Consider the following 56,130-nt stretch of genomic DNA (forward strand, 5'->3'; position numbering starts at 1 on the left):
GGCCACGGCGGCCGCCGCGCTGGCCACGCCCGCCGTTGCCGCCCCGGCCAAGTCTGCCTCCCCCACCGCCGCCCTGCCCGTGCATCCTGGCGAACCGGGGGGTTACTATCCGCCGCTGCGCACTGGCCTGCGCGGATCGCACGTTGGCTCGTTCGAAGTGGCCCATGCCCTGCGGGATGGCCAGGCGGTGGGCCAGGCGCTGGCCGGCCCGGCGCACGAAAGCTATGACCTGGTCGTCGTCGGCGGCGGGATCAGCGGCCTGTCTGCGGCGCTGTTCTACCGTGATCGCAACCCGGCCGCGCGCATCCTCATCCTCGAAAACCACGATGATTTCGGCGGCCATGCCAAACGCAACGAATTTCGCGTGCGCGGCCATACCCTGCTGATGAACGGCGGCACCGCCGGCATCGAAAGCCCCACGCCCTACAGCAAGGTGGCCGATGGCCTGCTGCGCCGCCTCGGGATCGATGTGCCGGCGCTGGCCAAGGCCTATGGCGGCGATACCGAGGTGGAGGAAGGCACTTTTGCCGGGCTCAAGCTGGGCCGCGCCGCCTTCTTCGACAAGGAAAGCTTTGGCAGCGATGCGCTGGTACGCCTGCCCGATGATGTGCCGCTGGCCGATGCCCTGGCCAAGTCGCCGCTTTCGGCCACTGCGCGCGCCCAGATCGCCGCGCTGGAGGCTGGCGCCACCGATCCGCTCGGCACCATGGCGATGGACCAGCGCAAGGATTACCTCGCCACCATCAGCTATCGCGATTACCTGATGAAGCATGGCGGCCTGGGCGAAGAAGCCATGCTGTTCTACCAGAACCGCCCGCTCGGCTGGTGGTGCGTGGGCGCGGATGGGATCAGCGCGCTCGACGCCTGGGGCACCAGTTTCTTCCCCGGTTTCAAGGGCCTCAAGCTCGATCCCGGCGGCACGATGCGCATGGGCTATACCCCGCGCGGCTTTGCCAGCACCGGTGGCAGCTATGATTTCCATTTCCCCGACGGCAACGCCACGATCGCCCGCCGCCTGGTCGCCCAGTTGATCCCCGGCTTCATGGCGCCGGGCCTCACCGTCGAACAGTCGATCCTTGCCCCCACCGACTATGCCGCACTCGACCGGCCAGACAATGCAGTGCGCCTGCGCCTCTCCAGCATCGTCGTCCACGCCGTCAACCGCTCCCAGGCTGGGGCCGACGTGGTCTATTCCCACGCCGGCAAAGTGCACAAGGTGGCCGCGCGCCACGTGGTCATGGCCTGCTACAACATGATCATCCCCTACCTCGTGCCCAGCCTGCCCGCCGCGCAGAAAGAAGCCCTGCACGAACTGGTCAAGGAACCGCTGGTCTATGTCAGCGTCGCGCTCGACAACTGGCGCGCCTTTGCCAAGGCCGGGCTTTCCGGCATCCAGTTTCCCCAGGCCTGGTTCCAGAACGCCGGGCTGGACAAGGCCGTGCCGATCGGCGGCTATGCCGGCCCCAAATCACCCGACGATCCCATCGTCCTGCACATGACCGGCATTCCCCACCAGCCCGGCCTGCCCGAACACGACCAGAGCCGCGCCGGCCGCATGGAACTGCTCGGCACCGACCTCGCCACCTACGAAACCCGCGTCCGCGACCTGCTCACCCGGGCGCTCGGCCCCTATGGCTTTGACGCAGACAAGGATATCGCCGCGATCACGGTCAATCGCTGGCCCCACGGCTATGCCCCGGAATACAACGCCTTGTGGGACAAGCACCAGGACGACGACCCGCAAGCCCCCAACAAGATCGCCCGCCAACGCTTCGGCGCGATCACCATCGCCAACTCCGACAGCGGCCGCGCCGCCTACACCGACAGCGCCATCGATCAGGCCTGGCGCGCAGTGGGGGAATTGCTGGCGTGAGGTGAGCCAGCGCCAAAAGCCCCCTCCTCTTCAGAGGAGGGGGTTGGGGGTGGTGCGAAGCCTGGCGAAAGACTTCAAGAAAAAGGGAAACCGCAGGGGCCATCGCCCCTGCCCCCCCTTCTGTTGGTGGAGTGCTTGCGGAAGGAGCGGGTCTGAGCCAGCATTATTCATAACAATCAGTACCTTGACCGAGATTGGGACAAAGCCCGACGTAGCGAGTCGCGCCGGGAATGGCAGGTCCCCATCGAGCACCTGCCATTCCTGAAGCACTGGTGATAGTTCCGCGAATGCGCAGGGCTGAGCCTGCAACTGACTGTAAGGTTGGAGGTAAGAAAAGGACAAACCTCACGTTCAGTGGCACGGATTTGCGCCCTCAGATGGCATTTGCCGAATGTCATTTTCCTCCACGGCTAATCGGCGCACAAAGGCCTGTCCGGCAGCAGCGATCCCTCTATGAACGTCTGGTCAATAGCTTGATCGGTGAGGTGCAACGGACAGGATCAAGCCGCTTTGTAGGTCTGTAAGACAACGTGATTTTCCAGCGAGTCGCCAAAAGCTCGCATTAGGGAAATAGTACCATTCGCAACCTCATCGAGATCTCGTAAGTCAATTAGAGTTTCCTCGCCATGTGCAATGGCGTTTCGGCGTTTGAGCAGCATGACATCAATGAAATTTGATTTGTCAGAAAATGGCTTGTCAGCGACACCACATACGACACAAATATCTGAAAAAACTTCAAAATTCAGGTTTGCCCTGGTGTTAATTAGATCTTCGTTGACACGGCTAAACCGTCTGTCTGAAGAACTTAGTATCTCTTCCACCAGCGCACATCGTTCTGAAATGCTGAGCTTCCCGCTGTTGATTGAAGACAGCCTCGGCAGAAAATAATTCTTAAAAAATTGAGGACCAAGCTGGCTGTATTGAAACTTCCGCAACGCAACATGTTCAAGATACTTCTTCGCCGCGAAGCGCACATACCCCTCCCAATGAGCATAGCAAATTGTAATGAGCGCCCTTAAGAGCACTCGCCGGGCCCCTTCATCGCCTTGGCGTATTGCCGACTTGAGGTCGGAAATCTCTTTCATCCGCCAATTGCGATCTTCGGTGACTTGGGCCGAAAAATCGGCTTCCGAGTATGGCTTGCTCACGGCGTGAACCACGCTTCCCCGAACGGTACCGTCCGTTGAATGCGGACGGTGCCACGCAACCCTGGTGACGTGAATGTAGCCACCTCAGGTTGCTCCCAGAAAGTCTCAATCTTGTCCTTGATAAAGTCTTTGGCGGGCTGATATCCAAGCGCCTCAATAGCCGGAAGATTTTTGGCAACACCTACAGCAATCGCTTCGAGGCCAACTAAGCCAACCCTGCCGGAGTGTTGGCCATTCTCGAAACGCCGAAGCGCATCGCCTCCCGCCACCTCATGCAATAGTCCAAAGGTCTGATTAATAAGGCCTACTGCTCTGGCTGCATCACCTGCCTGGGCAAGGGAAACTGAACTTTCGTCGATGTATTCTTCGACGTCTAGTCGCCCATCGTAAGGCACCAATGAATGAGCAAGGAAGCGCATAGCCAGTTCCATGTGCCGCTGTTTTTCTATCTGGTCGTCACTCACCGAGACGACTGTTTGAAACATGGGCTGCTCTGCCGCCGTCCTTACATCACGGTAATAGTTACTGTTTATCATCAGCACCACGCAGTTGCGGAGCTCTTGTGCATTTGCTTGAGTTCCGCCAGCATTAAGACGTTGAAATAAGTCATACTTTGTCTGGTCATCGCTAGGTCGCTTTAAAATTTCTACTGCAATCCTGCTGCGCCGAATTGCGAGTTGAAGGCTCTTGTCGATTGCTGACTGCTCTTCCAGCGACACACCAATGATCCGATCTGATAACTCCCAAACACCGTTATGGAGGTAAGTGCCGACGGAACCCGGCCTTGTCAGGTTTTGGACGGTGGGGGAATTCGCGGGGCATAGGAGGCCTTGCGAGTGGGTATCGAGCAGTCAAACGAGCCTCGTATGAGCAGTCGGCACGATGGTGCGGTGCTCGTTCGAGTGGAGCGCCGGCGGCGCTGGAGCGATGATGAGAAGCTGGCGATCGTGAAGGAGACGACCGAGCCTGGCGCGATCATGGCGATGGTAGCGCGTCGGCACGGGATTGGAACCGGCCAGCTTTACACCTGGCGGCGGCAGCTCTTGCGCGGGGCGATGGCTGGGTTCGTGCCGGTGGAACTGGTCCCGGATGCGCCGGCGGTGGCATCAGATGCGCAAGGCCGGATCGATATCCGTGCGCCTGGCGGTTTTACGGTGTCGATCGACAGCCAGGTTGATCGCGGTGCGCTGAAGATGGTGCTCGAACTTGTCGGGGGGCTCGGGCTATGAGCCTAACGCTGCCACCATCGGCGAAAATCTACCTGTCGCTAGCGCCGTGTGACATGCGCAAGGGCTTTGACGGGTTGTCGGCGCAGGTGCGCAATATACTTCGGCTCGATCCGTTCTCGGGCGCGGTGTTCCTGTTCCGGGGCAAGCGCGGGAATCGCTTGAAGGCGCTGGTGTGGGATGGATCAGGCTTGTGCATGTATGCCAAACGCCTGGAACGCGGAAAGTTCGTCTGGCCCAGGTCGAGCGAAGGCGCGGTGCGGTTGTCGACGGCACAGATGGCAATGCTGCTCGAGGGGCTGAACTGGAAGCAGGCAATCGTTCACGACGAGGTGGAGACACCCAGCTTGGCCTAGTAAAAGTTCGCAGAAATCCGCGATTTTGCTGGGTTTTTGCCACCGCATCAGCTATGAGATGGCTATGCGGTTCGAGCTTGATCGCCTTCCTTCTGACCCGGTTCTCCTACAGCGGATGCTGCAGGAAATGGCCGAGGTACTGGAGCAGGAGCGTACCGCGTTGAAGGCCGTCAAAGCGGTCGTCACCACCCAGGGTCTCACGATCGAGAAGCTCGAGCATCGCCTGGCGCGCCTGTTGCGCGTTCAGTTCGGCCGCACATCCGAGAAGATGGACATCGCCCAGTTGCGGCTGATGTTCGATGAAATCGACACGCCTGTGGCTGCCAACGATGACGCGGGATCACCGGGCGGGGTGCAGACGCCGGCTCCGCGCAAGGCAGGGGCTAGGGTGCCGATCCCTGCGCATGTGTCGCGCAAGGTGGTCGAGCACCGGCCGGAGGCATGCACGCCGGGTTGTGCTGGCCAACAGACGCAGATCGGCGAGGATGTCACCGAAGTGCTCGACTATGTGCCGGCGAGCTTCCGCGTGATCCGACACGTACGCCCGCGCGTTGCCTGCCGGGTGTGCGAACGAATCCGCCAAGCTCCCGCAATCGACTTGCCACTGCCCAAGATCATGGTCAGCAGTGCCCTGCTGGCGCATCTGATCGTCAGCCGCTTCGTTGATCACCTGCCCTGGAACCGGCAGTCGATGATCCTGCGCCGGCAGGGCATCGTCATCGATCGCGACGTGATGAGCCGATGGGCCCGCAAGCTCGCCTGGCTGATGGCACCACTGGGCGAGCGGCTACTCGAGTACATCGTGGAAGCGCCCAAGATTCACGGCGACGACACGCCGGTTACCTTGCTGGGCACCGGGAACGGCAGCGCCACCGCGCGCTTCTGGGTCTATCTGCGTCATGGATGGTCTAGCGGCGACATGGGGCCGCCGGCCGTGGCCTACCGCTTCAGCACAGATCGCGGCGGTCATCATCCGGCCGCGCATCTCGCCAATTACTGCGGCTATCTGCAGGCGGACGGCTTTGCCGGCTACAACGCGCTCTACGAGGATCCGAAGACCAAGGTGCCGCGCGATGTTGTCGAGGTCGGCTGCTGGGCTCATGCGCGGCGCAAGTTCACCGACGTGCTCGACAAGACCCCGTCGCCGATCGCGGCCGAAGCCGTGGTCAGGATCGCTGAGCTGTTTGCGATCGAGCGTGAGATCAAGGGCGCGCCGCCAGACCAGAGACGACAGGTCAGGCAGGAGCGCGCCTTGCCCAGACTTGCTGCGTTGCGAAGCTGGCTAGAGACCATGGAGCGGGGGCTGTCATCCGACAGCACCTTGGCCAGGGCATGCCGTTATCCGTTGAACCGGTGGGCGGCGATGATCCGTTACTGCGATGATGGCCTGCTCGAGATCAGCAACAACCTGGTCGAGAATGCGCTGCGCGGTGTCGCCTTGGGGCGGCGCAACTGGTTGTTCGTCGGCTCGATCAAGGGCGGGCATGCCTCGGCGCTGTTCTATTCGCTGGTCGAATCCTGCAAGCTCAATGGTGTCGAGCCCGAGGCCTGGTTTACCGACGTGATCGAGCGGATCGGCAACCACCCGATCAACCAGATCGACGAACTCCTGCCATGGCGCTGGCAGGCGGCTCGCGATAGTGCCCTGGCGGCATGAGCACCGCGACATCATCACCACTTGCCCCTCTGGCCTTCCAAGGGCCGCTGGTCCGCGATCCCGGCCTCCTGCCGGTGTTGGAAATGGACGGCTACCTCACCGGCGTCCTGGTCACGCCGCACCTGGAAACCTCGCAATGGGTCATGGGCCTGTGGCGAGAACGGCCTGCCGTTGATCCTGCTCGGATCGAACAGGGCCTCATTACGGCGCTGACCCATCGCAAGGCCATCGAGACCAGCTTCGCCAAGGGGTGGCCCGGCTTCACCCCTGCCTTCTGTGAGCCAGGTCATAAGACCGAGCACGCCAAAGTCAGGACTTGGGTCAAGGGCTTCTGGAGCGCCATGAAGCTGGCGCCGGATTACTGGTCGGCCATCGCTGAGGACGAGAGAACCGCCACGTTCGTTGCCCTCTTCACTGGCTTCATGGACATCGGTGAGCCGTTCGAAGAGCGTGAGGACGCCGACGAAATCCGCGACGAGCACGCCGCGCTCCTGCCCCGGGCACTTGTCGGAATGCGCAAGCTGGCGCTCATGCGCGAGGAACAAAAGCCAGCACTCCGAGCCATGCACTCCGGCAAAGTGGGCCGAAACGAGCCGTGCCCATGCGGCTCGGGCAAAAAGTACAAGCGCTGCTGCGCGGCAGCCTGACGCCGCGTCAACGCCGCCTTCCGTCGGCGCTTACTTATGGAGTGATGGAAGGTACTTTGTAGCTTCCAGCACCGAAGGCGGGCGAAGCCCATCGCCTTCGCGCAAACGTCCCATAAATTCCAAGATCGTCGAAATTCGCTGGAGGCCATCGATCAGTTCCCATGTGCCATCGTCCTTCTCAAAAACGAAGATGGAAGGGATCGGAATGCCCAATAGTAGGGATTCGATCAGCTTTGATTTCTGGCCAATCTCCCAGCGAAAAAGTCGTTGAAATTCCGGATCTATTGTTATCTCATTGTCCTCGTACATAGTAATTATTTCGCCGACGGACATTTGATAGGCATCAGTGCGCACCAGGCGCTGTGCCTTATTAATTTCATTCAGAAGCATTACATAGTCCCCAGAGATAATCTTGCGATGCCAACGTCCGATAGCGCACTTCATCACATACTATCAGGCAACATTTGATCGGCAAGGACCAGTAGCACATTGAATGCCAAGGCATCGTTCTGGCGAGCTCGTGCTCATCCAAGAAGGTAGCTGGCGCCGCGGTTCCCACTCATAGCGACGCGCGAAAATCAGGCGAGGATGTCATCGCCTATGTCAGCGAGAACCAAGGGCTCCTTTTGGGAACCCGGTAGGACGGCTGCACGACGAGTATTGGCCGAATGCAGCCTCCCTCACCGCCCCTTCTTCGTCACACTCGCGGTAAAGTCCGGGTCCTTATTCGCCACCCAGTCCACGAACTTGCGGATCGGCGGGTGGGCGAGCAGCACGTCGACGTCGAGGCCGGCGCGCTGCAGTTCGGAGTTGGTGAAGTTGGCGATCAGGGTCTGCTGGCAAATGCCGTGCATCGGCACCACGTCGCGGCCGCCGCGGCTTTTGGGCACGGGGTGGTGCCACACGATGGTGGTGCCGGTGGGCCGGCCGCACAGCCAGCAGGGAACGGGCGGCGGGGCTTCGTCTTCGCTAGCTTCTGGTTCGTCGTCCGTCCAGCCGCCGCGCTTGGCGTGTTTTCTTGCCATTTAGGGTTCAAACTCGATTGACATAGGGTCGTGACGGAGCGCCTTTTGGCGCCAGGCGAGGAGCAAGGAGGGAGCGATGGCATTCCATCGTGACCGACGCGCGACGCTGCCTAGCGCCAAAAGGCGCCCGCCGCGAAGCGGTCCCCCATGGAAGCCCGCCGAGCAGCTTCGCTTGCTTGCGCGTAGCAGTGCTACGCGTCTGCGCTGCACTTCTTGTCGGCGGGCTTTCATGGGCGATCACGATTCCTATGCCAATCGAGTTTGAACCCTAAAGGTTCAGCCGTTCCCAATCCTGCATCAGATCGGCGCAATCGCCGATATCGCCGGCGATGGCATCGTGCAGCCCCTGCGCATCGCCCTTGGCGATCGCCTTGGCCGCGGCCTGGTGGTGATCGACCATCGCCGCCGTGCCATAGCGGCCATAGACCACGCGCATGAACGGGCCGAACTGCATCCACAGGCTTTCGATCATGCGGTTGGCCAGCGGCATCGGCGCGGCGCCATAGATCAGCGAGTGGAAGCGGAAGTTCGATTCCATGTAGGCGTTCACGTCACCCTCGCCCAGCGCGGCGTCGGTCGCCTCGTCGGCGGCGCGAATGTCGCGCAGGCGCTCGGCGCTGATGTGCGGCAGCGCGGCCACGGCGGCCACCGGTTCGAGCAGGGTGCGCAGGCGCATGATCTCGTCAAAGCGCTCCAGCGTCATCTTGGGCACCATCACCGCGCGCTTGGAGCGGATATCCACCGCCCCTTCGGCGGCGATGCGGCTGAGCGCATCGCGCACCGGCATCTGGCTCACGCCCAGTTGCTGCGCCAGGCCGCGCGTGGAAATGCCCACGCCCGGCGCGATCTTGCCGGTGATCAGGCGATAGCGCAGGTCTTCATAGACCTGTTCGCGCAACGACGACGTCGCTTCGCCTTCGTCAGCCTGGGCCACCGCCACCTTGGCCGCGCGGGCCGCCCGCGCGATGGGCGCCTTGGCCGCTGCCACCTTGGCAGCGCCGGTTTTTGCGGCGGATTTGGCCGCGCTCTTGGCCGCTACCTTGGCCGGGCTCTTGGCCGTGCCGGCGCCGTTTTTCATGCCTGTCTGTTCCAAATGAACCTGTCTGCCGTGATCTTGGGCCGTGCCCGTTCAATTGCCCACCGTGATGAACCTTTTGCACGCCAAGGCCAAGGCTTTTCGTTTGACGGCCCGATCGGGCAACCGTATCTGTGATCTTAGAATCCATCAGGACCGTTTCATGACCACCGTTCGCAATCACGACATCGCCACCCTGCGCCAGCTCGACATGGCGCACCATCTGCCCGCGCAATCCAGCTATGCCCTGCAACAGCAACTGGGCGGCAGCCGTGTGATCACGCACGCGCGCGGGTGCACGATCACCGATGGCGAAGGGCACAGCCTGCTCGATGGCATGGCGGGGCTGTGGTGCGTCAACGTGGGCTATGGCCGCGAGGAACTGGCCGAGGTGGCACGCACGCAGATGCTGGAGCTGCCGTTCTACAACACCTTTTTCCGCACCGCCACGCCGCCGCCGATCGAACTGGCTGCGCGCCTGGCCGGCCTGCTCGGCGGCAACCTGCAGCATGTGTTCTTCAACAACAGCGGATCGGAATCCAACGATACGGTGTTTCGCCTGGTGCGCACCTATTGGGCGCTCAAGGGGCAACCCCAGCGCACCGTGTTCATCAGCCGGCGCAATGCCTATCACGGTTCCACCGTCGCCTCCGCCAGCCTGGGCGGCATGGATTTCATGCACGTGCAGGGCGGCATGCCGATCCCCGGCGTGGAACACGTGATGCAGCCCTATCATTTCGGTGAAGGCTTTGGCGAAGACCCCGAAAGCTTTGCCGCGCGCGCTGCCGCCGCGATCGAGGAACGCATCCTGGCGGTCGGCCCGGAAAACGTTGCCGCGTTCATCGGCGAACCGGTGCAGGGCGCGGGCGGCGTGATCATTCCCCCGCCCACCTACTGGCAACGGGTTGAGGCAATCTGCCGCAAGTATGGCATCCTGCTGGTGTCTGACGAGGTGATCTGCGGCTTTGGCCGGCTGGGCGCCTGGTTCGGCTTCCAGCATTTCGGCTTCACCCCCGATATTGTCTCGATGGCCAAGGGGCTGTCATCGGGCTACCTGCCGATTTCGGCCACCGGCGTCAGTCGCGAGATCGTCGAGACGCTACGCGCTTCGGGCGAAGAGTTCACCCATGGCTACACCTATTCCGGCCATCCGGTCTGCGCCGCTGTCGCGCTGCGTAATCTCGATATCATCGAGCGCGAAGACCTGGTCGGCCGCACCGCGCGCGACACGGGCCCCTACCTTGCCGCCGCGCTGGCAGAGCGGCTGGCCCCGCACCCGCTGGTGGGTGAGGCGCGCTCGCTCGGCCTGATCGGCGCGGTAGAGATCGTGGCGGAAAAGGGCACCAACCGGCGCCATGGCAAGGGCGGGCAAGCCGCGCCGATCGTGCGCGACCATTGCATCGCGCGCGGGCTGATGGTGCGCGCGGTGCGCGATGCCATCGTGATGAGCCCGCCGCTGGTGATCAGCCATGCCGAGATCGACCAGCTAGTGGACACTATCAAGGCCGCGCTCGACGCCGCGCAAGCCGAACTGGCCACGCTCTGAACCGCACAACGCCGGCTGCGCTTGCGCTCAGCCGGCCATGCCCAGCACGATATCGCGCAGCGCGGCGGGTGCATCAGCCATGACGAAATGGCCGCCGCCCACCTCGTGGTATTCCCAGGCGGGATCGGCGCGCGCTGCCTCGGCAAAGCGGGCAAACGGCGTGGGCTGCCACCCGGTGGCGAAGATATAGCTGCGCCGCGGCACCTTGGCCTCTTCCCCAGTCAGTTGCACCGCTTCAACCAGCGTCAGCAGCGGATGCGGTGTCAGGCGCGGATCGGCAAAACCGGGCAGCGGGGCGATGGCGCCGGGGCTGTGTTTTTGCCCATCAATATAATGGGCATGCTCCCATTCCCCGGTCAGATCCCACAGCGACTGGCCATCGGCCGGCACGAAGGCATCGACATAGACCAGCGCATCGATCCGCGCGCCCAGCCGCGCCGCCACGCCGGTGATGACCATGCCGCCATAGCTATGCCCGACCAGCACGAAGCGATCGAGCCCGGCCCGCGCCACTTCGTTTTCGACATGGGCAATATGGTCACGCAGCGAAATGCCGGGATGGAACCGGGCGGCATCAGCCCCCAGCCCCGGCAGATCGACCGCCACCACGCGGTGGCCGGCGGCGCGCAGTTCGCCCGCCAGCCGATCATAACACCAGGCGCCGCACCAGGCGCCATGCACCAGTACGTAATCGGTCATGATCAGTGCCTTTCAGGCGGGATGGCGGCGGCGATAGTCCTCGATCCATTCCACGGTCTTGGCGAGGCCACCGAACGGATAGAAATGCAGCCGCACGCGGCCATGCTGCGGCCCCAGGCCACTGGCAAAGGCATCGACCAGCTTGTCCGGCCCGGCGCTGCCGAGCAGATTGCCCAGCGAAATGCCGTACTTCTTCATCACGCTGGCCGAGGCGCCCACGCCACAGCGGGCGGCAAAGCCCAGCAGGCGCTTGATCCCGGCCGGGCCCGGCACGCCGATCCGCACCGGCGCATCGATGCCGCGCGCGCGCAGCTTTTCCAGCCAGACCAGGAAGGAATCGGCATCAAACCCGAACTGGGTGACGATCAGCGGCGCCATGCCGCGCGCGGTGATTTCGGCCACCTTCTTGTCCAGCACGGCCCAGCATTCCGCCTCGGTCATGTTGGGGTGGCCATCGGGGTGGCCGCCGATGCCGATCGCGGTGATCCCGGCACGTTCGAACGCGCCGGTGGCGATCAGCGCAGAGCTGTCGAAAAACGGCCCCTGCGGCTCTGCCGGGTCACCGGCCACGATGAAGCAGCGGCGCACGCCAGCCTGTTCCACCACGGCCTTCAGATAGGCTTCGAATTCGGGCACATTGATGATCCGCCGCGCCGAAAAATGCGGCATCGGTTCAAAGCCCAGCTCGCGCACGGCCACGGTGGCGGCAATGCGGGCCTGGGCTTCCTCGCCCGGCAGATAGGTGACGGCAACGGGCGTTTCAGGGGGGATCAGAGGCGCCGCCTCGCGCAGGGACGCAATGTCCTTGGCGGTCATTTCCAGCGAATACCCATCGGTAATCCCGGCGGGTTCCTTGTCCCAATTGGGATGAATCTGTGCGTATGCCATCCTCTGATCCCTCGCCCATTCGTGTTGTTATGCTTGGGGTAGTGCCCCTCCCCGCCAAGCGGCAGGGAGAGAGCGGTGACGAGGTCCGGTCGCCATTGTGGCCAGACCGAGCCGAGAATGGTGCTGTTTCGCGAGCCGGAGCGCAGCGTACTTTAGGTACGTGAGCACCGGAAGCGCGAAACAGTGCCGTTCGCAGGCCGGTATGGGCGCAATGGCGGCTGGGCCTCAGCGACCGGTGCGCCAGCCTTCGGCGTAGGCTTCGCGGGCCACGCGGCTGTACGGCACGGGCGATACGATCGCGCGCACTTCCAGCTGCTTGTGCGGTTCAACGGTGGTCTTCTTGGTGCCGCCGTTTTCTTCGCCCCACACCACGCGCACTTCGGTGCCGACCGGGATTTCCGGATCGATCGTGGCGAGGCTCAGCGCCTGCTTTTCGTTGTAGGAATAGCCGGTGAACATCGACAGGCCCACGGTCTTGCCGCCGGCATCGACCACGCGGTCATAGTTCGACGAGGCATAGTTGGCGAGCGGCACGTCGAAGAACTTGTACTGGTCACCATCGGGGTTGAACAGCGAAGCCATGATCTTGGCCATGTCTTCGGGATGCCAGGCCAGCGTGACCTTCTTGCGCTGTTCGGCCGGGTTCAGCGCCTGCAGCGCTTCACGCCCATGGAACTCATGGTCGAACTTCACGAACGAGCCATAGCCCAGTTCCCACGGGTTGAGGTAATAGTCCTCGATGTTGTCCGACACGAACGAACCGCCGATCGAGCCGGTGGCTTCATAGCTGTCGGCACCCAGCCATTCGCGGAAACCCTTGAGCTTTTCGCCGGTGTAGATGGCGGGCAGCGGCGAGGGGATCCAGCCCGATTCCAGCGTGTTCGACGGATAGGCGCGGCTGCCGCACGCGATCAGGCCGAATTCCTTGCCGGCTTCGAGAATGGCGGCGCGGATTTCGTCCTGCTCTTCATAGGGGCCCCAGATTTCCAGGCCCGGCGCGCCCGACATGCCGTGGCGCAGCGTGCGCACGGTCTTGCCGGCGATGTTCATCGTGCTCATGTTGAAGAACTTGAGCTGTTCCAGCGGGCCGCCGTGCAGCTTTTCGATCACGGCCCAGGCATTGGGGCCCTGGATCTGGAAGCGCCATTCCTTGCGCTTGGCCGGCTTGCCCATCAGGCGCATGGGCGAGCGGTCGTCCAGCTCGATTTCCACGTCATAGCCACCGGTGGCGGCGTGATAGCGCAGCCAGTTCGAAGCCGGCGCGCGGCCGACATAGGTGAAGCTTTCTTCTTCTTCCCAGAAGATGATGCCGTCACCAATCACGTGGCCATAGGGGGTGGTGGGCACATACTGCTTGGCCTTGTTCACCGCCCAGCCCTTGGGGCTGTTGATCATGGTGTCGGACAGCAGCTTGAGCGCGTCTTTACCACGGATGTAGAGGTTCACCATGTGGTGCGACTGGTCGAACAGCACGGCCGAGTGCTGCCAGGCCCACTGTTCCGAACGCCAGTTGGAAAATTCCGGTGCTACCACCGGATAGACATAGGCACCCAGCTGCGAGTTGCGCAGCATGCCGACGATGTCGCCATTTTGCTGCAGCAGCTGGTCAAGGTTGGTCGCGGCCATGCAATCTTCTCCCGACTAAAAATGCTTGGTTGAAATTTGTATGCAACACATACAATATCAAATCAGATTCGCAATGGCAAAATCGACAGGCCGGCGCGAGACAACGACGGGAGAGACACTGACCATGGCCGCACCGCTGATTCTCACCATTTCCTGCACCGACGTGCCGGGAATCGTTGCCCGCGTATCGGGCACGCTGTTCGAACAGGGCGCCAACGTGCTGGAGGCGCAGCAGTTCGACGACCTTGAATCCGGGCGCTTTTTCATGCGTGTGGTGTTCGATCCGGGCGAAAAGAGCGCGCAAATGCTGCGCGATGCCCTCACCCCGGTGGCGCAGCAATATGGCATGGACTGGAACCTGCGCGACACCGCGCAAAAGCGCCGCGTGGTGATGATGGTTTCCAAGTTCGACCACTGCCTGGGCGATCTGCTCTATCGCGCGCGAATCGGCGAGCTGCCGATGGAAGTGGTCGCCATCCTGGGCAACCATCCCAAGGAAGCGCTGTCGATCTCGCTGATCGGCGACATCCCCTATTACCACCTGCCGATCACCAAGGACACCAAGCCGCAGCAGGAAGCGGAAGTGAAGCGCATCGTCACCGAAACCGGCGCCGAGCTGGTCGTGCTGGCCCGCTACATGCAAATCCTGTCGGATGACCTGGCCAGGTTCCTGTCGGGCCGCTGCATCAACATCCACCACTCGTTCCTGCCCAGCTTCAAGGGCGCCAAGCCCTATCACCAGGCCCACGCGCGCGGCGTGAAGATGATCGGCGCGACCGGGCATTATGTGACGGCAGACCTCGACGAAGGCCCGATCATCCATCAGGATGTCGAAACCGTGACTCATGCCGATCGGCCAGATGATCTGGTGCGCAAGGGCCGCGATATCGAACGCCGCGTGCTGGCCGAAGCCGTGCGGCTGCACCTGGAAGACCGCGCGCTGCTCAACGGCAACAAGACGGTCGTGTTCAAAAGCTGACGGGAAAGGAAGCACGATGCAGGTCAACGCCCTCGATCATGTGAACATCATCACCGACCGCCTGGGCGAAACCTGCGCTTTCTACGTCGCGCTGCTCGGGCTTGAGCAGCGCGACGCGCCCCCGCCCTTGACCCCGAAAAACGCGCAGTGGCTCTATGACAAGGGCGGGCGGGCCGTGCTGCACATCAACAGCACCGATTGCCCGCGCACCTATGACCGCGCGGTGGAGCCGGGCCGGGTAACCGGCGCGATCCACCATGTCGCGCTCAACTGTTCCGGGCATGACACCGTCAGCACGCGGATCGCGGCCATGGGGCTGGAGGCCAAGACCAACTTCGTCGCGGCGATCGGCCTGCGCCAGATTTTCGTGGCCGATCCCAACAACGTGCTGCTGGAATTGAACTTCTTCGCCGATTGATCCTCCCCGACACGGAGAGGGGGACCAGCCGCAGGCTGGTGGAGGGGCGTTTCTACCTTGAACGCCGCTTCAGTGGCCAATCCCCACCACCACGCTTCGCGCGGTCCCCCTCCCCGATACGGGGAGGATCAGATCGCCGCTTCGAGCGCGTCGGCCAGGGCCTCTGGCATCGACAGGTAGGGGCTGTGGTCCGCCTCCAGCGTGATCACCTGCGCACCGGGCGACATGGCGATCATGCGGCGCTGGCTGTCGATCGGGATCGTGCGATCCTGCGTGCACGCGATATAGGTGCGCGGCTTGCTGCCCCAACGCTCGGGCGTGACGACGATCTTCTGCCGGCGCGGCTCGCTCGGCTCGGCCATCAGGCGGGGCAGCACGGCAGCCACCGCGTCAGGGGGAGACAGCTGCGCAAAAACATCGCCTGCCCCGTCGAGTGGATCGATCACCGTGGCAATGCTGCCATGCAGCGGCTTGATGATCGCCTCGAACGGCGCATTGGGGCCAACGATCTCCTTGAATTCCGCGCGCGACAGGCCAGCGGGCAGCATCATCGCGCAGATATAGGCCAGGCTGTCCATCGCCTCGGGATGGCGTTCGGCCGCCGTGCTCACCACCAGCCCGCCACGGCTGTGCCCGCCCAGAACCACCGGCGCGCCACCCAGCCGGGCCTTGAGATCGGCGCAATGCTGCGCGGCAAAATCGCCCCAGTCCTCCAGTGTCACCGCCGCCATTTCCTCGGCCGTGCCCCCCATGCCGGGCAGCGTCGGCGCCACCACGGTATGCCCGCGCGCGGCCAGGATCGCGGCCACGGTGTCAAAGCACCAGCCACCATGCCACGAACCATGGATCAGAACGAAACCGGCCATTTTCCTGCAATCCTCTTTTAACGCGCGTGCCCGGTCCAGGTGCGCAGGCCGGGCGCGGTGCGATCCTCGCCCGCCAGCGCAGCGGCCACGGCGGGCCGTGCGGTCATGCGATCGCGCCAGGCCACCAGGCGCGGCGCGCGCACGGCGATATCCAGTTCGGGGAACATCCGCTCCACCATCATCCCGCAATGGGCATAAAAGTTGATGTCGGCAAGCGTATAGCTGTCCCCGGCAAGCCAGGCGGTTTCGCCCAGCTGGCGTTCCACCTTGTCCACCGCATAGGTGATCTTGTCCAGGGCATGGGCCAGGTCGCTTTCGGAAAAGCCCGATCGCGCCGTCGCCCATTTCTTGCGCTGGTCGGGCAGCGGGATGTTTTCCAGCAGCTTTTCGAATTCGCCGTTCTCGATGTTGCGTGCAATGATCCCAACCATGCGGTGCCAGCCATGCATCGACACGTGGTTCATCACATGCTCGTCAACAAACTTGTTCCAATAGCGCATCCGCGCCGCGTCCACGGGGTCGCGCGGTCGCAACGGGCCATCGGCCGGCTGGGCATCGGGGAAGGCATCCTCCAGGTATTCGTTGATCACGGTGGTGTGCGTGATGATCGTGCCATCGTGATCGAGCACGGGCACCTGTCCTTCGGGATTGATCGCGGTGAACCACGGCTGGTGCTGCTCGAACTTGTGCAGATCGACATAGCGACTGGCATAGCCCAGACCCTTTTCCTTGAGCGGAATCATCGATTTGAGCGAGTTCGCCACGGGTTCGGCGTGGTAATAGGTCAAGGCCATGGTCGCACTCCGTTACAGCGACAGGGTTCCCAAAAGGCCGCCATCCACGGCCCAGCTTTGCGCGGTGACATGGGCTGCGGCATCCGACAGCAGAAAGGCGGCGACCTGCGCCAGTTCATCGGCACTGCCGGTGCGCCCCTGCGGCACGCGGGCGGCCATCGCCGTTGCGGCATCGGGTGGCAGGGCATCGAGCATCGGGGTTTCGATGAAACCGGGCACCACGCAATTGCAGCGCACGCCGAACGGCGCCAGTTCCAGCGCGACCGCGCGCGACAGGCCGAGCACCGCGTGCTTTGACGCGACATAGCCCGCGTTCATCGCCATGCCGCGCTCGCTCGCCAGGCTGCCGGTCACCAGGATCGCGCCGCGCCGCCGCTGCTTCATCGCCGGAACGACATGGGCAATAGCGTGGAATACCGCCGTGACATTGACCGCCATGACCGCCGCAAACGCCGCGTCGCCATAGTCTTCCACCGCCGCAAATGTGCCGCCAATACCGGCGTTGCAGAACAGGCCGTCGATGGCGCCGCGCGCAGCCACAGCCGCGTCCAGCGCCGCCAGCAATTGCGGCTTGTCAGCCACGTCTGCCACTGCCCATCCGGCCGCGCCGCCCAATTCTGCCACCGCCTCTTCCAGCAAGGCGGCGCGCCTGGCAATCAGGGTTACCGTGCCGCCGCCGGCCACCACGCGCTGCGACGTCGCGCGGCCGATCCCGCTGGAAGCCCCGGTGATCACCACATGGCGGCCGGCGAAATCCGTCATGCCCGCCCGCCTGCGATGAACGCGGCCCAGACCTGGGCCTCGGGCCGGTCAGACCCTTCTGGCGTCCATTGCCGGGCCATCAGCGCGCGCGCCTGCCCCTCGCCCATGCCGGCCACCGCGCGGTGCCAGCGATAGAAGAACGCCGCCACCCGCCAATTCATGATGCAATGCACGTGCACCGGGCGCGGCGCTGCATCCAGTGCTGCGCAGAACGCGGCGAAATGCCCGTCATCGGGCGCATCGAACGGCACGGGGATATGGGTATAGCCGATGCCCGCCGTCGCCAGCCGCGCGCCCTCTTCGGGCAGGGCCTCTGGGTGGGTTTCCAGCGCCAGGTTGATCACATGGGCCACGCCCAGCCCGGCTAGCCGCGCCACGTCGCGCGGCTCCAGCCGGCACGACGTGGTGACATCGGCCCCCAGCCGCTGCCACGCGCGGATGTCGGCCGGATCGGAGGTCATTCCAGGCCCAGCAACCGCACGGCGTTGTCCTTCATGATGCCCGGCAGCACATCGTCGCGGAAGCCGACCTGGCGCGCGGCATCGAGCCACTTGTCGGGCCGGATCAGCGGGAAATCGCTGCCGAACAGCATCTTCTTGCGCAGCTGGGTATTGGCATACTGGATGATCTGCGGCTGGAAATACTTGGGGCTCCAGCCCGACAGGTCGATGAACACGTTGTCCTTGTGCAGCGCCATCGACAGGCTTTCATCCACCCACGGCCACGAGGGGTGCGCCAGGATGATCTTCATGTCGGGGAAATCCACCGCCACATCATCGACCAGCATCGGCTGCCCGTATTTCAGGCGGATGCCCCCGCCCCCGCGCATGCCGGTGCCCATGCCGGAATGCCCGGTGTGGAAGATCGCCGGCAGCTTGTAGTGGTTGATCACCTCGTAGATGGCATAGCCAACCTGCTCGGCCGGATGGATGTTCTGGCAGATATGGTGAAACTTGAAGCCCTTGACGCCATAGTTTTCGATCAGGTCACGCGCCTCGCGCGCGCCATACTTGCCCTTGTGCGGATCGATCGAGGCAAAGGGAATGCACACGTCGTCGTTCTGCGCGGCAAATTCGGCGATTTCATAGTTCGACACGCGCTTGGCGCCGATCCCGCTCTCGCAGTCCACCGTGAACAGGCAGAACGCGATGTTCTGGTCGCGATAGATCTGCGCGATCTCGGGCATCTTGGGCCGCTCGCGCGGCGCCTTGAAATAGCTCGATGCCGCATCGAAAAACTTGCCCATCACCGGATCTTCGGGATCGTGGCACGAAACTTCGGCATGCACGTGCACGTCGATGGCGGTGATCTTGGACAGGTCTATGGGCATCAATGCAGTCCTTGCGATGTGCGCCTCATCTTTCGTCACCCCGGACTTGATCCGGGGTCCCGCTTGGCACCTAAACCGGCACTGCGGAACGAAGAAGCGGGACCCCGGGTCGAGCCCGGGGTGACGAAGAGAAAAAGGCGCGCTTTAAATCAGCGCCTTACAGCTGAATGATCACGGTCTTGGTTTCGAGATAGGCCTCCACGCCCTGGCGGCCCTGTTCGCGGCCCAGGCCCGATTCCTTGTAGCCGCCGAACGGCAGCGCGGTATCGATCATGGCGTGGCAATTGCCCCAGACGGTGCCCGATTTGATCTTGGCCGCCAGCTTGTGCATCGTCGCCACATCCTTGGTCCAGATGCCGGCGCCCAGGCCAAAGCAGGTGTCGTTGGCCATGCGCGCCACTTCATCCAGGTCTTCAAAGCGCTGCGCCACCACGACCGGGCCAAAGATTTCCTCGCGCACCACGCTCATCTGCGGGTTCACGTTGGCCAGGATCGTGGGGTTGACGTAATAGCCGCCATCGCTGGCCGGCACGTCGCCGCCCATCACCACGCTGGCACCATCGCGCTTGCCCGCTTCGATATAGCCCATCACCCGCTCGTGCTGTTCCTTGCTGACCAGCGGCCCCATGTGCGCCTCGGGATCGAGGCTGGGGCGCGGGCTCCAGAACGGGGCGGTGGCGGCCATGCCTTCGAGAACCTGATCGAACACCGACTTGTGCGCGAACAGGCGCGAGCCCGCCACACAGACCTGGCCCGAATTGAAGAAGATCGCACCCGCCGCGCCCGGCGCTGCCTGCGCCACGTCGACATCGGGCATCACCACCACCGGGCTCTTGCCGCCCAGTTCCAGCGTCACGCGCTTCATGCTGGCAGTGGCATTGCGGTTGATCAGCTTGCCGATCTCGGTCGATCCGGTGAAGGCCACCTTGTCGACATCGGGGTGCTTGACCATGCGATCACCAGCAGTGTGGCCATTGCCGGTGATGATGTTGATGACGCCGGCGGGGAAGCCGGCTTCCACCACCAGATCAGCGAGCTTGAGCGCAGTGAGCGAGGTCTGCTCGGCGGGCTTCAATACCAGGGTGCAGCCCGCCGCCAGGGCTGGCGCGATCTTGAGCGAAGCCATCAGCAGCGGGAAGTTCCACGGCACGATCTGCGCGCACACGCCCACCGGCTCGCGCACGGTATAGCTGAATACCTGCCCGCCGGGCATGGTATAGGGCTGCGTGGTTTCGCCCGAAATCTTGCTGGCCCAGCCGGCCATGAAGCGCAACTGGCTGATCGCACCGGGAATATCGATGGCGCCGGCCATGGTCTTGGGCTTGCCGTTGTCGATCGCTTCGAGTTCGGCAAAGAGATCGGCATTGGCTTCGAGCAGATCGGCCAGGCGGTTCATGGTGCGATCGCGCACCATCGGCGGCAGGCCAGACCAGCGGCCATCATCGAACGCGGCGCGCGCGGCAGCGACGGCGCGATCCACGTCCTTGTCCGATGCATCGACCACGTGGCCCACGATCTTGCCGCTCGAGGGGTCTTCCACGTCGATCACGGCATCGTGGCTGCTGTCCACCCATTCGTTGTTGATGAACAGCTGCGGCTTGCGCGCCAGAAAGGCCGACGCTTGCGGGGAATAGGCGCGCTGCTCGCGCGAAATCGTCGTCATCTCGTTCATGGCCGACTCCTCTCCATTATTTGTAATGTATCATAACAGTTTCACCGGGCCAAGCGCGCGTCAATTGCGCGCCGTGCCCTTGCCGATGCGCTGGCCGGTCTTGGCCTCCAGCGCCTTGTCCTGGTTGGCGCGCGCGATCAGGTACTGGCGGATCGCCTCGGCATCGTCGGCGGTCAGCACGCTCTTGAACGAGACCATTCCGGCCTCGTGCAGCGCGCCATCGAGCACGACCATCTTGATGCCCTCGGCCGAACCGATCGCACCCGAATGGCGCAGATCCGGGTTCACCCCACCGGCCACCGCAGCGTCGCCATGGCAGACGTTGCAATAACGGCCATAGAGCATGCCGCCATGGGCGACCTGCTCGGGCGTGCCGGTCAGCGGCGGCGGATCGAGCGGGCCGGCATTGCTGGGTGGTGGTGGCGGCAATTGCCCCTTGGCGCCCAGCTTGAACACCATCAGGCGGCTGATGTTGCGCGATGCCCCACCCTTGTGCGCGAGAATGCCGGTGGCCACGTCCCACACGCCGCCCCAGCCGACCATCACCGCCACATATTGCTCGCCGCCGATGGCATAGGTCATCGGCGCGGCAACGATGCCGCTCTGCGCCGGGAACGACCACAGCTTCTGGCCCTTGTCGGCGCTGTAGGCGACGAACTGCCCCTGGGCATTGCCCTGGAACACGAGGTTGCCGGCGGTCGACAGGATGCCGCCGTTCCACGGCGAAACCTGGTCCACCCGCCAGGCCACCTTGCGATTGGCCACGTCCCACGCGATCAGCGCACCGGTCGTGCCGGCCAGCGCACCGGCCTGCACCTTGGGATCGGCCGGCATCGACGTGGTGTAACCGTCGATCCCGGTCTGGAAGCCCATGCCGCTGGGCTTCCAGTCCTTGGCCGCGAAATAGGGGAAACCGGCAACGTTGGCCGGAATATACAAGAGGTTGGTCTTGGGGCTGAAGCTTTGCGGCTGCCACGAATGGGCCCCGCCCGCACCCGGCAGGCCGATGAACGGCTTGCCGGTCTTCTCATAGCGCGCCTCGGGGTTGATCGTCGGCCGGCCGGTCTTGGGATCGATCCCGGTGTTCCAGTTCACCGGCACGAAGGGCGTCGCCGACAGGAACTGCCCGGTCTGCGCATCGAGCACATAGACATGGCCGTTCTTGGGCGCATGCAGCGCGACATGGCGCGGCTTGCCGTCGATCGTCATGTCGGCCAGCGTGATCTGCGCGTCGGAATCGAAATCCCAGCGGTCCTCGGGCGTTTCCTGATAGTGCCAGGCATAGGCGCCGGTATCGGCATTCACCGCCACGATCGACGAGGTGTAGAGCGAATCCCCACTGCGCCCGGCGGGCGCCGGGTTCCACGGCTCGGCATTGCCGGTGCCGAACAGGATCAGGTTGGTCTTGGGATCATAGGTGATCGAATCCCACACCGTGCCGCCACCGCCCAGCGTCCACCAGTCGCCGGTCCAGGTCTTGGCGGCGGCTTCCATCGCCTTGTTCTCGAACCCGTCCTTGGGATTGCCCGGCACGGTGTTGAACTTCCACACCTGCGCGCCGGTCTGCGCGTCATAAGCCGCGATATAGCCACGCGCGCGGTATTCCCCGCCGCCCGAACCGATGACGATGCGCCCCTTCACCACGCGCGGCGCACCGGTGATGGCATAGTTCTTGGGATCGGGCACGACGACCTTGTCGAACACGACATGGCCGGTCTTCTGGTCGAGCGCGATCAGCCGCCCATCCAGCGTGCCGACATAGATCTTGTCACCATAGAGCGCCGCCCCGCGGTTGACCGCGTCGCAGCAGGCCGAAACCAGGGTTTCGCGCGGCACCTTGGGATCGTATTGCCAGATCACCTTGCCGGTGCGCGCGTCATAGGCCTTGACCATCGACCAGGCGGTGGTGGTGTAGAGCACGCCATCGTGCATCAGCGGCGTGGCTTCCTGGCCGCGCGCGGTATCGAGATCGACCGACCAGGCCAGGCCCAGTTGCCCGACGTTGCCGGTGTTGATCTTGTCGAGCGGCGAGAAGCGCTGCTCGCCGTAATCGCGCCCGTAGCTGAGCCATTCATCCTGCGGGGCCGCGGCAATCAGGGCATCGGTCACCCCGCTTGTCGCCGCACCCGCCGGCGCATCACCCACCGCCTTGCCACACCCTGCCAGCGCCAGCGCCGCCAGCGATGCGAGGCCCAACCCAGCCACGAACCCGTTCCGCATCACTCTCTCCATGTCACGTCGTTCTTGCGCCTGATTTTTCAGGTCAGTTCACTGTGTTCAGTTCACCATGCGCTGGGCATTGCCCCAGTATTTCGTGCGCAGGGCCTTCTTGTCCATCTTGCCGGCCGCCGTGCGGGGAATGGCGTCGACAAACTCCACCGACTTGGGCGCCTTCACCCCGCCAAGGCGAGCCTTGGCAAAGCTGATGATGTCCGCCTCGCTCACCCCTTGGGCCACGACCACGGCATGCACCTGCTCGCCCCACTTTTCGTGCGGGATGCCAAACACGCAGGCCTCGCGCACCTGGGGCAGTTCGGTCACGGCCGCCTCGACTTCGGCGGTGAAGACGTTGAACCCGCCAGAGACCACCATGTCCTTCTTGCGATCGACGATATAGAGGTAGCCGTCCTGATCGAGCTTGCCCACGTCCCCGGTGTGGTGCCAGCCGAACTTGCGGATTTCGGCGGTTTCCTCGGGCTTTTCGAAATAGCTGTGCGTCACCAGCGCGCCCCGCACGCAAATTTCGCCAGCCTCGCCCAAGGCGACCGGCTGCCCATCATCGTCGAGCAGCGCCACCTTGATCGAGCGGGTCGGCTTGCCGCAGGCGGCCAGCTTTTCGGGCGCCTCCTGGGCAAAGCGGGCCACGTCTTCGGGTGGGAACCAGGCCACGATCATCGGGCATTCCACCTGGCCATAGGCCTGGCACATGCACGGGCCAAAGATTTCCACCGCCTGGCGCAGCTTTTCGGGCGAGCAGGGCGACCCCACCAGGATGAAGATCTTCAGGCTCGAATAATCATGCGCGCCGATCTGCGGCGAGGCCATGAGCTGGTACAACGCCGTGGGCGGCAGGTACATGTGGGTGACCTTGTGCTCCTCGATCGCGGAAAGCACGGCTTCGGCATCGAAGCCGGGCAGGATCACCTGCGTCGCGCCCAGGCTGAGCGTGGACAGTGAAATCGGCCCGGCGGCGTGAGTGATCGGCGCAGACACCAGCGCCACAGGATCGGCGGTGCGCCCGCCCATGCCATCGGCCGCCGTCTCGATCATCGTGCCCCAACCCAGGTTGGTGACATTGGCACCCTTCGAAGGGCCGGTAGTGCCGCCGGTGGGAAAGATGCCGACCAGATCGAACAGGTTGCCGAATGCGTCGATCTCGGGCTCGACGAAATCCTGCGCGGTCACCCCGGCGATGAATTCTTCCAGGCTGGGATCGTCGCCCATGCGCCGATCAAGGCAGACGAAATGCTGCATCACCGGGCACAGCGCTTTCAACTGCGCCACTTCATCGGCCTTGCTGGAATGATAGACCAGCCACTTGCAGCGCACATAGTTGATATAGGCAGCGTTGGCATCGATGGCATTGCGGGTGTTGACCGGGATCCACTTGCCATTGGCGCGCCACATCGCCAGCAGCACCACCAGCAGCATGCCATCGTTGGGGCCATAGAGGCCCAGCAGATCCTGGTTTTCAAAGCCGTGGCGTTGCAGCGCGGCGGCGATCTGCTCGCTCAATTCCTTGGTTTGGGCAAAGGTCAGCTTCAGGCCGGTTTGCGTATCGACAATCGCCAGCCGCGCGGGATCGCGGTCATGGCCCCGGTCGAAGTAATCAATCGCACGCATGGCTTCTCCTCATCCGCATATCGGCGGAACCGGGAAGCGCCAGGCTGGCGGGCAAAAACCACAGGCGAACACGCGGCTATGGCATCGACTCTCCCGATTCCGGTTACCCCGGTATTTGTTAGTGTTGCATACTAAATGCGGATTGCCGGCGGTCAAGCCGCCATCTGCGTGCGTTTCACGTTTGCTGCCTCAAAGGGCAGATCAACTCCGCGCCGCCATGCTCCAGCGGAACAGGTGCCGCTTGCCCGAAAGCGGCGCAGCCACCGCGCGCTCGGCCGTGGTCCGCAAACCCTGCCCGCGCGCGGCACCGCGCAGCATAACCCAGTCGCTCCACCCCGTCAGCCCTTCGACGCGCCCCTGGTCCAGCGTGGCCAGGCGGCGGTGCAGCGCCAGAGGGCCGAGCGCCAGATCGTGACGCGCAGCCAGCGGAAAGCCGGCGGCAAAGGCGCGGCTTTCTGCTACGCGGCTGTCAAACACCACCAGCGCGGGTGGCACCATGGCCTGGGCACCGGCCGGCAGGGCCACGCCGGCAGCCCCCAGCGCGCCGCTGCGCAGCAGCGTGCGGCGATCGAGCCTCACGCGCATCAGCCCGCCTTCCCCAGGTACTTTGCCACGGCATCGAGTTCGGCATCGGTGATATCGACGCGGGTCTGCGTAGGCATGGCGCCCTTACCGCCGCGCACCACGGCCTTGACGTAATCGGCGGTAAGATCGGTGCGGTTGGCCAGCAGGCCCTGGTCGGGTGTGCGACCCATCATCATCTGCTGCTTGGTCACCAGGTTGGTGCCCATGCCCCCGGCCAAGTGGCAATAGCCGCAGTGTGCCTCGAACAGCACCTTGCCATTGCCGCCCGCGGCGGTGCGATCGCCCGCCGGATAGGCCGGGCGCAACTGATAGGGTGGCGGCGGCCCCGGCGGCGGCCCCATCGGCGCATGCGGCGCCCCGGCCTGCGCCAGCGCAACCGAGGCGCCCAGAACGATCGCCGCAACGGCGAGAATGGTGCGCGTCATGCCTTGCCTCCCTTGGTCACGCTATCCTGCGGCGCGGAATGGCGCTGCGCGGCATAGGCGGCGGGCCACACGCCCTGCTTGCCCGGGGCGATGATGCCGTTGGGATCGAGCGCGTTCTTCACCCGCTCGTCGAACCGGCGCAGCGCGTGGTTGTTGTAATCGAACGTGTCCATCACCGGGTCCATCCAGCCCAGGTGCGTGCGGTATTCGCCATAGCCAGCCTTGGCCGTCTCGCTGATCAGCGCGTTGAACAGCGCCTTCATGTTCGAAACCATCGCGGCATCGTCGCGATCGTACATCAGCATGTTGATGTTGTTGGCAAAGCGCCCGCCGATGGTGAAGCTGGCATAGAAATCCACGTCATGATCGGCGATGATCTTCCGGCTGCGCTTCAACTGACCCAGCACATGCTCGCTGCTCGCCGGCACCACCGGGGAAAAGCCCATGTGCGCGCCGCGCCCGCCGATCCAGTCAGACATCTGTAGCGGCACAGCCGAGGGCACGCCCATAGTGATCTCGTACTGGCCGATGGCGTCGCCTTGCCGCCACCAGTTTTCCTGCGGCGGCGCGGCCAGATGGCGCTTCATCGCCGCCTTGACGATCTCGGCCTTGGCCTTGATCACGCTTTCCTCGCCATAGAGGCGCAGCGCCACCTGCCAGTAGCCCAGCTTGTACTGCTTGAGCAGCTCGGCCACGCGCCATTCGGGGATGGCGCCCGGCTTGTCCCAGAAATCGTGGCGCTGCCCTTTCAGCACCATCTTGCCCAGCCAGCTGGGGATGAACACGTTCTGCTCGATCAGCCCGGAAATCTTGAGCGGGGCGATGGTATCGACCACCCAGCCGATATCCCCCTCTTCGGGAATGTCGAAGATCAGCTCGAGCGAGGCTTCAGGCGCGGGTTGCAGCCACAGCCCGGCCTTGGTGACCACGCCCAGGTTCGACTGGGTGAACGCCAGGTCATAGGTCGGGCCATAGCTGAACGGAAACAGGTGCCAGGCCGGGTTGCCGGTCATCGCCCCCATGCCGGTGCGCAGCAGGTCGCCATCGGGCAGTACTACTTCCAGCCCGCACAGGTTGCGGGCATGGAGGCCATAAGGGGTATAGCCGATGCCGTGATCGAGCGCGTTGCCGATCACCGAGCCCCAGCCATTGCCCGGCACGCTCATCCACAACGGATGGTTGCCGCGCAGGATCGCATCGTGCAGGTCAAAGAACCCCACGCCCGGCTCCACCACGCAGGTGGCCAGCTTGGGATCGATATCGATGATCTTGTTCATGCGCCCCAGATCGAGCACGATCGACCCGGCCATGCGCGGCGCGGCCGTGCCATAGCCCAGGTTCTTGCCGCGCGCGACCGGCCACAGCGGGGTCTTGTGCTCGTTGGCAAGGCGCACGACCGCCCGCACTTCCTCGACATTGGCCGGCGCCACGGCGGCGCTGGCGGCCCATTGCTCGGCATCGCCAGGGGCATAGATGTCGGAATAGGCGTCACGGTCGCTTTCGCTGGCCATGACCCAGTCCTTGCCCACCACGCCTTCATAGGCCTTGAGCGCGGCGGCAAAGCCCTGGGGGCTGACGCGGGGCGGCAGGTGCAGTTTCACCGGCAGATCTCTCCCATCATGGTCCCGCAACCGGGACTCATTTTCTAACAATTGTTATTGTTCTGCCTGTAATCCCGCGGTCGGTCAAGCCGCCATCACATGATTTGTATCGCCAAGCCGCCCAGCCCCGGCTATCATCGCAGGCGGGGACCAGGACTTTGCAGCGAGCCAAGCACCTGGCATGAAGACCAAGCCTTTCGTCACCATCGCTCTCGCCACGGCCGTGCTGGCCGGCACCACTGGCTGCAGCCAGCTGTCGCGGCTGTTCTCGCACGATGGCGATACGCCCGATATCGCCGGCACGCTCGATGCCGAGCCGTCCGGCGCCAGCAGCCAGGCCGGCATCTTCTCGGCGGCGACACCCGATGATCCCACCGCATTTCTCAAGGCCATGTTTGCCGACGATGGCCTGGGCGGGGCGGTTTCCACCGTGGGCGACCTGCGCCACCGCTATTTTTCCGAGGAAATGGCCGGCCTGCTCGCCGATACCACCCGCGGCACCGGCTCGTCGCTGGCCGGCAATCCGCTCTGCCTGTGCAACAACCCCACCGATCTGCAACAGACCATCATGATCACCCATGCCGATGCCCACAAGGCCCTGGCCCACGTCACCGTGACCCGCAGCGGCGTGGCCGATGGCCCCACCGTGCACCTAGTGATCGCCATGGCGCGCAAGGAGGAAGGCTGGAAAATCACCGACATCCGCTATCCCGACGAAAACGTCGGGCTGCGCGATATCCTGGCCAAGGCCAACGCCCCGTCGCTTGATGTCAACGCGGCGTATTAGCCGGCGTGGGCCAATTCGAATGAGCGGTTTCGCTTATTTGAGGACATGCTGGCGTTTTGCACAAGCAGAACAGCGGGACCCCGGATCAAGTCCGGGGTGACGAGAAAATATAGATACCGCAAAAATTTATCGTCACCCCGGACTTGATCCGGGGTCCCGCTTGATAACGGGCGCCATGCCTGCGGTCACCGCGCGAACGGCACCTTCCCACCCATTCTCGCCCGTTCACCTTCTACCCGCCGCCTAATCAACCGCGTTGCGCCGCCCCAGGATGCGCTCGAACGGCAGGCTGACGATGGCCTTGACGATCGTGGTATCGGCATTGGTGCCATAGCCGTGGCCAACCCCCAGGTTGAGCGCCCAGCGCCCCAGGTCCACGTCGGCCACGGCAAAGATCGACTGGTCGCTGCCATGCAGGTTGCCGAAATGGGCAAAGCTGCCCGTGCCGTTATAGCTTTCGATGCCCAGCGAGACCTTCTTCGTCATCGCATAGGCGACGCGGGTGTCGAACTCGACTTCGGGGGAATGGCCGACCGGGCCTGACACCACGAAATCGACATTGGCGTTTTCGGCCAGGGTCCACTTGCCCAGCCGCGTGCCGACGATACCTTTCAGCTCGGCATTCCACGGATTGATGTCGAGCTTGTGATCGACGTGGCCGATCTCGAAATTGGCCCCCCACCACCAGTTCTGTCCGGGGCGGCGCGGCGCGATGAACTTGAGCCGGGTCTTGACCCCGCCAGGATCGAGCCGGCCCTGCCCATCGAGCGTCGCCAGCGGCAGATAGAGCCCTGCTTCCAGATAGGGCGTGATGCCATAGGAGAACTCGGGCGTGACGCGCAGGCGGTGCAGCGCCTGCTGCGCCCCGGCATAGTCATCGGTGGAGGTGCCATCGGCCACATAGTTGATGTGGGTATCGAGGCCGAAATGGCCGGGCTGGTCCATCTCGTCCATGTAGACCTGGATTTCCTCTGGCGCGGCCAGGGCCGGCTGCGTTGCCGACACACCGCCCACCATCGCTGCCAGGGCCACACCCTGCCTCATCACACGCCACGCCATGCCACACGCCCCTCAAAGGAGCGCCGCCGATAGCAAAGCGGCCATCGCGAAGATAATTACAAAATGCCAACGTGCCCCTATGGGCCGCTCACGTCAGCGCGTAATACTTCACATGGTTGCCGTCCGGGCGCCGCTCGCCCACGCCGATGAACACGTGCCGCGTCAGCCAGTCGTGCGGGCCCTTGCTGGTCTCGAACGTGGGCTGGGCGCGCAGATAGTATTCGGCATGGGGAACCGGCGCGCCGCCGGCAAAGGCCCAGGCGCGCAAGCGATCCATCGTGCCGGCCTCGCGCCCCCACAAAAAGCCCTTGTTCTGCATGTAGATCAGCGTGCCATCGTCCACTTCCAAGACATAGCGCGCATCGAACACGGCAGTGTCATCGCTGCGGAAGAACGCATAGTCCCCGCCCGAATTGGGCACCGCCCGGCCTTTCAGGCGCGGCCCTTCGAACACGCCTTCGTCGACATAGACCGCGCTGCGCATGCCGCCGCTGGGCAAGTCGGGGATCATCTGCACCCGCGTGAATTTCAGCGTGCAGGCAAAGGCAAACTCCAGGCGGGGATTGTCGAGCGTGGAAAAGTCCATGAGGAAGCGGCCCGTTCGGTTCAATAGTTGGAAAGGATGGTCAGGCTCGGCCCGTCGAGCGGCTTGCCGGCCTTCTGCTTGGCCAGTTCATCGGCCCGCGTCTTGCCCTGCAGATCGATCAGGTAGGCATGGATCGCATCGGCATCATCAGGGCGCAAGACATCGTCCCAGCGTGGCATGCCGGCCGGCAGCAGCGCGCCTTCCAGCACGATCTGCTTGAACGCCTCGTGCGTGCCGGGCTGCATGCGGCGCAGGTCTGGCGCCATCGAACGGTGGATATTGGCATGGCAGATCGCGCAGTTGGCAAAGAACAGCCCCTGCCCGCGCGCAATCGTGGCCGCCGTCACCCCAGGCGCCTGGGCCGGCGGCGGCGGCGCCACCTCCAGCGGGGGCAGCAGCGGCGGCAGCGGCACCTTGCTGCCATCGAGGCGGAAGACCAGCAGGCGGTTCTGGTTGCCCCGGCTGTAGGCGGCCGAATAGCGCGGGGTAAAGGCCCAGCCGCCCCCGCCCCAGCCGGCCTGCACGGCAATGTACTGTACGCCGCGCACGGCATAGGTGATCGGCGCGGCCATGATCGGGCTGCCGGTCTCGATGCTTTTCAGCACGGCGCCATTGCGCGCATCGCGCACCACCAGCTTGCCCGACAGCGTACCCTGCACGATCAGGCCCGATGCCGTGGCCAGCACGCCGCCGCGGTCCTGCCAGCCTTCGCTGTCCACCGCCCACACCGTCTTGCCGGTAAGCGGATCGATCGCGCGCAACTGGCTCTTGCCGGGATCTGCCTTGGCCTGCGCATAGGCCGGCAGCGCCTTGACCGCCTGCGCCATCGGCGGCGGCAGCGTTTCCGTGGCTGCCACCACATCGGGGGTAAAGATCAGCGCGGCATCGTTGTTGAGCGCGCGGGCGCGATAGGGCTTGGCGCCCGGCGTCATGAAGATCAGGTTGCCGATATCAGCCACCGATCCGTAATAGAGGCCGGTCTGCGGGCTATAGGCCGCCGGAAACCAGTTGCGTGCCCCCACGGTGGAGGGAAACACGATCTTGGGCCCATCGGTATAGTCTGCAGCTTCCCTGTTGAGGATCGGCTTCATCGTGCCCGGCTCGAAGCCCTTGATCCAGTTGGCCCGCGCAATGGCATTGGCGCGCAGCACCTGGCCGGTCTTGCGATCGATCACATAGAGAAAGCCGTTCTTGGGCGCATGCAGGATCACCCCGCGCGTCTGCCCGTCGACTGCCATGTGCGTCAGGATCATCGGCTGGGTAGAGGTGAAATCCCAATTGTCTTCGGGCGTTTCCTGGTAATGCCAGACCATCCGCCCGGTCTTGGGATCGAGCGCGACGAGCGAGCCGAGATAGAGATTGTCGCCGCCGGCAGGCGAGCGTTTCGAGCGCGCATAAGGGCCGCCATTGCCGGTGCCGACCAGCACGTAACCGGTTTCAGGATCATAGTTGATCGCGTCCCACGGCGCGCCACCGCCGCCCACGTCCCAGCGGCTCTTGGGGTCCCAGGTCTTGAGCGCGGCTTCGAGTTCGGGGGTTTCCTGTGGGCCGAGCGCGGGATCATGCGGCACCACGTGCCAGCGCCAGCGGATCGCCCCGGTCTTGATATCGAGCGCCGTGACATAGCCGCGCACGTCATACTCCGCGCCGCCCATGCCGATGACCACCAGGTCGCCGGCCACTTCGGGCGCGCCGGTGGAGTTGTCGCCGCGCTTGCGGTCTTCGATGAAATCGGTCTTCCACACCACGGCGCCGGTCTTGGCGTCGAGCGCGTACATCCACCCGTCGAGCGCGGCGATGAACACCTTGCCGCCTGATACGGCCAGCCCGCGGTTGACCATGTCGCAGCACGCGGTGCGGTTGCGCTGCATGTCCACCTCCGGCTCGAACCGCCAGAGTTCGCGGCCACTTGCCGCGTCATAGGCATAGGCGCGCCCGGCATTGCCGGCGACATAGAGTACCCCGCCCACCATCACCGGGCTGGCTTCCTGCCCGCGCGCGGTGCCAAGGTCTGCTTCCCAGGCCAAGCCCAGCCGCGCCACATTGGCCGGGTTGATGGCGTCGAGCGTGGACCAATGCGTCTTGCCCGCGTCCCCGCCCGGCTCGATCCATTCGCTGCCGGCGCCTTGCGTCAGCGGCGCGGCCGCGGCCAGCGTCAGGCTTGCCGAAGCCAGAATGGCCAGGTTGCGCCAGCGCCCTTTGCCAAACCCCAGGCGAACGGAGATGGCGCTCTTCTCCCCCTCCTCTTCAGAGGAGGGGGTCGGGGGGTGGTGCATCCCTGGCGCCAGATTTCCACCACCCCCGGCCCCTCCTCTAAAGAGGAGGGGAGAGTGGGCCAGCTTCCGCCCGTCCCCGTTCGGGCTGAGCTTGTCGAAGCCCCCCGCAGTCGCGCGCCCCGCACAGCCCTTCGCCGAGCTCAGGGCGAACGGGAACCAAGTGAAGTGAGCTGTTCGGGCTGAGCCTGTCGAAGCCCCCCGCAACCATCCCCAAACCCCGCGCATCACAGCGCATCCCATGGGCTGGGCATGCGATAGGGCACGGTGATGAAATTGGCTTCGATCTGCTCGATCATGCCATGGTCGATCTTGAACAGCTCGGAGATGTAGAAGCTGTGCGGCCGGCGTACCGGGCTTTTCACGGTGCGGCCATCGGTCAGCTGATACTCATCGATCCGCCCGGAATGATCGATGAAGCCAAACGCCAGCACCAGCCCGCGCTCCTCGTCCACCAGGGGGAAGCGCCGCGCGCGCAGTTCGTCGTCATAGCGATAGTTGCCCATGCGGAACTGCTCTTCGCAGCCCAGCGCCGATACCGGCACGATCTTGGCAAATTCGGGGTTGCGCGTGGTCTGCACGCCGTTTTCCACCCGCTGGCAATCGGGGTGGAACCGGGTGTGGATCGTACCATCGTTGCGCTGCAGCGTGTCGAAATAGCCGTTGGACAGCCGCACCATCTCGGCCCGATCGACCGGGCTTTCCGGCTCGCGGTGCAGGATCGGCTTGTCCCAATAGCGCGGGTTTTCAAACTTGATGCCGCTGTCCGACTGGCGCACGATCAGCAGCTCGGCCTCCGCCACCTCGCCCGCCTCGTTCAGGGCCAGCCGCACGGTCAGTGCCGATTCCTCGATCGCCTCGATCAGCGTGCCGAAATAGCCGACCTGGCGGGTGCGCACATCGGCAAAGCGCAGGCGATAATCGCCCAGCCCCTGCACCGTGCCCCACACGCCATCGTCGGTGGCCAGCATAACATTGTTTTCGGAAAACAGCGCATCGCTCGCCCAGTTGACCTGGGCCGAAGCCCCTTGGCCGAGGGCAGCCAGAAAGGCATCGAGTGCGGCATAGAGGGCCTCGCGGTCCATCGTCTCTCCCTTTTCGCGGCCTTGGGGCAACAAGCCTTTGACGCGGTTATGCAACCGGCATATCCTATCAATTGTTAGAATGAAAGGGGGGAGATACCCTCTTGCCGCAGATGCAGCCCGGGAGAAATGCCAATGTCCAGAACGCCCGCCGAACAGGCCCTGCTCGATCGCGTGCTGGCGATGTACCACGATGTGCTGATCGCGATGGATAGCGGTGCGGTCGATCGCTACATCGCGCCCAGCTATGTCCAGCACAGCTCGCTGGCAGAGCCGGGCGTGCCCGCGCTCAAGGCCTTTCTCGACCGCGTCCGCCACGAATCGCCCGATGCCCGGCAAACCATCCATCGCAGCTTCGTCGATGGCGACCACGTCGTGGTGCACACCCATGTGCAGCGCTGGCCGGGCGATCCCGGCTTGGCCGTGGTCGATATCTTCCGGTGCGAAGATGACATGATCGTGGAGCACTGGGACGTGATCCAGGACGTGCCGACCGCACCGGTCAATCCTCTGCCGATGTTTTGAAAGGCCCCGCGATGCGCTTTGACAACACCTGCGTCGCTATCCTCGGCGGCAATTCCGGCATCGGCCTTGCCGCCGCGCGCCAGTTCGCGGCAGAGGGGGCCCGCCTGGCGCTGACCGGCCGCAACCCGCAAACCCTGCACGAGGCGGCCGAGGAACTCGGCGCGCTGGCAGTGCGCGCCGACATGGGCGATGTCGCGCAGACCCGCGCTGCCCTGGCCGAGATCGAGCAAGTGCTGGGCGGCATCGACGTGCTGTTCGTCAACGCCGGCGTCGGCGGCTTTGCCATGGTGCCCGAGGTGACCGAGACGTTCTGGGACGATATCCACACCGTCAACCTGCGCGGCGCGTTCTTTGCGATCCAGAATGCGCTGCCGCTGATGCGCGATGGCGGCGCCATCGTCATCACAGGCTCGATCGGATCGCTGGCCGCCGTGCCGGGCAACGTTGCCTATGCCGCCGCCAAGGCAGGCCTGCGCGCCATGGCGCGGATCGTGGCCAAGGAACTCCTCCCGCGCCGCATCCGCGTCAACCTGATCAGCCCCGGCCCCACCGAGACCGAAATCTTCAAGCGCGATGCCAGCCCCGAACAGATCGCCGGCATGCGGGAGATGCTGTCAGCCGTGGTGCCGATCGGCCGCATGGGCACGGCCGAAGAAGTAGCCAGCGCCGCGCTGTTCCTGGCCAGCCGCGAGGCCAGCTTCATCAACGGCATCGATCTCTATGTCGATGGGGGGTGTCTGGAGTTGGGGTGAGATGGAGTTGCCACCATTTTGGAATGTGTGTCGGATAATATCGTCTTGTTACAACCATGGGTTACCGATACGTCGATGCACACGGACGTTTCGTCATGGGGAGGAATTGGGGTGACTTCAGGATTTTTCAAAGCGGCGGCGCTCGCATTGTGCGTCGCTGCACCGCTCGGCTTGGGCATGCCGGTGGCCGTGGCACAGACGGCGGCCAAGGCCCTGCCGGCCAACACCATGGTCCAACTGACGCCCGAGGCGGAAATCTCGTCCAAGAAGATCAACCTGGGCGACAAGGTCGGCTTTGCCGTGGTCAACGACGTGACGGACGGCGGCCAGGTGGTGATCCCGCGCGGTAGCCATGTTGAAGGTGCGATCACCTTCAAGACCGGCAAGGCGATCGGCGGCAAGTCGGGCAAGTTCGAGGTGACCTTCGAAAAGATCACCGTGGGCGGCAAGACCTATGCCATGAAGGGCACCCACCGCCAGGAGGGCAAGGGCAACACCGTCGCTGCCGTGTTTGGTAGCATGCTGGTCAGCGGGCGTTCGGCCGTGATGCTGCCGGGCGACTTTGCCAATGCCTTTACCAACGAGCCGATCCCGTACTGATCAGGCGCGCCTGATTGCGGGAACAGACGAGGGGCCCGGCCGCGATCCAGTGCGGCCGGGCCTTGCTGTTTTCCGCGCTCAAAGCCCCTCGGGCAGGGCATCAAGCAGCATGGTCTTGGTTTCGACGTAGGGCATCAGCCCTTCGGGCCCGCCCTCGCGGCCCACGCCCGATTGCTTGAAGCCGCCGAACGGCAGGCCAAAATCCATGCGCAGGCCGTTCTGGCCAAAGCCGCCGGTGCGGATGCGTCGGCCGATCGTCCAGGCAGCCTGGGCATCGTGCGTCAGCACCGAACCGTTGAGGCCATAGGCACTGGCATTGGCCACCGCCACAGCCTCTTCCTCGTCCTCCACCGGGATCAGCGCCAGCACCGGACCAAAGATCTCTTCCTGGGCAATGGCATCGGCATTGTTCACATTGGCAAACAGCGTCGGCTCGATGAAATAGCCACGGTTGAGATGGCTGGGGCGGCTGCCGCCGGTCACCAGGTCAGCGCTGGCCTTGCCTTGCGCAATATAGCCCTCGATCCGCTCCAACTGGCGCTGCATTGCCACCGGGCCCAACTGGGCGGCGGGGTCATCGCTGTGGCCGATCACCACGCCGCGCATTTCCCGGGCGATGGCATCGGCCAGTTCATCATGGCGCGCGCGCGGCACGATCACCCGGCTCAGCATCGCGCAGACCTGCCCGCTCATCATCGTGATCGTGCCGGTCAGCAGCTTGGCCGCATGATCGATCGCGAAATCGTCGCGCACGATCGCGGCAGACTTGCCCCCCAGTTCCAGCGTGCAGCGCGCCACGCGCCCGGCGCAGACCTGGCCGATGCGCTTGCCCGCCACGGTCGATCCGGTGAAGCTCACCTTGTCCACGCCGGGATTGTTGACCAGGTGATCGGCCGCCTCGCGGTGGCTGGGCACGAGGTTGACCACGCCGGGCGGCAGGCCCGCCGCCTCTGCCGCCTCGGCAATGAGATAGGCTTCCAGCGGGGTTTCAGGCGATGGCTTCATCACCACGCAGCACCCCGTCAGCAGGGCATAGGCCACCTTGTTGGCCATGATGCCGAACGGGCCGTTCCACGGCGCGATGGCCGCCACCACGCCCACCGGTTCCTGCACGATCAGCGCCGCAGCGGCGGCATGGCTGGGGCGCTGCTCGATAAAGCGAAAGTCTTGCGCAAAGCCAGCGATGCCGTCGAGCGCGAACAGCGCGCCCTGGTGCATCGGCCCGGCAAAGCTGGCCAGCCCACCGATCTGCGCGGTCCAGGCGCGGGCGAGTTCATCGGCGCGTGGGCGCAGATGATCGATCATCGCGCGAAATGCCGCAATGCGCTGCGCCGGGGGCGTAGTGGGCCAGGGGCCATGATCGAACGCCGCGCGCGCCGCCGCGACGGCCGCATCCATGTCAGCTGCGTCCGCCTCGGCCACGCGGGCCACCACCTGCTCGCTATCAGGCGAAATAATCTCGATCAGGCGACCGCTGTGCGCGGGCACCCATTGCCCGCCGATATAGAGGCGTTCGGGATGGGCGATATGAACGCCGTGGGGAAGCAGCATGGACAATTCCTTTGATCGAACGCGGCAGGCCAAATGGTTCAGGCGGCAAGCGGGGGCGGCAAAGCGCATTCCACTTTTTCGATCCGGCCCTGGCGCGTGGTATAGAAGATGAACTGGCGGATTTCCTGCACCTCGCCCGCGCGGATGGGGAAGAAGCCGGTTGCGCCCTTGGCATCCAGTTCGTCGCGCGTCAGGTCGCGCAGCGCTTCGATCCGCACGATCGCATCCACCGCAGTTGCCGTCTCGCTGGCGGCAAAGTTATGGATCGAAACGGTTTCCTTTACGCAGGAATGCAGCCAGGCATAGAATGCCTTGAGCTCTTCCCGGGTGGTGATGACAATGCCGAAGAATTCCATGCGCGGCGGATCGACATAGAAATCGGCCACCCCGTCATAGTCCCTGGCGTTGAACGCGGCGAGATAGCGTTCATAGCCGGCGCGATCGAGCATCGGTCTCTCCCCTGGCCTGGCCGGATTCGGCCTTTCATCAACGCTAACAAATGATACGGTTAGGGCAAGCACAATCCGTGCGCCTGATCTGCCAAACGAAAAGGGGCAGCCCGCAAAGGCTGCCCCTTTCCCCTCATGACCGAAAAAGCGATCAGAACTTCTTGGCGACGCTCAGCGCCCATTCGCGCGGACGGCCCACATTGCTGTAAACCGTGCCAGCCGAGGCATAGAGCGCCGAGAAGCGGATCGGCAGGTAGTAGTACTTGTTGAACACGTTCTGCACTTCGAACGCGACGGTGAGGTCTTCCTTCTCGTTCCGCCACGTCAGGCGCGCGTTGCCCAGGGCAAAGGCCGGGTTGTAGTCGAGTGCGCTGGTGGGCGTGAGGCGGCCGATGTTCTGCTTGCCGGTATAGGCAAGGTCAAACCGCGGGGTGAGCGAGCCATGGCCTTCCACCGGGATGCGGTACTGGATGCCCAGGCTGCCGCGCCAGTGCGGGGTAACGATCGGGTCCTGCAGCTGGATGGACTGGCCCACCGTCGGCCCCAGGCGCTTCCATTCGCCGTCGATCCAGCTCAGCGTGGCGTCGATGTCCAGCCCTTCGACCGGGCGTGCGGTCAATTCCGCTTCAGCGCCCCACATCTTGCCGTCGCCGGCATTGCCCACTGCGGCGCATGGGAACGGATCGGTGCCGATCGGGAACCCGTCGAGCACCGAGCAATCGGCCAGGTTGAGCTGGATGTTCTTGTAATCGTTCACGAAGCCCGAAAGGTTGAAGCGTACCTTGCGATCGAACAGGTCAGACTTGATGCCGATTTCATAGGCAGTGAGCGTTTCGGGCGTGAACGTGCCGTTGACCGCCTGGTTCTTGGTGAACGGCCGCGCCGTCACGCCGCCGCCCTTGAAGCCGGTGCTGACCGTGGCATAGGCCAGCAGCTGCGGATTGAAGCGATAGTCAACCGACAGGCGCCAGTCCAGCTTGCTGCCATTGTAGTTGGCGACCGAGCCATTGAGCGCGCCCACGCCGAACGGATCGACCAGCGGGCCGCCAGCCCAGTTCTGGCGCACGAAGGTATAGTCCTTGTGCTCCTTGGTGTAGCGCAGGCCACCAGTGACGTTGAGGCCCGGCGCCGGGTGCAGGATCAGCGTGCCGAACGCGGCCTTGCTGTTGGCGTTGACCGGGTCGTTGCCCTGGAATTGCAGGAACAGGAACGGCGCGCCATGGCCGATGTAGCGGATGTCCTGCCGCGTGAAATAGACCGAGGTCTGGTCGTTGTAGAACCCGCCGACCGTCCAGTCCGCCAGATCGCCGATCTTGCCGTTGAGGCGCAGTTCCTGGCTGAAGAAGTGGAAGCGCAAGTCGTTGTAGCCGGCGCCGGCAATGTTCGGATCGGGGGTGAAATCGTCGTCGGTGCCGAACGTCTGCTTGTATTTGCGATAGGCGGTGATCGACACCAGCTTGAGATCGTCGGTCAGGCCCACGGTGAGGTTGCTGGAAACGCCCCAGCCGGAAAACACCGTGTTGCGCGGCATCGAATAGCTTTGCGCCGCCTGGCCGCCGGCCCCCATGTACCAGCTGGCATAGGTGCAGCGCGGGCCGCACATGAAATTGATGCCGTCGGTCTTGGTGGTATCGTCCACCGTCACCACGCCGGCCGCGTTGGAGCGGTTTTCGTAGGTATAGTCGCCGGTGACGACCCAATCGATGCGGTCGTTGGGGTTGTAGCGCAGTGATCCGCGCAGGCCGGAATAGTTCTTCTCGCCCAGCTTGCCGGTAACGCAGTTGGTTGGCACGTTGGCCCCCGCCGTCAGGCCCAGGCTGTTGCCCGGGTGCGCGCAGCCATAATCGACCACGTCGACATAGCCGTCCTGGCGCTTGTACACGCCCGACACGCGGGCATAGAGCCCATCGGCCAGCTGGAAGTTGAGGCTGCCACGAAGATCGACGCGGTTGCGCGCGCCATAGACCGCTTCGATCTGGCCGGAATCGCCCGGCTGCGGCTTGACCGAAAACATCTTGATCGCGCCACCGATGGAGTTGCGCCCGGTCAGCGTACCCTGTGGCCCGCGCAGCACTTCCACCCGCTCAAGATCGAGCAGGTCCATCACCGAGCCGGTCAGCGTGGCATAATAGACATCGTCGACATAGATGCCCACGCCCGGTTCATAGGCGGGGTTGAAGTCAGCCTGGCCGATACCGCGAATGTAGGCCGCCATCGACGAGCCATAGGCGCCGCCCATCTGCGTGAGCTGCACGTTGGGCGCTTGCGCGGCGATCTGCGAAATGTCGGTCTGGTTGCGCGCGGCGAGCAGCCCGGCGTCGACCGCGGTGATCGACAGCGGCGTATCCTGCAGGCGCTGGTTGCGGAACTGCGCGGTCACCACGATTTCGCGGATGCCCTGGTCATCGCCAGCGGCGGCGGCCTGCGCATCCCCCTGGGGCGACGCGGCCTGCGGGGCTGGTGCCTGGGCCTGGGGTGCCGGCTCGGCAGCGTGCGCCGCAGCGCCGAGGGCCAATGCCATGGCAGTAGCGCTGCCGGCGGCAAAAAGCCGCACCAAATGCGTGTTGGGAATCATGCTGGCCATAAGCCCCTCTCCTGGATCGGCCCGTTATCGAGCCTCGTTCTGTTTGTTAGTTAGGCATACTAATTAGCAGAGCGCAAGAGGGCGTTTTCAGCCGCACCCGGATAATAACATCTGATGCAATCCAACAACAAGCCCTATCGCGTGCCGCGCCGGAAAAACCGGCAGAAATCCGGGCCGTTTACCGTGCGGCGCAGCAATTCATGCGGCCCCTTGCCGCGCTTGCCAAGGTTGTCATAGTAAGTGCCATGACCAGCCGCACGCCGCCGCCAGCAGCCCCCGCCGAACCACCCCGCAACGCCATGGATGGCGTGGACGAGGATGCCGCCCTGCTGGTGGACCTGTTGAAACTTGCCACCTTTGTTTCCAATCCCATGCGCACCGGTGTGGCCGAGCCGCTGGACCTGGCGCCCACCGACCTACGCATCATCCTGGCGCTGGGCGGGGAAGGCGAAATGGCCGGGCACGAGCTGTCAGAGATCATGGGCGTGCCGCCGATGAACGTCAGCCGCGCGCTTGTTGCGTTGCACCAAAAGGGCCTGGTCGAACCGGGCGAAGACCTGCGCAATCGGCGGCGCAAACCCTTCCGCCTGAGCGCGGCCGGCCAGGCCATGTTCGATCGTACCGTGCCGGCCATGGCCCAGGTGAGTCGCCAGCTGTTCGCCGATTTCAACGCGCGCGACCGCGCCGCCTTCCGCCGCGCCTCCGGCCGCCTGCTGGCGCGGATGACGCAGTGGGAAGGCAGCAGCGACGGCTGACACCACGACCGCACTTGCCGCACCGAAGGAAGCGGGACCCCGGATCAAGTCCGGGGTGACGGTAAGTTGATAGATTGGTTCTCTTTTTATCGTCACCCCGGACTTGATCCGGGGTCCCGCTAGTGCATCGCTCAAGGCCACTTTTTCTGCAGCGGGGTGAAATCCCCCACGGCAAAGGCTGCGGCGAGCACCGGGTGGGCAAAGCTCATCGGCACTTCCTGGCGGTGCGGCCAGGTCTCGCGCACTTGCGTTTCGGGCAGGATCACATCAGGCCCGATCGGATTTTCGGGATAGCACATCACCGCCGGCTGCAGGTGGGCCGTGGTCTTGGCCCAGCCGGTTTCATAATCGGCCTGCCACTGCATCATGTAGTCCAGCCGCTTGATCTTCCAGATGCCGTCTTCATTGACGTAATCGTTTTCGTAGATGCCCGATTCCCAGAACTGCTGCGGCATGCCTTCGGGCTTGGCATCCAAGATCGCATCGTGCCACCCACCGGCGAGGATGCCACGGAAGCGGCCCTTGGCGGTCTGCCCATCGGGCGCCACGGTGATCACGTCCTGCAACTGGAAATGGTCGAGCAGCAGGCCTTTGACCGGACCGCGCCGCCCGCCGGTGAACAGGTTCTGGAACCAGGTGCCATAAAGGCGCATGATCCCTTCATAGCCGCGGTATTCGCCCGACAGGAACACCACCGCGCCATCGCGGGCAAACAGCCCAGCCACTTCCTCGGGCCGGTTATAGTCGATGTAATAGCCATAGGCCCATTGCAGGCGGCGGATGGCATTGACATCCTCGATCTGTGTCACCCGCGTTTCCAGGGCGGCAAGGCGCTGTTCCAAGTCGCTCACGATAGGCTCTCCCATTCTCTTTGTTAGTATGCAACACTAACGATTATAAAACGGATGGCGAGAGGAAAAACCATGCAAGCTGAACACGACACGGCTGGCGGAGTTGGAGGCTGGGCCGGGCAGGTGGCGCTCATCACCGGGGCAGGCACCGGCATCGGCCTGGGCGTGGCCCGCGCGTTCAGCGATGCCGGCTTGGCGCTGGCGCTGACTTATCGCAACGAGGCGCAGCGCACGGCGGTTGCGGCGCAATTTGCGGCAGAGGGCCGGCCGGCGCCGCTGTTCCTGCCACTCGACGTCACCGATCGCGCCCGCTGGGCCGACGTGGTGGCGCAGACGGTGGCGCATTTCGGCGCGCTGCATGTGCTGGTCAACAATGCCGGCGTGAGCGTGTTCGGCAACACCGACGAAGCCAGCCATGCCGATTACGACTGGATCATGGGTGTCAACTTTGGCGGCGTGGCCAATGGCCTGGTCGCCGCCCTGCCCGCGATCAAGGCGGCCAGCGGCAAACGCAGCGTGGTCAATATCGCCAGCATGGCCGCCTTCCTGCCCGGCCCGCAGGCGGGGATCTATACCGCCAGCAAGTTTGCCGTGCGGGGATTGACCGAATCGCTGCGCTATAACCTGGCGCAGCATGGCATCGGCTGCGCTTTGTGCTGCCCCGCGCTGACCCGCACCAATGCCTGGGACAGCGCGCTCAAGCGCCCCGATGCATTCGGCCAGAGCGGCTTTGCCCCGGTGAGCGAGGCGGAGCTGCGCCAGTTCGGCACCGCGTTCGAGGCCGGCATGGACCCGTATGAAGTGGGACAAAAGGTCTTTGCCGGCATGGCGCGCGGCGATGGTCTGATCCTGACCCACCCCGAATTCGCCGACGATTTTCGCGAGATCTACGAAGCCAGCATGGCCGCGCTGCCCGATGAAGTGGCGCCGCCCGCCCGGCTCGAAATCGAACGCCTGCGCCGCGCTGCCATGGCCCAGGCCAAGGCCGGCATCGCGGTGGGCCTCGCCGATCTGACCTGAACCAAATACCGATACCGCTTCCCCGCCGGTCTGCGCTAGACCACGCGCGGACGGGGAACAGGTTCTGGAGAGACGCGCCATGTGCGACAGCTTGACCGAAGACGACAACGCCCAGTGGCTGGCGATCAACCGCCGGCAATTCGCCGCCATTGGCGCCGGCGCGGCGACTCTGGCGATCGCGCCGGGCTGCGTGGCAGCAGCGCCTGCCGGCCTTGCCACGGAGTCGCGCCCGGTCACGATCGAAACCGCCGACGGCACCGCCGATGGCTTTTTCGTCTATCCGGCCAAGGGCAAGCACCCGGCCGTGCTGCTCTGGCCCGATATCGCCGGCCTGCGTGAAGCCTATCAGACCATGGCGACGCGCCTCGCTGCGGCGGGCTTTGCCGTGCTGGCGATCAACCACTATTACCGCAACAGCCCGGCGCCGGTGCTGCCCGATTTCGCCGCCTGGCGCACGCCCGAAGGCCAGCAAAAGCTGCAGCCGATGATCCAGGCGCTGACACCGGAAAAGATCCAGGCCGATGCCGGCAGCTATGTCGACTGGCTCGATCGCCAGCCGCAGGTCGATACCGCGCACAAGATCGGCACCCAGGGCTATTGCATGGGCGGCCCCTACACCGTGTTTGCCGCCTATGCCCGGCCCGCCCGCATTGGCGCGGCGGTGTCGTGCCACGGCGCCAACCTGGTCAACGATACGGCGCAAAGCCCGCACAAGCTGCTCGGCCAGACGCAGGCCTCGTTCATCTTCGCGATTGCGCAAAACGACGATGCCCGCGCGCCCGGTGACAAGACGGCCCTCAAAGATGCCGCCGCCGCGGCAGACCGCCCGGCCGACGTGGCAGTCTACCCCGCCCAGCACGGCTGGTGCACGATCGACGCGCCGGTCTATGACAAGGTCCAGGCCGAAAAGGTCTGGAGCAAGCTGCTCGCGCTCTACGCCAAGGCGCTGTGATCTAGGTCCAAGCCCCTCCACCACCCGCTGCGCGGGCGGTCCCCCTCCCCGTCGGTGACGGGGAGGATCGCCAAGGTCCTCCCCACAACGTGGGGAGGGGGACCAGCCGCAGGCTGGTGGAGGGGTTTCACCCCTGCCCCGCCCCCTACTTCCCCGCCGCCGCGCGCAGCATGGCCACGTTGGCTTCCACCATCTCGCGCGTCGATCGCGCGGGGCGGCCGGTCAGGCGCTCCACGTCGTCGGTGCAGATTTCCAGGAATCCCTCGCGGATGGCGCGGCCGAACGTGACCATGTCGTCGCTGTTCCACGGCACGCCGGCCACGGTCTGATCGTCCACCGGGCGGCGCGGAATGCCCAGGCTGTCAAACAGCGCATACTGCGCTTCGTCACTCAGGTCGTGGTAGGCCACCGGACAGCCGGTCACATCGGCCATCATGGCAGCCACCTCGGCAAAGGTTTCGAGGTGTGGCCCGGTGATGTTGTAGATGCGGTTTTCGTGGCCCGGGGTGGTGAGCACGGCCACCGCGCTGGCAATGCAATCGTCGCGCCAGACCATCGCCTCGCGCCCATTGCCGGCATTGGCATACCAGGTGCCGCTCTGCATCACCTGTGGCCCGGCCATCAGCAGCATCGCGTCGGCATAATGCGCGTCGCGCAGGAAAGTGAAGGCGCAACCCGAGGCGCGGATCAGGCGCTCGGTCTCGATATGGTCGTGCCGCACTTCGGCCGGGTTGGCCGGATCATCGATGCCGATGAAACTGGTATAGACGATGTGGCGGATACCAGCGGCCACGGCCGCATCGATCGCCGCCTGGTGCTGCACCACCCGCGCGCCCACGCGTGTGCCCGAAATCAGCAGCAGCACATCGCCGCCGGCCATGACCGCGGGCAGCGTGGCGGGATGATCGAAATCGCCCTGCCGCACCACGCAGCCCTGCGCCGCGCGCGCAGCCAGCTTGTCGGGCTTGCGCGTGATCAGGATCAGGTCTGCGGCGCGGCCCATCGCCACCAGGGCATCGGCCACGCCGCGGCCGTAGTTGCCCGATGCGCCGGTGATGACGATCCGCGTCATGCCGCCCCGCCTGTGCGCACGGCATCGAGCTGTGCCTGGGGCACCCACCAGCCATGCACCTGCGGGCGCAGGCGGGTGGGGATCTGCACCGTCGCCACCGGCCCTGCCCCCAGGTTGCCGGCATCGACCACCCAGGCGAAATGCTCGAACGCGTCCTCGCCGATCTGGTGGTCCACCATGGTCACCAGCCAGCCATCGTGGCCCGGTGTGGCGCTGGGCACGTGCACCGGCTCGTTATAGCACCAGCCCGGCTCCATCGGCAGGGCCTGGGTGATCTGCGGGCTGGCGGTGTCCATCCCGTCCAGCCGCACCAGCATGTCGAACATGCCCAGCACCGGCCCGCCCATCACCGGCGGCCCGCGCCGATCGGGGTTCATCGTCAGCATCCACCCCGTCTTATAGGGACGGCCCTGGCTCTTGGCCGGAATGATCGGGAAATCGCCCGGCGGGCCGATCACCGTTTCCGTGACCGGGCCGGCGGGCCCACGCGGATCGACCGTCCAGCGGGTGAGGCCGCCGGTAATCTCCCAGGGTTGCAGGAACAGGCCGGCCGGCTCGCGGATAAAGGCAAAGGCATTGCTGCTCGACAGGCACTGGTCGAAATGCAGCAGCCCCTCGGCATCCTCCCAAGCGTTCATCATGTGATAGCAATAGACCCCCTTGGGCCCCTGGAACCACTTGATGTCCTTCACATCGCCATCGCGCGGCATCACCCCCAGCCACGATTCCAGGCCCTGCTCGTGGTGCCAGTGCTCGCCGCCGGCCTTCATCCGCTCCAGCTCGGCCGTGGTCGGATAGACCGGGAACAGCGCCCAGTTCCGCGAAATGGTGAAGTCATGCATCATCGCGCAATAGGGCGCATCGAACCACTGTTCCGACTTGAGCGCGCCATCGGCCCCCACGCGGGCATAGGCCACCTTGGTAGAGGCCAGGCCATCGGCCTCGTAACCATAGAAATAGAGGTCGCCGCTATCAGGATCAATGCGCACGTGCGCGGTCATCGTTTCGGACTTGAGCAGGCCATCGAAATCGAACGAACCCAGCGTATCGAGCGTGTGCGGATCGATGCGATAGGGCCGCCCGTCTTCCTTGGTCATCAACAGCCGCCCGGCGTGCCACACCGGGGTGGTGTTGGCCACGGTGCGATCCACCCCGGCCATATCGGGATCGTCGGTAAAGGGATTGCGATAGCGGCCAAAGCGCGCACGGCCCGCCGCCTTTTCCGCCTGGTGACGCGCGGTTTCGACAAAGCGGATGGCATAATCGGCCGTGCCATCGGCGTTGAACCGCACGCGGCTGATCATGCCATCGCCCGACAGGGTGTGATCGTCGGCAAACTTGGGCGCAAAGGCCGGATCGGGCACGGCGCGGAAAAAGGCGCCGCGCACCTCGGGGGGCAAGGTGCCTTCGACGGGCAGCCCTTCGAGCGCCAGTTCAGTGCCCACGGGCGCGTTCAGCCCGATGAAATAGGGGGTTGGCGGAAAGTCGCCCATGGCATCCTCACGTTATCAATTGTTAGCATTGTTCTACCACGCGACGCCCGGTTTTCAAGAGCATTCGGCCAAACAAAAGGCCTCCTTCCCGGATGGGAAGGAGGCCCAGCATGCGCCGTCAGGCCGGCACATTTCGGTAACGCTTGATCAGAAGTTGCGTTTCACCGTCACCGCCCAGGTGCGCGGCAGCCCCGGCGCACCGGCGCTGGTGCCAATCGGGCCGAAATTGGCCGTCATCGACGTGAAGTAATACTTGTTGGTCAGGTTGCGCACTTCGGCGCTGACCGACCAGGTATCGGCATCGCTCTTCCAGGTCACGCGGGCGTTGGCCAGGAAATAGTCGTCGATCCGGTTGGTTGCCGTCTGGAATGCCAGCGGGCTGGGCGTGGCGGCAGGGATCGGCGCGGTATCGACATTGGTGGGATCGACATAGATGTGCGACTGGTAGCTGCCGTCCAGGCGCACGGTGACCAGGCCCTTGAGCACGTCGGGAATGTCATAGGACAGCCCGGCGTTCCATTTCCATTCCGGCGTATAGGGCGGCACCATGCTGGCCGTCACGCCGGTGTTGGCAGTATCGACCGTGGTATATTTGAACTTGAGCCACGAGATCGAGCCATCGATCGACAGGTGATCGATCGGGCGGATGGTGGTTTCCACCTCGATCCCCTTCACATGGGCCGAACCCACGTTCTTGGGCTGGAGGCAAGGCGTGGTGGGGAACCCGGCGGTGTTCGGGCAATTCAGCACCGTCAGAATGATGTTCTTGTAATCGTTGAAGAACGCCGAAACGTTGAAGCGCAGGCGGCGATCGAACAGGTCCGATTTGAAGCCAACTTCATAGGCCGTGATCGTCTCGGGCCGGAAATCCTCCACCTGGCTGGGATAGAACGGACGCGGGTTGACGCCGCCCGAACGATAGCCGGTGGAAACCTGGGCATAGGTCATCAACTGGGGCGAGACGCGATAGTCGGCCGCCACGCGCCAATCGAGGCGCGAGGCATCGAAGGTCTTGTACAGCCCGTTGAGCGCGGCGAGCGCGCAGTTGGGCGGCTGGTTCACGCCAAACGGATAGCCGGTGCACGGCTGGATGGTGGAGCCATCGGGATTGTGGCGGACATAGCCATATTCCTTGTGGTCCCACGATTCGCGCAGGCCCCCGGTCAGCGTGAACGCTTCGAACGGCTTCCAGCTGGCATTGGCAAAGACCGCCTTGTTTGTGGCCGGCGTGGGATCGGGGCCGTGCAGGAAATCGATGCCGGCATAGTTCAGGTCGATGCGACCGGTGAACATGCCCTTGGCGTGGAAATAGAACCCGCCCAGCACGAAATCGAGCGTGTTGTTGAGCGCCTTGCCGGTCAGGCGCAGTTCCTGGCTCCACTGCGAATTGCTCTGCGCCTGGTTGAGCATTGAGGGCACGACCGGCGCGCTTTCGGCAAACGACCAGTCGGAATCATAGTGGCGATAGGCAGTGATCGATTTCAGCGCCAGGCTGGGCCCAAGCGTCCAGTCGATCGTGCCGGCAAAGCCATAGTTATCAAGGTTGGAATGGCGGTTGAGCGCCAGGGGCTTGTACGGCACCTGGTGATCCGGCCGCGCCGCATCATAGAACGTGGCATAGCTGACATAGCGCTTGTCATAGCCGCTGAGCGTGTCGCAGCTGTTGCGACCGTTGGGCACGAACCGGCAATCGAGCGGGATCGGCGCGCCATTGGTGCCATAGAGCCAGGCGCGGTTGGGGTCCTTGGTGACCGGCGATCCGGCGAACTGGGCGATGTTGTTGCCATAGATCAGCACCGAAGCGCCCGGCTCGTCACGCTCGCGCGTATAGTCGGCCGACACGTTGACCTCGACATTGGCGTCGGGCGTCCAGCGCAGCGCCACCTTGCCGGCGGCAAAGCTGGTGCCGCCCAGCGTGCCAACCTGGGGATTGGCGCCGGTGGCCATCGTCGGCACATTGGTGCCCGGATGGGTCAGCGCATAGTCGAGGATCTTGACATAGCCATCGCGGTTCTTGCTCACGCCCGACACGCGCATGGCCAGGTTGTCGGTCAGCTTGAGATCGAAATGTCCACGCAGATCAACGCGATGATAGCTGCCATAGGTGGCTTCGAACGAACCGGAATTGTCGCCCTTGGGCTTGACGCCATAGAGCTTGATCGACCCGCCCAGCGAGTTGCGCCCAGCCAGCGTGCCCTGCGGCCCGCGCAGCACTTCGACGCGGTCGAGGTCCATCAGATCGAGCAGCGAGCCGGTCAGGGTGGGCAGATAGACATCGTCCACGTACATGCCCACGCCCGGTTCGAGGGCAAAGTTGGGGTCAGACTGCCCGACGCCGCGGATGAAGGCGATGATGCCGGGGCCAAGATACTGATTTTGCGGGGCCAGCGTCACGTTGGGGGTTTGCGCCGCCACTTCGGAAATGTTGGTCTGCCCGCGCGCGGCCAGCATGGCGCCGTTGACGGCGGTGATGGCCAGCGGCGTATCCTGCAACTTTTGGTTGCGGAACTGCGCCGTCACGACGATTTCAGGCGTGGTATTGCTGGCCGTTTCGGCGGGTTTTTGCGGGGTTTCGGGCGCTGACTGGGCCAGCGCGGGGGTGGCGACGAGCGACAGCAAAGCGGCTGCCGAGCACAGCAGATCGCAGCGTGAAAACGCCATTTCGGTATCCTCCCAAGGATAGCAGCCGGATGGTTCCGGTCTGAAATCTTAGGTATCACATATGCGAAACGTTCAGCAATGCGAAATAACAGTAGGACGATTATAATTCATAACTGTTGCACAAGTGCCTCGCCTCACACCTCCCAGAAGGCAGTGGCGCGCATTTCGATGCTGACGCGCGGCGGCGCATCGGCGGGGCAGCCGGGCAGATCGAAGGCCACGTGCGGCACATGCGTGGCGCGGCGTAGATCGCTGTCGAAGGTCTTGAACACGATCGCTTCATCGGCCGTCAGGTTGGAAAACCAGTTCCAGCGATGCGCGGGATTTGCCGCGATCACATAGCTTTCGAACGACCATTCCGGCGCGCCGCCGGGCGGATCGAAGATGGCATCGGCGGCGATGCAGTCTGCCGGGGACAGGCTGCGCGCATCGCACAGCGCCAGCGGCACGTCCTGCGGCGGGGCGGAGAGCGCGCGCCACACGTTGTATTGCGCCACGCGGGCATGCGGGCGCCCGGCCGCCAGGCGCTGGGTCATCGACAGGGCCGTTGCGGGCGACACGTCGATATGGGCAAAGCGTGCCGGCATCGAATTGTCGAGGCTGCCGGCCCGGCCCGAGCGTTCGGAAAAGCGCAGGAGCCCAGCGCCGGTTACCTCCACGCGGGTGGCCCCAGTCAAGTCCTTGATCAGCGTGGCGATTTCGGGAACGTGGATGGCCTTGACCTGCGCGGCATCGGCAAAATCGGTCACCGCGCTGCGATCGCGTACCAGTTCAAAGCCTTCAACGTCGAGGCTGGTGCCGCGCCCGCGCGCGTCGCGGATAGGCATGGCCAGCGGCGCGATCTCGACTTCGTCGCGGTCATGGGCATTGGCGTAATAGCGCGGACGCGCCAGGCCGCGCCCGGAATAGGCGATTACCGCTTCCATCCTTGCATCCTTTCCCAAGGCCCGGCGCCATGATTGCGCCGTGGCCCCAACAAAAAAGGCCCGCCACGATGGGCGGGCCTGATCTTGTAGCTTAACCGGCAGCGAGCTGCTTTTCCAGTTCGCCCAACACCCGATAGCAATCGAGCACCTTGCCCACCGAGCTGTTGGGTTCGCGCCCTTCGCGGATGGCGGCGACAAATTCGCGGTCCTGCAACTCGATGCCGTTCATCGACACATCGACATGGCTGACATCGATCGGCTCTTCCTTGCCGTTCACCAGATCATCGTAGCGCGCGATATAGGTGGCGGTGTCACCGATATAGCGGAAGAACGTGCCGAGCGGGCCGTCGTTGTTGAACGAGAGCGAGAGCGTGCAGATCGCGCCGCTTTCGCTCTTGAGCTGGATCGACATATCCATGGCGATGCCCAGTTCCGGGTGGATCGGCCCTTCGACGGCATTGGCCTTGACGATCTTGCCAGCCTGATAGGCAAACAGGTCCACCGTGTGGGCCGCGTGGTGCCACAGCAGGTGGTCGGTCCACGAGCGCGCTTCGCCCTTGGCGTTGATGTTCTTGCGGCGGAAGAAATAGGTCTGCACGTCCATCTGCTGGACGTTGAATTCGCCGGCCTTGATCTTGTTGTGCACGTACTGGTGCGAAGGGTTGAAACGGCGGGTGTGGCCGACCATGCAGACCAGCCCGGTTTCCTTCTGCTTGGCCACCACCGCTTCGGCATCGGCCCAGCTATCGGCCAGGGGGATTTCCACCTGGACGTGCTTGCCCGCGTTCATGCAGGCGATCGCCTGCTCGGCATGCATCTGCGTGGGCGTGCACAGGATCACCGCATCGACATCGGGCAGTGCCAGCGCTTCTTCCAGTTCGGTGCCGGAATGGCGCGCGCCATACTTGGCCGCCACGGCCGCAGCCTGATCGGCGCGGCGGCTGATCACCGAAACGATTTCGACGCCATCGATATTCTTGAGGCCGTCGAGGTGCTTTTCGCCAAAGGCGCCGGCACCGACCAGGGCAATACGCATGGGGGTAACTCCTGTTAAGCGCCCCGCGTGGGCAGGGGCTCTGCAATCTCCCCTCCCGCTGGCGGGAGAGGGTGGGGGAGGGATTGTTGCCCCTCCTGGAAACGTGGCTTGGGGGAGCGCACTGGAACATGCCCTCCCCCGGCCCCTCCCGCGCGCGGGAGGAGGGATTACGGCGAGCTTGCCTTAGGCCGGCACGGTTTCTTCTTCGACCGGTTCGAGCACGAGGTGCCCGATCGCGGTGTTGGAGCAGGGAATGTGGTAGTGCTTGTGCAGCAGGCGGGTCTTCTCACCCAGCGCGCCGCGCATGATCAGCCACATGACCATCTCGATCCCTTCCGAGCCGGTTTCGCGCAGGTATTCGATGTGCGGAATCCAGCGCGCGGCGTCGGTATCGCCCACCAGCAGGTCCATGAACCTGTTGTCCCACTCGCGGTTGAGCAGGCCGGCGCGCTTGCCCTGAAGCTGGTGGCTCATGCCGCCGGTGCCCCAGATCTGCACGTTGAGGTCTTCGGGGAAGCTTTCCACCGCGCGCTTGATCGCCTCGCCCAGCGCCCAGCAGCGGTTGCCCGAGGGCACCGGATAGGTCACGACGTTGACGGCCAGCGGAATGACCTTGGCCGGCCAGGCCTGGGGCTGGCCGAACATCATCGAGAGCGGCACGGTCAGGCCGTGGTCCACGTCCATCTCGTTGATGATCGTCATGTCGAATTCATCGAGGATCAGGCTCTGCGCGATGTGCCAGGCCAGATCGGGATGCCCTTCCACTTCGGGCACCTGGCGCGGGCCCCAGCCTTCATCGGCCGGCTTGTAGCGCTCGCCACAGCCGATCGCGAACGTGGGCACGATCTTCATGTCAAAGGCCGAAGCATGGTCGTTGTAGACCAGGATGATCACATCCGGCTTCTGTTCCTTTTCCCACTGCCGGGTCCATTCATAGCCGGCAAAGATCGGGCCGAAATAATCGTCACCCGTCTTGCCCTGGTCCACCGCCACGCCCAGCAGGGGCACGTGGCTGGAACCGACGCCTGCGGTAATCCGCGCCATGGTCAGTTGTCCTTCCCGGTTTCCTGGGCCCGCGCGGCGGCGGCCAGGTTTTCCTTGATCGAGCGATTGCCTTCGGGCGAGCGGCCGCCTTCCAGCATCATCTGGCGGTATTCCGGCCAGGTCATGTCGGTCATCGTCGAAACCGCCTCGGCAAAGGGCAGGCCATCGGACGAGAACAGCTTGGAGAGGAAATAGACATTGCCACCCATATCCAGCAGCGTGTTGTAATCACGCGCCAAAAGCGCCTGCTTGCCTTCCTCGCTGATCTGCCATTCATCGAGATAGGCGCGCTCGTCGGCCTTGAACCGCGCGCGGTTGTCGGCGTTCATCAGGCTCATCGCGAACTGGTTGATATGATAGCCCTTGCGCGCCCGCGCGGCGGTATAGACGCGGGTGCCGGGGATATCGTCAAATTCGGCCAGATAGGCATGAATGTCGCGCGGCTTGGCGTCCGGCGCGCCCTTGGTGGTCGTCACAGGCCTCTCTCCTTCAGCTTCTCGTCTAGGCGCGGGAACACGCGGCGGGCATTGCCTTCGAAGATCGCGTGGCGCTGCGCGTCGGAAATGTTCAGCGCGTCGACATAGCGCTTGGTATCGTCGAAATAGTGGCCGGTCTGGGGATCGATGCCGCGCACGGCGCCGACCATTTCCGAACCGAACAGGATGTTCTTGGTCTCGATCACCTCGGCCAGCAGGTTCACGCCGGGCTGGTGATAGACGCAGGTATCGAAGAACACGTTGTTCATCAGGTGCCCGTCGAGTGCCGGCTTTTTCAGCATGTCGGCCAGGCCGCGATAGCGCCCCCAGTGATAGGGCACCGCGCCGCCGCCATGCGGGATGATGAAGCGCAGCGTGGGGAAGCGGCTGAACAGATCGCCTTCCAGCAGCTGCATGAACGCGATGGTATCGGCGGCGATATAATAGGCGCCAGTGGCGTGCATCGCCGGGTTGCAGCTGCCCGAGACGTGGATCATCGCCGGCACATCGAGTTCCACCATCTTTTCATAGAAGGGGAACCAAAATTCATCCGTCAGCGGCGGATGCTTGAAGTGGCCGCCGCCCGGATCGGGATTGAGATTGCAGCCGATGAAGCCCAGCTGCGTCACGCAGCGTTCCAGCTCGGCGATCGAGCTGGTCATGTCTGCCTCGGGCGACTGGGGCAGCATGCACACGCCGGCAAAGGTTTCCGGATAGAGCGCCACGACCCGCGCGATCAGGTTGTTGCAGGCCTGGGCCCAGGGCACGGCCACGCTCTGATCGCCCACGTGCGGGGCCATGGCGCTGGCGCGGGGCGAGAAGATCGTCATGTCCGCACCGCGTTCCTTGATCAGGCGCAGCTGGTTGGCTTCGATCGTTTCGCGGATGTCGTCATCGGAAATGTCGGGATAGGGCGGCGCGGGCTCGCCCGCCTTGAACGCGGCCTTCTGCGCCTCGCGCCAGGCGTCGTGCGCCTTGGGCAGCACGGTATAGTGGCCGTGGCAATCGATGATCATGGTCATTCCGCCGGTTCCTTGGTGTTGGCTGCCATAGGCGTTGTGCTTTCAAACGGGATGGTGTGGCCGGCCTGGCTGCGCTGGCGCGCGACGGTGCCGGTGGTCATCAGCGGCTCGACGCCAAGGCCGATCAGGGTCTTGGCGGATTCCTCCATCTCGGCCGCGCGACGCAGGCCGTGGGTGGTCATCCGCTCGACATTGTAGGCGGCGCGGGTGAACCAGCTGTCACCCTTCTCGCTGGCGTCGAGCGAGGACAGCACCTCTTCGACCACGCCGGCGCGGGTGGCGGCCAGCATCATCTCGGCGGTCAAGGCTTCCACGCCCTTGACCATGATCGAGCGGATCATCTTGATCGCGCTGGCGCGGCCCACGTCATCGCCCACCACGCGCACATTGGTAAAGCCAGCCTCTTGCAGCGCGGCGGCAGCATCCTGCGCGGCCGGGCCGGAGACCAGCAGCGGCACCTTGAGCCGCGCGGGATTGACCGGGGCCAGCACCGCCACGTCGACATAGCGCGCCCCGGCCGCTTCCACCGCCAGGGCGGCGGCGCGCTTGGTATCGGGAGCGACCGAGTTCATGTCGCAAAACAGCGCGCCGGGGGCGAGCATGGCGGCATGTTCCTGCGCCACGGGCAGCGCGCTGTCGGCCGTCACCAGGCTGAGCACCAGGCCGGCGCCGCCCAGGGCGCTGTCGGCGGTGGCGGCGGCCATCACCCCGGCTTCTTCCATCGCGGCGTGACGGGCGGGATCGATGTCAAACGCGCTGGCCTGGGATTCCCAACCAGCGGCCTTGGCAAAGGTCGATCCGGCTTCGCCGAACCCGATCAGGGCAAGTGTTCTCTCCATGGCGCACCTGTTGCGGCCCTTATGCAACGCATACAAATGCAAAGAGCGCGGTGGTCATAAATTTATGCGAAACCTTTCTTGGCCACTTCGCGCAGCAGGGCGACGAACGCGGCCTGTGGCGCGGTGGGCCGCCACAGCGCGCGGTGCGTCATCCCGATCGTGCGCCGCACCGGCACCGGGGTGGGCCGCGCCGCCAGCAGGCCCACGTCCAGCTCTACCGCCAATTGCGCCGGGCTGAGCAGGGTGAGCGCATCGGACCCCACCAGCAATTGCCGCACGGTGAGCACCGAGCCGCATTCGATGCCGACATGGGGCGGCGGCGCGCCGGTGGCGGCCTGCATCATCGCCTCCCAATAATGGCGCAGCGGGGTATCGCCGCCAGGCAATATCCACGGATAGTGCTGCAGGGCGGCCGGATCGAGCGGGTGGACCGGATCGGCGAGCGGATGGCCGGCGCGCATGACCAGCGCGGGGCGATCCTCGAACACGGCCTCCTGCTCCAGATCATCGAGCGCGGTGGTTTCGCGCAGGGCGCCCAACATGAAGTCGATTTCGCCATCGCGCAGCGGCCCGACCAGTTCGGCATGGCTGCCTTCGACCACGGCTACATCGACACCGGGATAGGCGGCGGCAAAGCGCAGCAGTGTTTCGGGCAGCCAGCGCGCGCGCGACAGCGGCATGGCGCCGATCACCACGCGGCCGGCCGCCTTGCCCTGCCACGCCGCCACTTCGGCCAGGCCGCTGCGCAATTCGGCCATGGCCAGGCCAAAGCCGCGCGCGCGACGGGCACCGGCCGGCGTGAGCAGCACGGTGCGGCCGCGCCGGTCGATCAGCCGCTGGCCCAGCGCCACGCCCAGATCGGCGACGGCGCGGTGCAATGACGCGGCGGAAAGCCCGGTATCCTGCGCCGCCCCGGCATAGGACCCGGCGCGCGCCAGGGCCAGGAAAGCGCGCACCTGCGTGCCGGTGACGCGGGGGGAGCCGATCTGCTCGATCGCCGCCTCGGCCCGGGGCGCCAGCAGCAGCGCCGGCTCGGTCGCGGTCATGCCGCCAGCGCCGCGTTCGAACAGCAGGCAGCCCAGGTCTGCCTCGAGCCGGGCGATGGCCTGGGTCAGCGCGGGCTGCGTCAGGTTTACCGCACGCGCGGCGCGGGTCACGCTGCCATGGCGCACGGTGGCGGCAAAGGCGGCGAAGTGACGAATGTTGAGCGCGGGGTCGGGACGGGCCATCCATCCAGACTTAGCATTTCCTTATGGCACATGCCAAACATTGCATTTGGCGCTGCCCGCCCCCGGTTCCAAATGCAGGCCATCCGTGCCGAACCGGCCAGCCATCATAGGGAGACAAGCGCCATGTCGGGTATCGTCGTGCAGAATATCGAACGGGCCGATCCCGCCGTGATCGACGGCCTGGCCGCCTGCGGCGTGGCCACCGTGCACGAGGCGCAGGGCCGCACTGGCCTGCTTGCCAGCTATATGCGCCCGATCTATCGCGGCGCGCGCATCGCCGGATCGGCCGTGACGATCAGCGCCCCTCCGGGCGACAACTGGATGGTCCATGTCGCGATCGAACAGCTGCAAGCGGGCGATATCCTGCTGCTGGCCCCGACCTCGCCCTGCGAAGACGGCTATTTCGGTGACCTGCTCGCCACCTCGGCCCAGGCGCGCGGCTGCCGCGGCCTGGTCATCGATGCCGGGGTGCGCGATGTGCGCGATCTGACCGAGATGCAGTTCCCGGTGTGGTCCAAGGCGATCTACGCGCAAGGGACGGTCAAGAACACGCTGGGCAGCGTCAACGTGCCGGTGGTCTGCGCCAATTGCGCGGTGAACCCGGGCGACGTGATCGTGGCCGACGACGATGGCGTGGTGGTGGTGCCGCGCGCCAAGGCCGCAGAGGTGCTGAAAGCCGCCCAGGCGCGTGAAGCTAACGAAGGCGAAAAGCGCGAGAAGCTGGCCAACGGCGTGCTCGGCCTCGACATGTACAAGATGCGCGAGCGGCTGGAGAAGGAAGGCTTGAAGTACGTTTGATGGATTGAAGGGGCCCCTCCGTCAGGCCCTGCGGGCCTGCCACCTCCCCACCGCTACGCGGCAGGGAGGATCTGGGCTCCTCCCCATGCAATGGGGAGGGGGACCGCCGCTACCGGCGGCGGTGGAGGGGCCCCTTCCCGCACCCAAGGAGCAAGACCCATGACCACCGGTTTTTCCGCCCCCTGCATGTGGATGCGCGGCGGCACGTCGAAGGGCGGCTATTTCCTCAAGAGCGACCTGCCCACCGACGTGGCGGCGCGCGATGCCTTTCTGCTGGCGGTGATGGGCTCGCCCGATCCGCGCCAGATCGACGGGATGGGCGGCGCCGATCCGCTGACCAGCAAGGTGGCCGTGGTGAGCAAGTCCACGCGCGAGGGGATCGATGTCGATTACCTGTTCCTGCAGGTCTTCGTCGACCAGGCGATCGTGACCGACGCGCAGAACTGCGGCAATATCCTGGCAGGCGTTGGCCCGTTTGCGATCGAGCGCGGGCTGGTGGCGGCAACCGGCGATGAAACCCGCGTGGCGATCTTCATGGAAAACACCGGGCAAGTGGCCGTCGCCACGGTGCAGACGCCGGGCGGCACGGTCAGCTATGCCGGCCAGGCCGCGATCGATGGCGTGCCGGGCACCCATGCGCCGGTGCCGCTGGAATTTCGCGATACCG

Annotated in this window: 54 protein-coding genes (1 of these 54 only partly in view); 17 read left to right on the forward strand and 37 right to left on the reverse strand. The window is 64.6% G+C overall.

The genetic code is table 11. The annotated features are described in order from the left end of the window. Positions 1-1,873, forward strand: a 1,873-nt coding sequence (locus tag SCA01S_RS16095; RefSeq protein WP_062787521.1) for an NAD(P)-binding protein, incomplete at its 5' end; no start/stop codon positions are given. A 500-nt stretch (positions 1,874-2,373) separates the two neighbouring features. Here the strand turns inward: SCA01S_RS16095 and SCA01S_RS21880 are convergent. Both SCA01S_RS21880 and SCA01S_RS16100 read right to left on the reverse strand, forming a co-directional pair. Continuing rightward, on the reverse strand, positions 2,374-3,021 hold the full coding sequence (locus SCA01S_RS21880; RefSeq protein WP_084391082.1) for an MAE_28990/MAE_18760 family HEPN-like nuclease: 648 nt from the start codon (positions 3,019-3,021) through the stop codon (positions 2,374-2,376). Continuing rightward, positions 3,018-3,740: a hypothetical protein gene (locus tag SCA01S_RS16100; RefSeq protein WP_174544805.1), complete on the reverse strand. Its 723-nt coding sequence runs from the start codon at positions 3,738-3,740 to the stop codon at positions 3,018-3,020. The genes SCA01S_RS21880 and SCA01S_RS16100 overlap by 4 nt, the downstream gene beginning before the upstream one ends. Before the next feature lie 147 nt (positions 3,741-3,887). Between SCA01S_RS16100 and tnpA the strand changes: the two genes are divergently transcribed. The 4 genes from tnpA (at position 3,888) to SCA01S_RS16120 (ending at position 6,907) form a co-directional block, all read left to right on the forward strand. Then, positions 3,888-4,250, forward strand: a complete 363-nt coding sequence (gene tnpA / locus SCA01S_RS16105; protein WP_062787527.1) for an IS66-like element accessory protein TnpA — start codon at positions 3,888-3,890, stop codon at positions 4,248-4,250. Further along, positions 4,247-4,603: an IS66 family insertion sequence element accessory protein TnpB gene (gene tnpB, locus SCA01S_RS16110; RefSeq protein ID WP_062787529.1), complete on the forward strand. Its 357-nt coding sequence runs from the start codon at positions 4,247-4,249 to the stop codon at positions 4,601-4,603. Before tnpA ends, tnpB begins: the two co-directional genes overlap by 4 nt. A gap of 64 nt (positions 4,604-4,667) precedes the next feature. Further along, positions 4,668-6,260 carry an IS66 family transposase gene (gene tnpC / locus SCA01S_RS21885; protein WP_167542917.1) on the forward strand — a complete coding sequence of 531 codons (1,593 nt, stop codon included), beginning with the start codon at positions 4,668-4,670 and terminating at the stop codon, positions 6,258-6,260. Then, a complete protein-coding gene (locus SCA01S_RS16120; RefSeq protein ID WP_062787531.1) occupies positions 6,257-6,907 on the forward strand; it encodes a YecA/YgfB family protein in 651 nt (216 codons plus the stop codon). Before tnpC ends, SCA01S_RS16120 begins: the two co-directional genes overlap by 4 nt. A 30-nt stretch (positions 6,908-6,937) precedes the next feature. Here the strand turns inward: SCA01S_RS16120 and SCA01S_RS16125 are convergent, their stop codons facing one another. From SCA01S_RS16125 to SCA01S_RS16135, 3 genes are all read right to left on the reverse strand, one after another. After that, entirely contained in the window at positions 6,938-7,351 is a 414-nt protein-coding gene (locus SCA01S_RS16125; RefSeq protein ID WP_062787533.1) for a DUF262 domain-containing protein, read from the reverse strand. A 236-nt stretch (positions 7,352-7,587) separates the two neighbouring features. Further along, the gene (locus SCA01S_RS16130; protein WP_062787535.1) at positions 7,588-7,932 is read right to left on the reverse strand and encodes a hypothetical protein; all 345 of its coding nucleotides are present in this window, start codon (positions 7,930-7,932) and stop codon (positions 7,588-7,590) included. Between the two features lie 268 nt (positions 7,933-8,200). Then, on the reverse strand, positions 8,201-9,010 hold the full coding sequence (locus SCA01S_RS16135) for a GntR family transcriptional regulator (protein WP_082350257.1): 810 nt from the start codon (positions 9,008-9,010) through the stop codon (positions 8,201-8,203). Positions 9,011-9,170: 160 nt separating this feature from the next. On the opposite strand from SCA01S_RS16135, the gene SCA01S_RS16140 reads away from it, so the two are divergent. Continuing rightward, positions 9,171-10,553 (forward strand): aminotransferase, encoded by a 1,383-nt coding sequence (locus tag SCA01S_RS16140; RefSeq protein WP_062787536.1) that lies wholly within the window; start codon positions 9,171-9,173, stop codon positions 10,551-10,553. Positions 10,554-10,580: 27 nt separating this feature from the next. Here SCA01S_RS16140 and SCA01S_RS16145 read toward each other — a convergent pair whose 3' ends face one another. The 3 genes from SCA01S_RS16145 to ligM form a co-directional block, all read right to left on the reverse strand. After that, positions 10,581-11,252: an alpha/beta fold hydrolase gene (locus SCA01S_RS16145; protein WP_062787538.1), complete on the reverse strand. Its 672-nt coding sequence runs from the start codon at positions 11,250-11,252 to the stop codon at positions 10,581-10,583. A gap of 12 nt (positions 11,253-11,264) precedes the next feature. Further along, on the reverse strand, positions 11,265-12,140 hold the full coding sequence (locus tag SCA01S_RS16150) for a methylenetetrahydrofolate reductase (RefSeq protein ID WP_062787539.1): 876 nt from the start codon (positions 12,138-12,140) through the stop codon (positions 11,265-11,267). 225 nt (positions 12,141-12,365) lie between these two features. Next, positions 12,366-13,766: a vanillate/3-O-methylgallate O-demethylase gene (ligM, locus tag SCA01S_RS16155; RefSeq protein WP_062787541.1), complete on the reverse strand. Its 1,401-nt coding sequence runs from the start codon at positions 13,764-13,766 to the stop codon at positions 12,366-12,368. 124 nt (positions 13,767-13,890) lie between these two features. Here ligM and purU point away from each other — a divergent pair, with 124 nt between their 5' ends. Beyond that, complete coding sequence (gene purU, locus SCA01S_RS16160) at positions 13,891-14,745, forward strand: formyltetrahydrofolate deformylase (protein ID WP_062787543.1); 855 nt, start codon at positions 13,891-13,893, stop codon at positions 14,743-14,745. A gap of 16 nt (positions 14,746-14,761) precedes the next feature. Further along, positions 14,762-15,163: a VOC family protein gene (locus tag SCA01S_RS16165; protein ID WP_062787544.1), complete on the forward strand. Its 402-nt coding sequence runs from the start codon at positions 14,762-14,764 to the stop codon at positions 15,161-15,163. A 128-nt stretch (positions 15,164-15,291) separates the two neighbouring features. On the opposite strand, the gene SCA01S_RS16170 is transcribed toward SCA01S_RS16165, so the two are convergent. The 11 genes from SCA01S_RS16170 to SCA01S_RS16220 all read right to left on the reverse strand — a co-directional run bounded on the left by SCA01S_RS16170 (position 15,292) and on the right by SCA01S_RS16220 (position 27,041). After that, a complete protein-coding gene (locus tag SCA01S_RS16170; protein ID WP_062787546.1) occupies positions 15,292-16,029 on the reverse strand; it encodes an alpha/beta fold hydrolase in 738 nt (245 codons plus the stop codon). A gap of 17 nt (positions 16,030-16,046) precedes the next feature. Next, positions 16,047-16,823: a glutathione S-transferase family protein gene (locus tag SCA01S_RS16175; protein WP_062787547.1), complete on the reverse strand. Its 777-nt coding sequence runs from the start codon at positions 16,821-16,823 to the stop codon at positions 16,047-16,049. 12 nt (positions 16,824-16,835) lie between these two features. Continuing rightward, positions 16,836-17,585: an SDR family NAD(P)-dependent oxidoreductase gene (locus tag SCA01S_RS16180; protein WP_062787549.1), complete on the reverse strand. Its 750-nt coding sequence runs from the start codon at positions 17,583-17,585 to the stop codon at positions 16,836-16,838. Continuing rightward, positions 17,582-18,046, reverse strand: coding sequence for a protein tyrosine phosphatase family protein (locus SCA01S_RS16185; protein WP_062787551.1), 465 nt, complete (start codon positions 18,044-18,046; stop codon positions 17,582-17,584). Before SCA01S_RS16185 ends, SCA01S_RS16180 begins: the two co-directional genes overlap by 4 nt. Next, positions 18,043-18,915 (reverse strand): amidohydrolase family protein, encoded by an 873-nt coding sequence (locus tag SCA01S_RS16190; protein ID WP_022677623.1) that lies wholly within the window; start codon positions 18,913-18,915, stop codon positions 18,043-18,045. The genes SCA01S_RS16185 and SCA01S_RS16190 overlap by 4 nt, the downstream gene beginning before the upstream one ends. A 157-nt stretch (positions 18,916-19,072) precedes the next feature. Beyond that, on the reverse strand, positions 19,073-20,587 hold the full coding sequence (locus SCA01S_RS16195; RefSeq protein ID WP_054132645.1) for an aldehyde dehydrogenase family protein: 1,515 nt from the start codon (positions 20,585-20,587) through the stop codon (positions 19,073-19,075). A gap of 60 nt (positions 20,588-20,647) precedes the next feature. After that, positions 20,648-22,807 (reverse strand): PQQ-dependent dehydrogenase, methanol/ethanol family, encoded by a 2,160-nt coding sequence (locus SCA01S_RS16200; RefSeq protein ID WP_062787552.1) that lies wholly within the window; start codon positions 22,805-22,807, stop codon positions 20,648-20,650. 57 nt (positions 22,808-22,864) lie between these two features. After that, positions 22,865-24,430: an AMP-binding protein gene (locus tag SCA01S_RS16205; RefSeq protein WP_062787554.1), complete on the reverse strand. Its 1,566-nt coding sequence runs from the start codon at positions 24,428-24,430 to the stop codon at positions 22,865-22,867. 201 nt (positions 24,431-24,631) lie between these two features. Beyond that, on the reverse strand, positions 24,632-25,015 hold the full coding sequence (locus tag SCA01S_RS16210) for a hypothetical protein (RefSeq protein ID WP_062787555.1): 384 nt from the start codon (positions 25,013-25,015) through the stop codon (positions 24,632-24,634). Beyond that, complete coding sequence (locus SCA01S_RS16215; RefSeq protein ID WP_054132641.1) at positions 25,015-25,440, reverse strand: c-type cytochrome; 426 nt, start codon at positions 25,438-25,440, stop codon at positions 25,015-25,017. The genes SCA01S_RS16210 and SCA01S_RS16215 overlap by 1 nt, the downstream gene beginning before the upstream one ends. Further along, complete coding sequence (locus SCA01S_RS16220) at positions 25,437-27,041, reverse strand: FAD-binding oxidoreductase (RefSeq protein ID WP_054132640.1); 1,605 nt, start codon at positions 27,039-27,041, stop codon at positions 25,437-25,439. The genes SCA01S_RS16215 and SCA01S_RS16220 overlap by 4 nt, the downstream gene beginning before the upstream one ends. 181 nt (positions 27,042-27,222) lie before the next feature. On the opposite strand from SCA01S_RS16220, the gene SCA01S_RS16225 reads away from it, so the two are divergent. Beyond that, on the forward strand, positions 27,223-27,828 hold the full coding sequence (locus tag SCA01S_RS16225; RefSeq protein WP_062787557.1) for a hypothetical protein: 606 nt from the start codon (positions 27,223-27,225) through the stop codon (positions 27,826-27,828). Between the two features lie 243 nt (positions 27,829-28,071). Here SCA01S_RS16225 and SCA01S_RS16230 read toward each other — a convergent pair whose 3' ends face one another. From SCA01S_RS16230 to SCA01S_RS16245, 4 genes are all read right to left on the reverse strand, one after another. Next, positions 28,072-28,872 (reverse strand): hypothetical protein, encoded by an 801-nt coding sequence (locus tag SCA01S_RS16230; protein WP_157089015.1) that lies wholly within the window; start codon positions 28,870-28,872, stop codon positions 28,072-28,074. Between the two features lie 103 nt (positions 28,873-28,975). Beyond that, positions 28,976-29,473, reverse strand: a complete 498-nt coding sequence (locus SCA01S_RS16235) for a DUF3237 domain-containing protein (RefSeq protein WP_022677395.1) — start codon at positions 29,471-29,473, stop codon at positions 28,976-28,978. 20 nt (positions 29,474-29,493) lie between these two features. After that, complete coding sequence (locus tag SCA01S_RS16240) at positions 29,494-31,749, reverse strand: PQQ-dependent dehydrogenase, methanol/ethanol family (protein WP_084391074.1); 2,256 nt, start codon at positions 31,747-31,749, stop codon at positions 29,494-29,496. Positions 31,750-31,973: 224 nt separating this feature from the next. Beyond that, a complete protein-coding gene (locus SCA01S_RS16245) occupies positions 31,974-32,831 on the reverse strand; it encodes a DUF8021 domain-containing protein (protein WP_054132637.1) in 858 nt (285 codons plus the stop codon). Between the two features lie 132 nt (positions 32,832-32,963). Between SCA01S_RS16245 and SCA01S_RS16250 the strand changes: the two genes are divergently transcribed. The 3 genes from SCA01S_RS16250 to SCA01S_RS16260 all read left to right on the forward strand — a co-directional run bounded on the left by SCA01S_RS16250 (position 32,964) and on the right by SCA01S_RS16260 (position 34,705). Continuing rightward, on the forward strand, positions 32,964-33,353 hold the full coding sequence (locus tag SCA01S_RS16250) for a nuclear transport factor 2 family protein (RefSeq protein WP_022677398.1): 390 nt from the start codon (positions 32,964-32,966) through the stop codon (positions 33,351-33,353). Positions 33,354-33,364: 11 nt separating this feature from the next. Beyond that, positions 33,365-34,105 (forward strand): SDR family oxidoreductase, encoded by a 741-nt coding sequence (locus SCA01S_RS16255; protein WP_062787561.1) that lies wholly within the window; start codon positions 33,365-33,367, stop codon positions 34,103-34,105. Positions 34,106-34,216: 111 nt separating this feature from the next. Beyond that, on the forward strand, positions 34,217-34,705 hold the full coding sequence (locus tag SCA01S_RS16260) for a hypothetical protein (RefSeq protein WP_148291783.1): 489 nt from the start codon (positions 34,217-34,219) through the stop codon (positions 34,703-34,705). Between the two features lie 78 nt (positions 34,706-34,783). On the opposite strand, the gene SCA01S_RS16265 is transcribed toward SCA01S_RS16260, so the two are convergent. The 3 genes from SCA01S_RS16265 to SCA01S_RS16275 form a co-directional block, all read right to left on the reverse strand. Then, positions 34,784-36,256, reverse strand: coding sequence for an aldehyde dehydrogenase (locus SCA01S_RS16265; protein ID WP_062787563.1), 1,473 nt, complete (start codon positions 36,254-36,256; stop codon positions 34,784-34,786). Positions 36,257-36,294: 38 nt separating this feature from the next. Further along, positions 36,295-36,705 carry a nuclear transport factor 2 family protein gene (locus SCA01S_RS16270; RefSeq protein ID WP_062787565.1) on the reverse strand — a complete coding sequence of 137 codons (411 nt, stop codon included), beginning with the start codon at positions 36,703-36,705 and terminating at the stop codon, positions 36,295-36,297. 151 nt (positions 36,706-36,856) lie between these two features. Then, entirely contained in the window at positions 36,857-39,289 is a 2,433-nt protein-coding gene (locus tag SCA01S_RS16275) for a TonB-dependent receptor (RefSeq protein ID WP_157089016.1), read from the reverse strand. A gap of 245 nt (positions 39,290-39,534) precedes the next feature. On the opposite strand from SCA01S_RS16275, the gene SCA01S_RS16280 reads away from it, so the two are divergent. Next, positions 39,535-40,044, forward strand: a complete 510-nt coding sequence (locus SCA01S_RS16280; protein ID WP_062787567.1) for a MarR family winged helix-turn-helix transcriptional regulator — start codon at positions 39,535-39,537, stop codon at positions 40,042-40,044. A 131-nt stretch (positions 40,045-40,175) separates the two neighbouring features. On the opposite strand, the gene SCA01S_RS16285 is transcribed toward SCA01S_RS16280, so the two are convergent. Then, positions 40,176-40,895, reverse strand: a complete 720-nt coding sequence (locus SCA01S_RS16285; RefSeq protein WP_062787569.1) for a nuclear transport factor 2 family protein — start codon at positions 40,893-40,895, stop codon at positions 40,176-40,178. A 72-nt stretch (positions 40,896-40,967) separates the two neighbouring features. On the opposite strand from SCA01S_RS16285, the gene SCA01S_RS16290 reads away from it, so the two are divergent. Both SCA01S_RS16290 and SCA01S_RS16295 read left to right on the forward strand, forming a co-directional pair. Then, positions 40,968-41,915, forward strand: coding sequence for an SDR family oxidoreductase (locus SCA01S_RS16290; RefSeq protein ID WP_062787570.1), 948 nt, complete (start codon positions 40,968-40,970; stop codon positions 41,913-41,915). 79 nt (positions 41,916-41,994) lie between these two features. Then, a complete protein-coding gene (locus tag SCA01S_RS16295) occupies positions 41,995-42,867 on the forward strand; it encodes a dienelactone hydrolase family protein (protein ID WP_022677407.1) in 873 nt (290 codons plus the stop codon). Positions 42,868-43,012: 145 nt separating this feature from the next. Here SCA01S_RS16295 and SCA01S_RS16300 read toward each other — a convergent pair whose 3' ends face one another. The 10 genes from SCA01S_RS16300 to ligR all read right to left on the reverse strand — a co-directional run bounded on the left by SCA01S_RS16300 (position 43,013) and on the right by ligR (position 54,665). Continuing rightward, positions 43,013-43,939 (reverse strand): NAD(P)H-binding protein, encoded by a 927-nt coding sequence (locus SCA01S_RS16300; protein WP_062787572.1) that lies wholly within the window; start codon positions 43,937-43,939, stop codon positions 43,013-43,015. Next, positions 43,936-45,432, reverse strand: a complete 1,497-nt coding sequence (gene nov2 / locus SCA01S_RS16305) for a lignostilbene-alpha,beta-dioxygenase NOV2 (RefSeq protein ID WP_062787573.1) — start codon at positions 45,430-45,432, stop codon at positions 43,936-43,938. The genes SCA01S_RS16300 and nov2 overlap by 4 nt, the downstream gene beginning before the upstream one ends. A gap of 147 nt (positions 45,433-45,579) precedes the next feature. Then, positions 45,580-48,093 (reverse strand): TonB-dependent receptor, encoded by a 2,514-nt coding sequence (locus SCA01S_RS16310; protein WP_062787575.1) that lies wholly within the window; start codon positions 48,091-48,093, stop codon positions 45,580-45,582. Positions 48,094-48,227: 134 nt separating this feature from the next. Further along, positions 48,228-49,019, reverse strand: coding sequence for a CmcJ/NvfI family oxidoreductase (locus SCA01S_RS16315; protein WP_062787576.1), 792 nt, complete (start codon positions 49,017-49,019; stop codon positions 48,228-48,230). A gap of 91 nt (positions 49,020-49,110) precedes the next feature. Then, positions 49,111-50,055, reverse strand: a complete 945-nt coding sequence (locus SCA01S_RS16320) for a Gfo/Idh/MocA family oxidoreductase (protein WP_022677412.1) — start codon at positions 50,053-50,055, stop codon at positions 49,111-49,113. Positions 50,056-50,238: 183 nt separating this feature from the next. Continuing rightward, positions 50,239-51,099, reverse strand: coding sequence for a class III extradiol dioxygenase subunit beta (locus SCA01S_RS16325; protein ID WP_062787578.1), 861 nt, complete (start codon positions 51,097-51,099; stop codon positions 50,239-50,241). Between the two features lie 2 nt (positions 51,100-51,101). Beyond that, complete coding sequence (ligA, locus tag SCA01S_RS16330) at positions 51,102-51,575, reverse strand: protocatechuate 4,5-dioxygenase subunit alpha (RefSeq protein WP_062787579.1); 474 nt, start codon at positions 51,573-51,575, stop codon at positions 51,102-51,104. After that, positions 51,572-52,597, reverse strand: a complete 1,026-nt coding sequence (locus tag SCA01S_RS16335) for an amidohydrolase family protein (protein ID WP_022677415.1) — start codon at positions 52,595-52,597, stop codon at positions 51,572-51,574. The genes ligA and SCA01S_RS16335 overlap by 4 nt, the downstream gene beginning before the upstream one ends. Further along, positions 52,594-53,436, reverse strand: a complete 843-nt coding sequence (locus SCA01S_RS16340; protein WP_062787581.1) for an NAD(P)-dependent oxidoreductase — start codon at positions 53,434-53,436, stop codon at positions 52,594-52,596. The genes SCA01S_RS16335 and SCA01S_RS16340 overlap by 4 nt, the downstream gene beginning before the upstream one ends. Positions 53,437-53,498: 62 nt before the next feature. After that, positions 53,499-54,665 carry an aromatic metabolism transcription factor LigR gene (gene ligR / locus SCA01S_RS16345; protein WP_062787582.1) on the reverse strand — a complete coding sequence of 389 codons (1,167 nt, stop codon included), beginning with the start codon at positions 54,663-54,665 and terminating at the stop codon, positions 53,499-53,501. A 123-nt stretch (positions 54,666-54,788) separates the two neighbouring features. Between ligR and ligK the strand changes: the two genes are divergently transcribed. Both ligK and SCA01S_RS16355 read left to right on the forward strand, forming a co-directional pair. After that, a complete protein-coding gene (ligK, locus tag SCA01S_RS16350; protein ID WP_028657528.1) occupies positions 54,789-55,463 on the forward strand; it encodes a 4-carboxy-4-hydroxy-2-oxoadipate aldolase/oxaloacetate decarboxylase in 675 nt (224 codons plus the stop codon). Positions 55,464-55,622: 159 nt separating this feature from the next. Continuing rightward, positions 55,623-56,130: the start of a 4-oxalomesaconate tautomerase gene (locus SCA01S_RS16355; protein ID WP_062787584.1), read on the forward strand. It continues 554 nt past the right edge of the window; 508 of the gene's 1,062 nt are visible here — the first part of the coding sequence; it begins with the start codon at positions 55,623-55,625; its stop codon lies beyond the right edge, outside the window.

Source organism: Novosphingobium capsulatum NBRC 12533 (genome assembly GCF_001598375.1).
Lineage (GTDB): Bacteria > Pseudomonadota > Alphaproteobacteria > Sphingomonadales > Sphingomonadaceae > Novosphingobium > Novosphingobium capsulatum.

What these genes read in the sequence shown, in the direction of transcription:
- tnpA (WP_062787527.1), top strand. Translation starts at nt 3,888, where the DNA reads ATGAGCAGTCGGCACGATGGTGCGGTGCTCGTTCGAGTGGAGCGCCGG.
- tnpB (WP_062787529.1), top strand. Translation starts at nt 4,247, where the DNA reads ATGAGCCTAACGCTGCCACCATCGGCGAAAATCTACCTGTCGCTAGCG.
- tnpC (WP_167542917.1), top strand. Translation starts at nt 4,668, where the DNA reads ATGCGGTTCGAGCTTGATCGCCTTCCTTCTGACCCGGTTCTCCTACAG.
- SCA01S_RS16120 (WP_062787531.1), top strand. Translation starts at nt 6,257, where the DNA reads ATGAGCACCGCGACATCATCACCACTTGCCCCTCTGGCCTTCCAAGGG.
- SCA01S_RS16125 (WP_062787533.1), bottom strand. Translation starts at nt 7,351, where the DNA reads ATGAAGTGCGCTATCGGACGTTGGCATCGCAAGATTATCTCTGGGGAC.
- SCA01S_RS16130 (WP_062787535.1), bottom strand. Translation starts at nt 7,932, where the DNA reads ATGGCAAGAAAACACGCCAAGCGCGGCGGCTGGACGGACGACGAACCA.
- SCA01S_RS16135 (WP_082350257.1), bottom strand. Translation starts at nt 9,010, where the DNA reads ATGAAAAACGGCGCCGGCACGGCCAAGAGCCCGGCCAAGGTAGCGGCC.
- SCA01S_RS16140 (WP_062787536.1), top strand. Translation starts at nt 9,171, where the DNA reads ATGACCACCGTTCGCAATCACGACATCGCCACCCTGCGCCAGCTCGAC.
- SCA01S_RS16145 (WP_062787538.1), bottom strand. Translation starts at nt 11,252, where the DNA reads ATGACCGATTACGTACTGGTGCATGGCGCCTGGTGCGGCGCCTGGTGT.
- SCA01S_RS16150 (WP_062787539.1), bottom strand. Translation starts at nt 12,140, where the DNA reads ATGGCATACGCACAGATTCATCCCAATTGGGACAAGGAACCCGCCGGG.
- ligM (WP_062787541.1), bottom strand. Translation starts at nt 13,766, where the DNA reads ATGGCCGCGACCAACCTTGACCAGCTGCTGCAGCAAAATGGCGACATC.
- purU (WP_062787543.1), top strand. Translation starts at nt 13,891, where the DNA reads ATGGCCGCACCGCTGATTCTCACCATTTCCTGCACCGACGTGCCGGGA.
- SCA01S_RS16165 (WP_062787544.1), top strand. Translation starts at nt 14,762, where the DNA reads ATGCAGGTCAACGCCCTCGATCATGTGAACATCATCACCGACCGCCTG.
- SCA01S_RS16170 (WP_062787546.1), bottom strand. Translation starts at nt 16,029, where the DNA reads ATGGCCGGTTTCGTTCTGATCCATGGTTCGTGGCATGGTGGCTGGTGC.
- SCA01S_RS16175 (WP_062787547.1), bottom strand. Translation starts at nt 16,823, where the DNA reads ATGGCCTTGACCTATTACCACGCCGAACCCGTGGCGAACTCGCTCAAA.
- SCA01S_RS16180 (WP_062787549.1), bottom strand. Translation starts at nt 17,585, where the DNA reads ATGACGGATTTCGCCGGCCGCCATGTGGTGATCACCGGGGCTTCCAGC.
- SCA01S_RS16185 (WP_062787551.1), bottom strand. Translation starts at nt 18,046, where the DNA reads ATGACCTCCGATCCGGCCGACATCCGCGCGTGGCAGCGGCTGGGGGCC.
- SCA01S_RS16190 (WP_022677623.1), bottom strand. Translation starts at nt 18,915, where the DNA reads ATGCCCATAGACCTGTCCAAGATCACCGCCATCGACGTGCACGTGCAT.
- SCA01S_RS16195 (WP_054132645.1), bottom strand. Translation starts at nt 20,587, where the DNA reads ATGAACGAGATGACGACGATTTCGCGCGAGCAGCGCGCCTATTCCCCG.
- SCA01S_RS16200 (WP_062787552.1), bottom strand. Translation starts at nt 22,807, where the DNA reads ATGCGGAACGGGTTCGTGGCTGGGTTGGGCCTCGCATCGCTGGCGGCG.
- SCA01S_RS16205 (WP_062787554.1), bottom strand. Translation starts at nt 24,430, where the DNA reads ATGCGTGCGATTGATTACTTCGACCGGGGCCATGACCGCGATCCCGCG.
- SCA01S_RS16210 (WP_062787555.1), bottom strand. Translation starts at nt 25,015, where the DNA reads ATGCGCGTGAGGCTCGATCGCCGCACGCTGCTGCGCAGCGGCGCGCTG.
- SCA01S_RS16215 (WP_054132641.1), bottom strand. Translation starts at nt 25,440, where the DNA reads ATGACGCGCACCATTCTCGCCGTTGCGGCGATCGTTCTGGGCGCCTCG.
- SCA01S_RS16225 (WP_062787557.1), top strand. Translation starts at nt 27,223, where the DNA reads ATGAAGACCAAGCCTTTCGTCACCATCGCTCTCGCCACGGCCGTGCTG.
- SCA01S_RS16230 (WP_157089015.1), bottom strand. Translation starts at nt 28,872, where the DNA reads ATGAGGCAGGGTGTGGCCCTGGCAGCGATGGTGGGCGGTGTGTCGGCA.
- SCA01S_RS16235 (WP_022677395.1), bottom strand. Translation starts at nt 29,473, where the DNA reads ATGGACTTTTCCACGCTCGACAATCCCCGCCTGGAGTTTGCCTTTGCC.
- SCA01S_RS16240 (WP_084391074.1), bottom strand. Translation starts at nt 31,749, where the DNA reads ATGCACCACCCCCCGACCCCCTCCTCTGAAGAGGAGGGGGAGAAGAGC.
- SCA01S_RS16245 (WP_054132637.1), bottom strand. Translation starts at nt 32,831, where the DNA reads ATGGACCGCGAGGCCCTCTATGCCGCACTCGATGCCTTTCTGGCTGCC.
- SCA01S_RS16250 (WP_022677398.1), top strand. Translation starts at nt 32,964, where the DNA reads ATGTCCAGAACGCCCGCCGAACAGGCCCTGCTCGATCGCGTGCTGGCG.
- SCA01S_RS16255 (WP_062787561.1), top strand. Translation starts at nt 33,365, where the DNA reads ATGCGCTTTGACAACACCTGCGTCGCTATCCTCGGCGGCAATTCCGGC.
- SCA01S_RS16265 (WP_062787563.1), bottom strand. Translation starts at nt 36,256, where the DNA reads ATGCTGCTTCCCCACGGCGTTCATATCGCCCATCCCGAACGCCTCTAT.
- SCA01S_RS16270 (WP_062787565.1), bottom strand. Translation starts at nt 36,705, where the DNA reads ATGCTCGATCGCGCCGGCTATGAACGCTATCTCGCCGCGTTCAACGCC.
- SCA01S_RS16275 (WP_157089016.1), bottom strand. Translation starts at nt 39,289, where the DNA reads ATGGCCAGCATGATTCCCAACACGCATTTGGTGCGGCTTTTTGCCGCC.
- SCA01S_RS16280 (WP_062787567.1), top strand. Translation starts at nt 39,535, where the DNA reads ATGACCAGCCGCACGCCGCCGCCAGCAGCCCCCGCCGAACCACCCCGC.
- SCA01S_RS16290 (WP_062787570.1), top strand. Translation starts at nt 40,968, where the DNA reads ATGCAAGCTGAACACGACACGGCTGGCGGAGTTGGAGGCTGGGCCGGG.
- SCA01S_RS16295 (WP_022677407.1), top strand. Translation starts at nt 41,995, where the DNA reads ATGTGCGACAGCTTGACCGAAGACGACAACGCCCAGTGGCTGGCGATC.
- SCA01S_RS16300 (WP_062787572.1), bottom strand. Translation starts at nt 43,939, where the DNA reads ATGACGCGGATCGTCATCACCGGCGCATCGGGCAACTACGGCCGCGGC.
- nov2 (WP_062787573.1), bottom strand. Translation starts at nt 45,432, where the DNA reads ATGGGCGACTTTCCGCCAACCCCCTATTTCATCGGGCTGAACGCGCCC.
- SCA01S_RS16310 (WP_062787575.1), bottom strand. Translation starts at nt 48,093, where the DNA reads ATGGCGTTTTCACGCTGCGATCTGCTGTGCTCGGCAGCCGCTTTGCTG.
- SCA01S_RS16315 (WP_062787576.1), bottom strand. Translation starts at nt 49,019, where the DNA reads ATGGAAGCGGTAATCGCCTATTCCGGGCGCGGCCTGGCGCGTCCGCGC.
- SCA01S_RS16320 (WP_022677412.1), bottom strand. Translation starts at nt 50,055, where the DNA reads ATGCGTATTGCCCTGGTCGGTGCCGGCGCCTTTGGCGAAAAGCACCTC.
- SCA01S_RS16325 (WP_062787578.1), bottom strand. Translation starts at nt 51,099, where the DNA reads ATGGCGCGGATTACCGCAGGCGTCGGTTCCAGCCACGTGCCCCTGCTG.
- SCA01S_RS16335 (WP_022677415.1), bottom strand. Translation starts at nt 52,597, where the DNA reads ATGACCATGATCATCGATTGCCACGGCCACTATACCGTGCTGCCCAAG.
- SCA01S_RS16340 (WP_062787581.1), bottom strand. Translation starts at nt 53,436, where the DNA reads ATGGAGAGAACACTTGCCCTGATCGGGTTCGGCGAAGCCGGATCGACC.
- ligR (WP_062787582.1), bottom strand. Translation starts at nt 54,665, where the DNA reads ATGGCCCGTCCCGACCCCGCGCTCAACATTCGTCACTTCGCCGCCTTT.
- ligK (WP_028657528.1), top strand. Translation starts at nt 54,789, where the DNA reads ATGTCGGGTATCGTCGTGCAGAATATCGAACGGGCCGATCCCGCCGTG.